This is a genomic window from Micromonospora sp. WMMD710 (genome assembly GCF_029626045.1).
Lineage (GTDB): Bacteria > Actinomycetota > Actinomycetes > Mycobacteriales > Micromonosporaceae > Micromonospora.
Window position 1 is genome coordinate 197501 of record NZ_JARUBD010000001.1, and the last position, 56365, is coordinate 253865.

55 protein-coding genes and 2 rRNA genes (2 of these 57 cut by a window edge) are annotated in these 56365 nt (G+C 72.4%); 40 read left to right on the forward strand and 17 right to left on the reverse strand.

The annotated features are described in order from the left end of the window. Positions 1 to 629, forward strand: a 23S ribosomal RNA gene (locus tag O7620_RS01010); it begins 2479 nt to the left of the window's first position. An 83-nt stretch (positions 630 to 712) separates the two neighbouring features. Next, a 5S ribosomal RNA gene (gene rrf / locus O7620_RS01015) occupies positions 713 to 829 on the forward strand. A gap of 174 nt (positions 830 to 1003) precedes the next feature. Here rrf and O7620_RS01020 read toward each other — a convergent pair. Then, complete coding sequence (locus O7620_RS01020) at positions 1004 to 1690, reverse strand: hypothetical protein (RefSeq protein WP_278121295.1); 687 nt, start codon at positions 1688 to 1690, stop codon at positions 1004 to 1006. Positions 1691 to 1760: 70 nt separating this feature from the next. Here O7620_RS01020 and O7620_RS01025 point away from each other — a divergent pair, with 70 nt between their 5' ends. Genes O7620_RS01025 through O7620_RS01035 form a run of 3 tightly spaced genes read left to right on the forward strand, consistent with a single transcriptional unit; the run spans position 1761 to position 6192 of the window. After that, on the forward strand, positions 1761 to 4379 hold the full coding sequence (locus O7620_RS01025; protein ID WP_151492428.1) for a valine--tRNA ligase: 2619 nt from the start codon (positions 1761 to 1763) through the stop codon (positions 4377 to 4379). Continuing rightward, positions 4376 to 5710 (forward strand): folylpolyglutamate synthase/dihydrofolate synthase family protein, encoded by a 1335-nt coding sequence (locus O7620_RS01030; protein WP_278121298.1) that lies wholly within the window; start codon positions 4376 to 4378, stop codon positions 5708 to 5710. The genes O7620_RS01025 and O7620_RS01030 overlap by 4 nt, the downstream gene beginning before the upstream one ends. Then, positions 5707 to 6192 (forward strand): DUF4233 domain-containing protein, encoded by a 486-nt coding sequence (locus O7620_RS01035; protein WP_278121300.1) that lies wholly within the window; start codon positions 5707 to 5709, stop codon positions 6190 to 6192. The genes O7620_RS01030 and O7620_RS01035 overlap by 4 nt, the downstream gene beginning before the upstream one ends. A gap of 6 nt (positions 6193 to 6198) precedes the next feature. Here O7620_RS01035 and O7620_RS01040 read toward each other — a convergent pair whose 3' ends face one another. Next, positions 6199 to 7566 (reverse strand): VOC family protein, encoded by a 1368-nt coding sequence (locus O7620_RS01040; protein WP_278121302.1) that lies wholly within the window; start codon positions 7564 to 7566, stop codon positions 6199 to 6201. A 142-nt stretch (positions 7567 to 7708) separates the two neighbouring features. Between O7620_RS01040 and ndk the strand changes: the two genes are divergently transcribed. After that, on the forward strand, positions 7709 to 8134 hold the full coding sequence (gene ndk, locus O7620_RS01045) for a nucleoside-diphosphate kinase (RefSeq protein WP_151492432.1): 426 nt from the start codon (positions 7709 to 7711) through the stop codon (positions 8132 to 8134). 9 nt (positions 8135 to 8143) lie between these two features. On the opposite strand, the gene sigJ is transcribed toward ndk, so the two are convergent. From sigJ to O7620_RS01060, 3 genes are all read right to left on the reverse strand, one after another. Further along, on the reverse strand, positions 8144 to 9019 hold the full coding sequence (gene sigJ / locus O7620_RS01050; protein WP_278121305.1) for an RNA polymerase sigma factor SigJ: 876 nt from the start codon (positions 9017 to 9019) through the stop codon (positions 8144 to 8146). Next, on the reverse strand, positions 9016 to 9456 hold the full coding sequence (locus O7620_RS01055) for a carboxymuconolactone decarboxylase family protein (RefSeq protein ID WP_278121307.1): 441 nt from the start codon (positions 9454 to 9456) through the stop codon (positions 9016 to 9018). Before O7620_RS01055 ends, sigJ begins: the two co-directional genes overlap by 4 nt. Positions 9457 to 9559: 103 nt before the next feature. Further along, positions 9560 to 10732, reverse strand: coding sequence for an acyltransferase (locus O7620_RS01060; protein ID WP_278121309.1), 1173 nt, complete (start codon positions 10730 to 10732; stop codon positions 9560 to 9562). A gap of 139 nt (positions 10733 to 10871) precedes the next feature. Between O7620_RS01060 and O7620_RS01065 the strand changes: the two genes are divergently transcribed. Next, positions 10872 to 12422, forward strand: a complete 1551-nt coding sequence (locus O7620_RS01065) for an alkaline phosphatase D family protein (RefSeq protein WP_278121310.1) — start codon at positions 10872 to 10874, stop codon at positions 12420 to 12422. Between the two features lie 12 nt (positions 12423 to 12434). On the opposite strand, the gene O7620_RS01070 is transcribed toward O7620_RS01065, so the two are convergent. Both O7620_RS01070 and O7620_RS01075 read right to left on the reverse strand, forming a co-directional pair. After that, positions 12435 to 12620: a hypothetical protein gene (locus O7620_RS01070; protein ID WP_278126804.1), complete on the reverse strand. Its 186-nt coding sequence runs from the start codon at positions 12618 to 12620 to the stop codon at positions 12435 to 12437. 168 nt (positions 12621 to 12788) lie between these two features. After that, complete coding sequence (locus O7620_RS01075; protein ID WP_278121311.1) at positions 12789 to 13808, reverse strand: ArsR family transcriptional regulator; 1020 nt, start codon at positions 13806 to 13808, stop codon at positions 12789 to 12791. A gap of 309 nt (positions 13809 to 14117) precedes the next feature. On the opposite strand from O7620_RS01075, the gene ileS reads away from it, so the two are divergent. Further along, positions 14118 to 17288, forward strand: a complete 3171-nt coding sequence (gene ileS, locus O7620_RS01080; RefSeq protein WP_278121312.1) for an isoleucine--tRNA ligase — start codon at positions 14118 to 14120, stop codon at positions 17286 to 17288. Between the two features lie 98 nt (positions 17289 to 17386). After that, a complete protein-coding gene (locus O7620_RS01085; RefSeq protein WP_278121314.1) occupies positions 17387 to 18076 on the forward strand; it encodes a lysophospholipid acyltransferase family protein in 690 nt (229 codons plus the stop codon). A 159-nt stretch (positions 18077 to 18235) separates the two neighbouring features. Here the strand turns inward: O7620_RS01085 and O7620_RS01090 are convergent, their stop codons facing one another. After that, a complete protein-coding gene (locus O7620_RS01090) occupies positions 18236 to 19537 on the reverse strand; it encodes a hypothetical protein (protein WP_278121316.1) in 1302 nt (433 codons plus the stop codon). 107 nt (positions 19538 to 19644) lie between these two features. On the opposite strand from O7620_RS01090, the gene O7620_RS01095 reads away from it, so the two are divergent. From O7620_RS01095 to O7620_RS01170, 16 genes are all read left to right on the forward strand, one after another. After that, on the forward strand, positions 19645 to 21693 hold the full coding sequence (locus tag O7620_RS01095) for a TIGR03960 family B12-binding radical SAM protein (protein WP_151492888.1): 2049 nt from the start codon (positions 19645 to 19647) through the stop codon (positions 21691 to 21693). Between the two features lie 133 nt (positions 21694 to 21826). Beyond that, positions 21827 to 22135, forward strand: a complete 309-nt coding sequence (locus tag O7620_RS01100; RefSeq protein WP_151492887.1) for a hypothetical protein — start codon at positions 21827 to 21829, stop codon at positions 22133 to 22135. 59 nt (positions 22136 to 22194) lie between these two features. After that, positions 22195 to 22929: a hypothetical protein gene (locus tag O7620_RS01105; RefSeq protein WP_278121319.1), complete on the forward strand. Its 735-nt coding sequence runs from the start codon at positions 22195 to 22197 to the stop codon at positions 22927 to 22929. Between the two features lie 21 nt (positions 22930 to 22950). Next, positions 22951 to 23361: a YbaB/EbfC family nucleoid-associated protein gene (locus tag O7620_RS01110; RefSeq protein ID WP_278121321.1), complete on the forward strand. Its 411-nt coding sequence runs from the start codon at positions 22951 to 22953 to the stop codon at positions 23359 to 23361. After that, the gene (locus O7620_RS01115) at positions 23358 to 23726 is read left to right on the forward strand and encodes a YbaB/EbfC family nucleoid-associated protein (protein WP_278121323.1); all 369 of its coding nucleotides are present in this window, start codon (positions 23358 to 23360) and stop codon (positions 23724 to 23726) included. Before O7620_RS01110 ends, O7620_RS01115 begins: the two co-directional genes overlap by 4 nt. Beyond that, positions 23716 to 23910: a hypothetical protein gene (locus O7620_RS01120; protein WP_278121325.1), complete on the forward strand. Its 195-nt coding sequence runs from the start codon at positions 23716 to 23718 to the stop codon at positions 23908 to 23910. The genes O7620_RS01115 and O7620_RS01120 overlap by 11 nt, the downstream gene beginning before the upstream one ends. Positions 23911 to 24025: 115 nt before the next feature. Beyond that, positions 24026 to 24466, forward strand: coding sequence for a hypothetical protein (locus O7620_RS01125; RefSeq protein WP_278121327.1), 441 nt, complete (start codon positions 24026 to 24028; stop codon positions 24464 to 24466). Positions 24467 to 24476: 10 nt separating this feature from the next. Further along, entirely contained in the window at positions 24477 to 25940 is a 1464-nt protein-coding gene (locus tag O7620_RS01130; protein WP_278121328.1) for a hypothetical protein, read from the forward strand. A 10-nt stretch (positions 25941 to 25950) separates the two neighbouring features. After that, entirely contained in the window at positions 25951 to 27300 is a 1350-nt protein-coding gene (gene mycP / locus O7620_RS01135; protein ID WP_278121330.1) for a type VII secretion-associated serine protease mycosin, read from the forward strand. Between the two features lie 160 nt (positions 27301 to 27460). Continuing rightward, positions 27461 to 28273, forward strand: a complete 813-nt coding sequence (locus tag O7620_RS01140; protein ID WP_278121331.1) for a TIGR03936 family radical SAM-associated protein — start codon at positions 27461 to 27463, stop codon at positions 28271 to 28273. 131 nt (positions 28274 to 28404) lie between these two features. Continuing rightward, complete coding sequence (locus O7620_RS01145) at positions 28405 to 31467, forward strand: Rne/Rng family ribonuclease (RefSeq protein ID WP_278121332.1); 3063 nt, start codon at positions 28405 to 28407, stop codon at positions 31465 to 31467. 97 nt (positions 31468 to 31564) lie between these two features. Continuing rightward, on the forward strand, positions 31565 to 32053 hold the full coding sequence (locus O7620_RS01150; RefSeq protein WP_278121334.1) for a hypothetical protein: 489 nt from the start codon (positions 31565 to 31567) through the stop codon (positions 32051 to 32053). 166 nt (positions 32054 to 32219) lie between these two features. Further along, complete coding sequence (gene rplU, locus O7620_RS01155) at positions 32220 to 32534, forward strand: 50S ribosomal protein L21 (protein ID WP_007464063.1); 315 nt, start codon at positions 32220 to 32222, stop codon at positions 32532 to 32534. 11 nt (positions 32535 to 32545) lie between these two features. Beyond that, a complete protein-coding gene (rpmA, locus tag O7620_RS01160; protein WP_074313740.1) occupies positions 32546 to 32800 on the forward strand; it encodes a 50S ribosomal protein L27 in 255 nt (84 codons plus the stop codon). Between the two features lie 97 nt (positions 32801 to 32897). Then, a complete protein-coding gene (gene obgE, locus O7620_RS01165) occupies positions 32898 to 34367 on the forward strand; it encodes a GTPase ObgE (RefSeq protein WP_151492475.1) in 1470 nt (489 codons plus the stop codon). Positions 34368 to 34437: 70 nt separating this feature from the next. Beyond that, positions 34438 to 34887 carry a GNAT family N-acetyltransferase gene (locus O7620_RS01170; RefSeq protein WP_278121344.1) on the forward strand — a complete coding sequence of 150 codons (450 nt, stop codon included), beginning with the start codon at positions 34438 to 34440 and terminating at the stop codon, positions 34885 to 34887. Between the two features lie 39 nt (positions 34888 to 34926). Here the strand turns inward: O7620_RS01170 and O7620_RS01175 are convergent, their stop codons facing one another. Continuing rightward, entirely contained in the window at positions 34927 to 35418 is a 492-nt protein-coding gene (locus O7620_RS01175) for a DUF4383 domain-containing protein (protein WP_278121346.1), read from the reverse strand. A gap of 229 nt (positions 35419 to 35647) precedes the next feature. Between O7620_RS01175 and O7620_RS01180 the strand changes: the two genes are divergently transcribed. The 3 genes from O7620_RS01180 to O7620_RS01190 are packed head-to-tail and all read left to right on the forward strand — an operon-like array spanning position 35648 to position 37606. Beyond that, entirely contained in the window at positions 35648 to 36472 is an 825-nt protein-coding gene (locus tag O7620_RS01180; RefSeq protein WP_278121348.1) for a hypothetical protein, read from the forward strand. Between the two features lie 31 nt (positions 36473 to 36503). After that, a complete protein-coding gene (locus O7620_RS01185; protein ID WP_151492480.1) occupies positions 36504 to 36971 on the forward strand; it encodes a phage holin family protein in 468 nt (155 codons plus the stop codon). Next, the gene (locus tag O7620_RS01190) at positions 36968 to 37606 is read left to right on the forward strand and encodes a DUF3618 domain-containing protein (RefSeq protein ID WP_278121349.1); all 639 of its coding nucleotides are present in this window, start codon (positions 36968 to 36970) and stop codon (positions 37604 to 37606) included. The genes O7620_RS01185 and O7620_RS01190 overlap by 4 nt, the downstream gene beginning before the upstream one ends. Positions 37607 to 37662: 56 nt before the next feature. Here the strand turns inward: O7620_RS01190 and O7620_RS01195 are convergent, their stop codons facing one another. Continuing rightward, positions 37663 to 38754 (reverse strand): glycosyltransferase, encoded by a 1092-nt coding sequence (locus O7620_RS01195; protein ID WP_278121351.1) that lies wholly within the window; start codon positions 38752 to 38754, stop codon positions 37663 to 37665. 5 nt (positions 38755 to 38759) lie between these two features. Then, the gene (locus O7620_RS01200) at positions 38760 to 40007 is read right to left on the reverse strand and encodes a cytochrome P450 (protein ID WP_151488719.1); all 1248 of its coding nucleotides are present in this window, start codon (positions 40005 to 40007) and stop codon (positions 38760 to 38762) included. A gap of 216 nt (positions 40008 to 40223) precedes the next feature. Between O7620_RS01200 and O7620_RS01205 the strand changes: the two genes are divergently transcribed. Further along, positions 40224 to 40613 carry a hypothetical protein gene (locus O7620_RS01205; protein ID WP_278121354.1) on the forward strand — a complete coding sequence of 130 codons (390 nt, stop codon included), beginning with the start codon at positions 40224 to 40226 and terminating at the stop codon, positions 40611 to 40613. 54 nt (positions 40614 to 40667) lie between these two features. Here the strand turns inward: O7620_RS01205 and O7620_RS01210 are convergent, their stop codons facing one another. After that, entirely contained in the window at positions 40668 to 40886 is a 219-nt protein-coding gene (locus tag O7620_RS01210; RefSeq protein ID WP_151488717.1) for a DUF397 domain-containing protein, read from the reverse strand. Between the two features lie 69 nt (positions 40887 to 40955). Here O7620_RS01210 and pepN point away from each other — a divergent pair, with 69 nt between their 5' ends. After that, positions 40956 to 43469 (forward strand): aminopeptidase N, encoded by a 2514-nt coding sequence (gene pepN, locus O7620_RS01215; RefSeq protein ID WP_278121356.1) that lies wholly within the window; start codon positions 40956 to 40958, stop codon positions 43467 to 43469. A gap of 73 nt (positions 43470 to 43542) precedes the next feature. Here pepN and O7620_RS01220 read toward each other — a convergent pair whose 3' ends face one another. Both O7620_RS01220 and O7620_RS01225 read right to left on the reverse strand, forming a co-directional pair. Then, positions 43543 to 44757 carry an FAD-dependent monooxygenase gene (locus O7620_RS01220; RefSeq protein ID WP_278121358.1) on the reverse strand — a complete coding sequence of 405 codons (1215 nt, stop codon included), beginning with the start codon at positions 44755 to 44757 and terminating at the stop codon, positions 43543 to 43545. 157 nt (positions 44758 to 44914) lie between these two features. Next, positions 44915 to 45577, reverse strand: a complete 663-nt coding sequence (locus tag O7620_RS01225) for a PadR family transcriptional regulator (RefSeq protein WP_278121360.1) — start codon at positions 45575 to 45577, stop codon at positions 44915 to 44917. 104 nt (positions 45578 to 45681) lie between these two features. On the opposite strand from O7620_RS01225, the gene nadD reads away from it, so the two are divergent. From nadD to O7620_RS01250, 5 genes are all read left to right on the forward strand, one after another. After that, positions 45682 to 46278, forward strand: coding sequence for a nicotinate-nucleotide adenylyltransferase (gene nadD, locus O7620_RS01230; protein ID WP_151488713.1), 597 nt, complete (start codon positions 45682 to 45684; stop codon positions 46276 to 46278). A 110-nt stretch (positions 46279 to 46388) separates the two neighbouring features. Beyond that, complete coding sequence (gene rsfS, locus O7620_RS01235) at positions 46389 to 46796, forward strand: ribosome silencing factor (protein WP_007464025.1); 408 nt, start codon at positions 46389 to 46391, stop codon at positions 46794 to 46796. Beyond that, a complete protein-coding gene (locus O7620_RS01240) occupies positions 46793 to 47422 on the forward strand; it encodes a histidine phosphatase family protein (protein ID WP_151488712.1) in 630 nt (209 codons plus the stop codon). Before rsfS ends, O7620_RS01240 begins: the two co-directional genes overlap by 4 nt. A gap of 46 nt (positions 47423 to 47468) precedes the next feature. Then, the gene (locus tag O7620_RS01245; RefSeq protein ID WP_278121363.1) at positions 47469 to 48323 is read left to right on the forward strand and encodes a DegV family protein; all 855 of its coding nucleotides are present in this window, start codon (positions 47469 to 47471) and stop codon (positions 48321 to 48323) included. A gap of 4 nt (positions 48324 to 48327) precedes the next feature. Then, the gene (locus O7620_RS01250; RefSeq protein WP_278121365.1) at positions 48328 to 49101 is read left to right on the forward strand and encodes an SDR family oxidoreductase; all 774 of its coding nucleotides are present in this window, start codon (positions 48328 to 48330) and stop codon (positions 49099 to 49101) included. A gap of 55 nt (positions 49102 to 49156) precedes the next feature. Here O7620_RS01250 and O7620_RS01255 read toward each other — a convergent pair whose 3' ends face one another. After that, positions 49157 to 49348 (reverse strand): GntR family transcriptional regulator, encoded by a 192-nt coding sequence (locus O7620_RS01255; protein ID WP_255473646.1) that lies wholly within the window; start codon positions 49346 to 49348, stop codon positions 49157 to 49159. Positions 49349 to 49623: 275 nt separating this feature from the next. On the opposite strand from O7620_RS01255, the gene O7620_RS01260 reads away from it, so the two are divergent. The 5 genes from O7620_RS01260 (at position 49624) to O7620_RS01280 (ending at position 54825) form a co-directional block, all read left to right on the forward strand. After that, positions 49624 to 49827, forward strand: a complete 204-nt coding sequence (locus O7620_RS01260; protein WP_151488708.1) for a hypothetical protein — start codon at positions 49624 to 49626, stop codon at positions 49825 to 49827. Between the two features lie 232 nt (positions 49828 to 50059). Further along, complete coding sequence (locus O7620_RS01265; RefSeq protein ID WP_278121368.1) at positions 50060 to 50866, forward strand: ComEA family DNA-binding protein; 807 nt, start codon at positions 50060 to 50062, stop codon at positions 50864 to 50866. 74 nt (positions 50867 to 50940) lie between these two features. After that, positions 50941 to 53259, forward strand: a complete 2319-nt coding sequence (locus tag O7620_RS01270; RefSeq protein WP_278126805.1) for a ComEC/Rec2 family competence protein — start codon at positions 50941 to 50943, stop codon at positions 53257 to 53259. A gap of 166 nt (positions 53260 to 53425) precedes the next feature. Then, complete coding sequence (gene holA / locus O7620_RS01275; protein WP_151488706.1) at positions 53426 to 54406, forward strand: DNA polymerase III subunit delta; 981 nt, start codon at positions 53426 to 53428, stop codon at positions 54404 to 54406. After that, a complete protein-coding gene (locus tag O7620_RS01280; RefSeq protein ID WP_151488705.1) occupies positions 54403 to 54825 on the forward strand; it encodes a hypothetical protein in 423 nt (140 codons plus the stop codon). Before holA ends, O7620_RS01280 begins: the two co-directional genes overlap by 4 nt. A gap of 158 nt (positions 54826 to 54983) precedes the next feature. Here the strand turns inward: O7620_RS01280 and rpsT are convergent, their stop codons facing one another. Continuing rightward, a complete protein-coding gene (gene rpsT, locus O7620_RS01285; RefSeq protein WP_109818418.1) occupies positions 54984 to 55250 on the reverse strand; it encodes a 30S ribosomal protein S20 in 267 nt (88 codons plus the stop codon). A gap of 147 nt (positions 55251 to 55397) precedes the next feature. Beyond that, positions 55398 to 56365, reverse strand: partial view of a phosphotransferase gene (locus O7620_RS01290; protein WP_278121372.1) — the 3' portion only. 19 nt of this gene lie beyond the right edge of the window; 968 of the gene's 987 nt are visible here — the last part of the coding sequence; its start codon lies off the right edge, out of view; the stop codon is at positions 55398 to 55400.

A 56365-nucleotide genomic window follows, 5' to 3' on the forward strand; every position in this document is an offset into this window, starting at 1 on the left:
AACGGAGGCGCCCAAAGGTTCCCTCAGCCTGGTTGGCAATCAGGTGTTGAGTGCAAGTACACAAGGGAGCTTGACTGTGAGACTGACAGGTCGAGCAGGGACGAAAGTCGGGACTAGTGATCCGGCACTTGCGAGTGGAAGCGGTGTCGCTCAACGGATAAAAGGTACCCCGGGGATAACAGGCTGATCTTCCCCAAGAGTCCATATCGACGGGATGGTTTGGCACCTCGATGTCGGCTCGTCGCATCCTGGGGCTGTAGCAGGTCCCAAGGGTTGGGCTGTTCGCCCATTAAAGCGGTACGCGAGCTGGGTTTAGAACGTCGTGAGACAGTTCGGTCCCTATCCGCCGTGCGCGTAGGATACTTGAGAAGGGCTGTCCCTAGTACGAGAGGACCGGGACGGACGAACCTCTGGTGTGCCAGTTGTCCCGCCAGGGGCACGGCTGGTTAGCTACGTTCGGAAGGGATAACCGCTGAAAGCATCTAAGCGGGAAGCCTGCTTCAAGATGAGGTATCCCACCCACTTTGTGGGGTAAGGCCCCCAGCTAGACGACTGGGTTGATAGGCCGGAAATGTAAGCCCGGTAACGGGTTCAGTTGACCGGTACTAATAGGCCGAGGACTTGACTACTAAGCTGCTACGCGTCCACTGTGCAACTCTCGATAAACGAACAACAGACCACAGTGTGGTGTTGTTTGACATGTCGATAGAGTTACGGCGGTCATGGCGGAGGGGAAACGCCCGGTAACATTCCGAACCCGGAAGCTAAGCCCTCCAGCGCCGATGGTACTGCACTCGTGAGGGTGTGGGAGAGTAGGACGCCGCCGGACAATCATTCCAGAAAAGGTCACCCCTCAGGGGGTGGCCTTTTCTGCGTTTCCGAGGCATGTGCGCAATCCTGGTTGTGGTGACCGACTCGGTTTCGGTGATCTCGGGGTGTCCCGGGGCGGGGATACCCCGAGATAACCGAAACCGAGTCGGTCAACGAGATTCGGGCGGGTGGGTCAGTCGCGGGTCTGCATTCCGGCGCGGAGGTTGCGCATCAGGCCGCCGGCGTCGCTGACCGAGCGCCCCGGAAACATCGCCATCACCACGCTGCCGTGATCGGCCCAGCCGCACACCGCGAAGTCGCCGCCCTCGCCGCTGGTGCTGCCACACTTCATGACGCCGCCCAGGTCGCCCGCGGGCAGCTCGCGCAGCCCGCTCACCGCGCCCGTCTCGTCGGACATCAGGCCGAACAGGCTGTCCAGGTCCCGTTTCGGCTGCCAGAGCAGGGTGGTGCCCCCGAAGATCAGGACGGACCGCTTGTCGTCGGCCGGGTCGCGGTAGACCGCGCCGAAGCTGCGGTCCAGCTCGATGTCGGCAGCCAGGCCGCTGCGCAGGTAGTCGGCGGTGCTCTTCGCCCGTTCGCTGTCGTCGCGGGTCAGGCCCGCCACCTGGTCCGGCGAGGTCAGGGCGGTGTCCTTCTGCTGCGCCACCCGCCACCCGCCGACGCCGAGGACCCCGGCTCCGGCCAGACCGACCACCAGCGCCACCGCCCAGCCGACCTTGCGTCGCCGCGACCAGCCGGCCTGCCGCTCGTCGGGGTCGCCCCCGGGGTCACGGGTGCTCAGCCGGATCGGCTCGTCGGTCAGCTCGACGGGCTCGCGACCGCCGTCGAGCGGGCGCTCGGTGAGATGTGCGTCGGACATAGCCGACACCGTACGCGAATGGCAGGTGGCGCACGTCGGGTCCGCCGAAGCCCTCCGTAGACTTTCACGAGTGACCGACAGACTCGATGCCCAACGCCCCGATGCCCCCGCCCTGGCCGGCCAGTACCAGCCCGGTGAGGTAGAGCAGCGACGGTACGAGCAGTGGGTAGCCGCCGGGCACTTCCGGGCCTCCGCCGACAGCGACAAGCCGCCCTTCACCATCGTCATCCCGCCGCCGAACGTCACCGGCTCCCTGCACATGGGTCACGCGTTCGAGCACACGCTGATGGACGCGTTGACCCGTCGCAAGCGGATGCAGGGCTTCGAGGCGCTGTGGCTGCCCGGCATGGACCACGCCGGCATCGCCACCCAGAACCTGGTCGAGCGTCAGCTCGCCGCCGAGGGCCTGTCCCGCCACGATCTCGGGCGGGAGAAGTTCGTCGAGCGGGTGTGGCAGTGGAAGGCCGAGTCCGGTGGGGCGATCCTCGGGCAGATGCGGCGCCTCGGCGACTCCGTCGACTGGGACCGTGAGCGCTTCACCATGGACGAGGGTCTGACCCGCGCCGTCCAGACGATCTTCAAGAAGCTCTTCGACGAGGGCCTCATCTACCGGGCCAACCGGATCATCAACTGGTGTCCGCGGTGCCTGACCGCGCTCTCCGACATCGAGGTCGAGCACACCGACGACGACGGTGAGCTGATCTCCATCCGGTACAGCGACGAGGTCGTGGTGGCCACCACCCGGGCCGAGACGATGCTGGGCGACACCGCCGTCGCGGTGCACCCCGACGACGAGCGGTACCAGCACCTGATCGGCACCGAGGTCGAGCTGCCGCTCACCGGCCGCCGCATCCCGATCGTCGCCGACGCGCACGTCGACCCGTCGTTCGGCACCGGCATGGTCAAGGTGACGCCGGCGCACGACCCGAACGACTTCGAGATCGGCCAGCGCCACGACCTGCCCGCGCTCACCGTGATGGACGAGCGTGGCGTGATCACCGTGCCCGGCCCCTTCGAAGGGCTGGACCGGTTCGAGGCGCGGCCGGCGATCGTCGCGGCGCTGCGCGAGCAGGGCCGGATCGTGGCCGAGAAGCGGCCGTACGTGCACGCGGTCGGGCACTGCTCGCGGTGCAAGACGACCGTCGAGCCGCGGCTGTCGTTGCAGTGGTTCGTCAACACGGCGCCGCTGGCCCAGGCCGCCGGCGACGCGGTGCGCGACGGCCGGGTGCGTATCGAGCCCGCCGAGCTGGCCAAGCGCTACTTCGCCTGGGTCGACAACATGCACGACTGGTGCATCTCCCGCCAGCTGTGGTGGGGGCACCGGATCCCCGTCTGGTACGGCCCGCAGGGTGAGATCGTCTGCGTCGGCCCGGACGAGCAGCCGCCGACCGGGGACGGCTGGCGGCAGGACGAGGACGTGCTGGACACCTGGTTCTCCAGCGCGCTGTGGCCGTTCTCCACCCTCGGCTGGCCCGAGCAGACGGTGGATCTCGCGAAGTTCTACCCGACGAGTGTCCTGGTCACCGGCTACGACATCCTCTTCTTCTGGGTCGCCCGGATGATGATGTTCGGCCTGTACGCGATGGACGGCAAGCAGCCGTTCGACGTGGTGGCCCTGCACGGCATGGTCCGGGACGAGCACGGCAAGAAGATGTCCAAGTCGTTCGGCAACGTGGTCGACCCGCTGGACTGGATCGACCGGTTCGGCGCCGACGCCACCCGGTTCACCCTGGCCCGCGGCGCGAACCCCGGGCAGGACGTGCCGGTCAGCGAGGACTGGTGCCAGGGCTCCCGCAACTTCTGCAACAAGCTCTGGAACGCCACCCGGTTCGCCCTGATGAACGGGGCGCACACGACCGGCGAGCTGCCGGCCGCCGAGCGGCTCTCCACCGTCGACCGGTGGATCCTGTCCCGACTCGCGCACGTCACCGCCGAGGTCGACGAGCAGTTCGAGGCGTACGAGTTCGCCAAGGTGTGTGACCTGCTCTACCACTTCGCCTGGGATGACGTCTGCGACTGGTACGTGGAGCTGAGCAAGCCGGTGCTCGCCGAGGGCGGTGAGCGGGCCGAGACCACCCGCCGGGTGCTCGGGCACGTGCTGGACCAGCTGCTGCGGCTGCTGCACCCGGTGATCCCGTTCGTCACCGAGGAGCTGTGGCTCGCGCTGACCGGTGGGGAGACGGTGCAGACGGCCGCCTGGCCGGTGGCCGACCGTACGCTGGTCGACGATGCCGCCGAGGCCGAGTTGGCCAGTGTGCAGCGGGTGGTCACCGAGATCCGTCGGTTCCGGTCCGACCAGGGGCTGCGCCCGACGCAGCGGGTGGCCGCCCGGTTGGACGGGCTGGCCGGGGCGGGTATCGCCGCTCACGAGCCGCTGATCCGCTCGCTGGTCCGGCTGGACCCGGCCGGCGACGACTTTCAGGCCAGCGCCACGCTGGCCATGCCCGGCGCGGTCGGTGTCGCGTTGGACACCCGGGGGTCGATTGACGTGGCCGCCGAGCGGGCCCGCCTCACCAAGGACCGCGCGGCGGCTGAGAAGGAGGTCGCGCAGGCCCGGGCGAAGCTCGGCAACCCGGCCTTCATCGGCAAGGCCCCCGAGCCGGTGGTCGCGAAGATCCGCGACCGGCTCGCCATCGCCGAGGCCGACCTGGTCCGGATCGACGCTGCTCTGGAGACGCTTCCCTCGTGACCGACCGTACCGATTTCGCCGCCGTCGAGGCCGAGCTGGCTGCCCGGGGCTTCACCCGCATGGTCTTCGAGCTGGACCGGATCGAGTCGCTGCTCGACCTGCTCGGCAGTCCACAGCGGGCGTACCCGTCGATCCACCTGACCGGCACCAACGGCAAGACGTCCACCGCTCGCATGATCGACTCGCTGTTGCGGGCGTTCGGGTTGCACACCGGCCGGTACACCAGCCCGCACCTGGAGACGGTGCGGGAGCGGATCAGCCTGGACGGGGAGCCGGTCAGCGAGGAGCGGTTCGCGGCGGTGTACCGGGAGGTCAAGCCGCTGGCGGAGCTGGTCGACGCGCGGTCCGACGAGCCGCTGACCTACTTCGACATGACCACCGCGCTGGCGTTCGCCACGTTCGCCGACGCGCCGGTCGACATCGCGGTGGTGGAGGTGGGTCTCGGCGGCGCCGAGGACGCCACGAACGTGATCCAGGCCGGGGTCTGCGTGATCACCCCGATCGGCCTGGACCACACCGAGTGGCTCGGTGACACGCTCCAGGACATCGCGCTGGCCAAGGCCGGCATCATCCACCAGGGCGCCACCGTCATCGCGGCGGCGCAGGAGGAGGAGGCCGCGCGGCCTCTCCTGGAGCGCTGCGCCGAGGTGGGCGCCACCATCGCCCGGGAGGGCGCCGAGTTCGGGGTGTTGAGTCGGGCCATCGCGGTCGGCGGTCAGGTGCTCAGCCTGCAGGGGCTGGGCGGTGTCTACGACGACGTGTTCATCCCGTTGCACGGCGCGCACCAGGCGCAGAACGCCGCCGTGGCGCTCGCCGCCGTGGAGGCGTTCCTGGGTGCGGGAACCACGCGGCAGCTAGATGTCGAGGCGGTCCGGGAGGGCTTCGCCTCGGCCAGTTCCCCGGGGCGGCTGGAACGGGTCCGCAGCGCGCCGACCATCCTGCTGGACGGCGCGCACAACCCGCACGGCATGGCTGCCACCGTGACGGCGCTGCAGGAGGAGTTCGCGTTCAGCAAGCTGGTGGCGGTGCTCGGCGTACTCGCCGACAAGGACGCGTCGAGCCTGCTGGAGCTGCTGGAACCGGTCATCGACGTGGTGGTGGTGACCCGCAACAGCTCGCCGCGGGCGATGCCGACGGAGGAACTCGCCGCGCTGGCCGTGGAGATCTTCGGCGAGGAGCGGGTCGAGACGGCCGACGAGATGCCGGACGCGATCGAGGTGGCGGTGGCGCTGGCCGAGGAGGACGTCCCCGGTGAGTTGAGCGGGGTCGGCGTGCTGGTCACGGGGTCGGTGGTGACGGTGGCAGACGCTCGTCGGCTGCTGGTGCGATGACCGGCCCGGAGCGGAACTCCCGCGCCACCGACGGGCCGAGCGGGGCGTCGCCCGACCAGGCCAGGCCCCGGGCCTCAGGGGAGGCGCACGCGGCCGATCAGCCTGGGGAGGCGCAGGCGGCCGATCAGCCGGGCGGACAGCCGCGCCGGTCGGGGCTGCGTGACCCGCAACGGGCGGTACGCGGACTGGGCGCCGGGACGCTCGGCCTGGAGGCGCTGGTGCTGCTGCTGGCCATCCAGCCGATCCGGGTGGTCGGGGGTGACCTGAGCGGCGCGGCGATCGGCGCGGTGGTGGCCCTGGCGGTGGCCGCCATCCTGGTCGCCGGCATGATGCGCCGCCCCTGGGCGTGGCACGCCGGTACCGTGCTCCAGGGCCTGCTGCTGTTGGCCGGCCTGCTGCACTGGTCGCTGTTCGCGCTGGGCGTCATCTTCGCGCTGGTGTGGGCGTACGCGGTGCACGTCCGCCGGGTCATCCTCGGCTGACCCGGCTCAGGCGTCGGCCCGTTCGCGCCACTGGGTGAGGGCGATGCCGTGGCCGTCCGGGTCGCGGAAGGCCGCCGCCCACACCTCCAGCTTGCTGCCCCGGTTGACCACCCGTGGGGCGTACGTGAAGCGGACGCCCGAGCCGCGCAACCGCTCGTACGCCGCCTCGATGTCGTCGACCTCGAGGTTGACGTGGACGAGCCGGCGGCTGATCGGGGCGGCCCCGGTGACCTCGCGCAGCACCAGTCGGGTCGTGCCGGAGGCGAGCACGGCGTTGCCCGCCCCCTGGTCGACCTCGGTGAAGCCGAGCATGTCGCGGTAGAAGCCGAGGGACCGGGCCAGGTCGGTGACCAGCAGGGTGAGGCCCACCCCGCTGATCGGGCCGGCCGGGTCCGCCGTGGTGCCCCCGTCGAACCCGAAGATCGCCTCGTCGAGTTCCTCGGCGGTGACGGGCCCGGTCGTCGTCGCCGTGCCCGAGGTGGGATCGTCCAGGGGCAGGTCGAGCGGGTCCAGAGGGTCCGTCGCGGCGGAGCCGGAACGTTGGGCGGGAGCCGGGTCGAAGCGTTCGGCCTCGGGCTGGTCGAAGCGCTCCTCGGCGGGCGGGCGCGGTGCCGGGGTGGCCCGTCGGGGCAGCCCGCCCGTGGTCGGCTGGCCGGCCGGCTGTTCGACGACGACACCCTCCAGCACCACCGGGCCGCCCGGGCTCTGGTGCATCACCACCGCCTCGCGCTCCTCCGGGTCGACACCCGGGTCGTCGCGCAGCGGATCGGCGCGCAGCGGGTCGGTACCGAGCGGGTCACGGAACGGGTCCGGGCCGAACTGGTCGCGGAAGTCGTCGTCCGGCGCGCGGTCGGCCCACGGTGGGGCGTCCTGCTGGATCAGCATCTCGTCCAGGGGTTCGGCGTCGGCGAACTCCGGCGGGAGGTCGGCGACGGCCGCCGACTCGGCGTGCGTCGCCACCTCGTCCCAGAGGACCTTGACGTGCCGCTGGTCGTCGAGCGCGACCCGGATCGGCAGGGTCTGGCCCAGCGACGGCCACTTCGACACCGGCACCCGTGGCTCGATGATCTTCTTGGATCGCGGCGGCAGGCCGGGGGCATCGATCACCAGTTGCAGCTCGCAGCGGCCGAACGCGTACTGGGTGGGTGGTTCGGACGCGCTGTGCACGTGCCCGACGCCGACCACCCAGGTGCGCCCACCGCCTTTTACGGTGGCCAGCGCGATCGCCAGCACCAGCAGGGCGACCCCGATCGCCACGATGGGCCAACTGGTCATGCCGAGGCCGAAGAGGACGACGAACGTGGCCACGGTGCCGAGCACCGTGCCGATCAGCTTGCGTACCGGCGCGATGGGCCGGTTCCCGCCATTCGCCACAGTGGACCTCCCGGGGGTCAGGGCCAGGCTAGGCCGGATCGGCCACCGGGGGAAAGACCGGCCGCCGCGCCGGCGCCGGGACCGGGTCGCTAGGCTGACCGTACCGATCCCGAGCGTCCAGCGCGTACAGGAGGAACCCAGCGTGTCCAGCAACAGCCCGGATGAGCGTAGCCTCGTTCTGATCAAGCCCGACGCGGTCCGCCGCGGCCTGGTCGGCGAGGTCCTCTCCCGCTTCGAGCGCAAGGGGCTGCGAATCGACGCGATGGTGCACCGGACGATGGACGCCGCGCTCGCCGACGCGCACTACGCCGAGCACGTCGACAAGGCGTTCTACCCGCCGCTGAAGGACTTCATGACCGGCGGCCCGCTGGTCGCCCTGGTGCTCTCCGGCGATGAGGTCATCGACGTCGTCCGCGGGCTGGTCGGCGCGACCGACGGCCGCAAGGCCGCCGCCGGCACGATCCGGGGCGACCTGTCGCTGTCCAACCGGGAGAACCTGGTGCACGCCTCCGACTCACCGGACAGCGCCAAGCGCGAGATCGCGCTCTGGTTTCCCGAGCTGGGCTGACGCTCCCGTTCAGCCGGCCGGGGGCAGTTTCGTCGGATTGCCGACCAGGTAGATCCCGGTGATCCGGCCCTCGGCCGCGGTGACGGTCAACGCGTACCGGTTGCCGTCGTCGCGGGTGAGCAGCGCGGCGGGTTCCCCGTTGAGTTCCAGCCTGCGGGTCGTCCAGCGCCGGTGGGGGCCGTAGATCCCGGCGAAGAACCGGGAGATCCGTTCCGAGCCGGTGATCGGGTTGCGGGCCGCCCGCACCCGTCCACCACCGTCGCTCCAGGCGATGGCATCTCCGGCGACCAGTCCGGTGAGCGTCGCCAGGTCACCGTCGCGGGCTGCGGCCAGGAACGCGTCGAGCAGCCGCTCCCGGTCCGACCGGCTGGCGGTGAACCGCCGCTGCTCCTGCCGTACCCGGGTCACCGCCCGGTGGTGCAGCTGCCGGCAGTCCGCGGGAGTCCGGTCCAGGATCTCCGCGATCTCGGTGTACGGCAGTTCGAAGGCGGTGTGCAGGACGTACACGGCACGCTCCGGCGGGGTGAGCCGTTCCAGCACGTGCAGCAGCGCGGTCGAGAGCGAGTCACGCAGCTCGACGCGGTCCAGTGGGCCGAACGGCGACGGCACGGTCGGCACCGGCTCCGGCAGCCACGTCCCCACGTACGTCTCGCGGGCCGCCTGTCGGGCCCGCAGCCGGTCCAGGGCCAGCCGGGTGACCACCCGGGACAGGTACCGACGGGGCTCGTCCACCGTCGAGCGGTCCACGCCCAGCCACCGCAGGTACGTCTCCTGGAGCACGTCTTCGGCGTCGTGGCGGCTGCCGAGCAGCCGGTAGGCGAGCCCGAGCAGCATCGGCCGGTGCGCCTGCAGCGCACCGGCCGCCTCTGCCGCCGCGTTGGTCACACGTGCGCCGGAGGCTCCAGGCGCATCGTCACCCCGATCCGGTTCCACACGTTGATTGTGGCGATCGCGAAGACCAGGTCGGCCAGTTCCTTCTCCGACCAGACCTTCGCGGCGGCGTCCCACACCTCGTCGGGCACCCCGTGCTCGCCGAGCTGGGTGACCGCGTCGGTGAGCGCCAGCGCGGCCCGTTCCCGCTCGTCGAAGAACGGCGCCTCCCGCCAGGTGGCGACCGCGAACAGCCGACGGCTCGACTCGCCGTTGGCGAGGGCGTCCCGGCTGTGCAGGTCCACGCAGTACGCACATCCGTTGATCATCGACGCGCGCAGCTTGATCAGTTCCAGCACGGTGTGGTCGACGTTCGTCTGGACGTACTTCTCCATCCCCATGACCGCCTGGTACGCCTGCGGCGCCACCTGGGTCGGGTTCATCCGTTGCACGACTACCTCCCTGATCGGTCCGATACCGTCACGACGGATCGGCCGGGGTGGGCCGTGACAACCGTGGCTGTGACCCCGCTCATGCCCGGGAGGCGGTGCTGGATCAGCCGCGGCCCGCCGGCACGGTGTCCGCCAGCACCTCCCGCGTCGGGGGGATCTGGACGTCCTCGGCGGCCGTGGCGGACGGGGTGGGCGTGGTGGGCGTGGTGCCGTCGCTGTCGCGCGGACCACGCCGGGTCACCCGGGCGGCCAACCGGCGCCCCACCTCGATCATGGGTAGCTCGACCCAGCGGTAGAGCACGTCCGCGACGATCAGCGCCACCACCACGGCGCCCAGGAAGACGGCGGTGCTGCGCCGGCCCATGGCCGGCAGCAGGCCCACCGCCACCCGCGCCGCGATGGACTGGATCAGATACATCGAGTACGACCGCTCGCCGATGAAGACCAGCGGACGTAGCCCCAGCCCGCGGGCGAGCACGCTGCGCGAGAGCAGGGGCGGCAGCAGCAGCGCGGCAGCGGCGGCGTACGTGCCGATCAGCGCCTCCTGGCCGAACCGGATCGGCCAGTACTGCACGGCCACCTGGAACACGATGAAGACCACGATCGCGGCGGTCGCCGTCACCGGGTGGGTCAACGGCCGAACCAGCGCGAAGCCTCGCGGGTGGTGCATCACCACGGCGGTGAGGCAGCCGAGCAGGATCGCCACGTAGTGGATCGGCCAGCTCAGCCAGGCGATGTCCGGCGGGATCATCGCGATGAAGAGCACGAGCAGACCGGCCGTGACCGCGAGCCGGCGGCGGAAGGCGGCGGTCACCAGGACGAACGCGATGGCCGGCCAGAACAGGTAGAACTTCTGCTCGATGCCGATCGTCCAGGAGTGCAGGTACGGCGCGGTCCCGGGCAGGAGTTCGTTGATGAAGAGCAGGTAGTACTTCATCAGGCGTTCGATCGTCTCGGCGCTGCCGCTGAGCCGGGCCAGGCCCCAGGTCAGGAAGAGCACGAGCAGGTAGACCGGCATGATCCGGAAGAACCGCCGCAGGTAGAACGCGCGCAGCGACACCCTGCCGTACCGGTGCTCCTCACGCAGCAGCAGCGTCGTGATCAGGAAGCCGGAGAGCACGAAGAACAGGTGGACGCCGATCCAGCCGGTCAGCCACTTCCAGGACGGGCCGCCGTAGTGGAAGGCGAAGACCATGATCGCCGCCACCGCCCGCAGCCCGTCCAGCGCGGGAAACCGGCGCATGGCCTGAAATTCGTCGTATCGAAGCGAACGCACCGGCGAAGTTTGCGTGAGCGCGCCACCGGGGGTCAAGCCGACCGGACGACTGGCGTTCACGTTCGCGTCACCCGGGCCGCCGCTCACGGTCGCCTCCGACCGATAGACCGACGTGGTCAACCCATGATCGGGAGGAAGAATGACCGAGCTTGATCGACGTACCCTGCTGCGGGCCGGCCTGGTGGCCGGGGCCGGAGTCGCCGGCGGCGCCCTGCTGGGTGGCACCGGGGCGAACGCCGCTCCGGCCTGGCGCCCGGCGGGACGCCCGGTCCTCACCCACGGGGTGCAGAGCGGCGACGTGACCGCGGACTCGGCGCTGGTGTGGACGCGGGCCGACCGGCCGGGTCGGATGCTGGTCGAGGTGAGCCGCCGGCCGGACTTCCGCGGCGCGCGGACGCTGCGCGGCCCGGTGCTCGCCCCGACCGGCGACTTCACCGGAAAGGTCCGGCTGCGGGGCCTGCCGGACGGCGAGCGGCTGCACTACCGGGTCCGGGTGGAGAGCCTGGACCGGCACGGCGTGGTCAGCGAGCCGCTGACCGGTTCGCTGACCACCGCCCCGGGGCGGCACCAGCGACGTGACGTCCGGTTCGTCTGGACCGGGGACATCGTCGGGCAGGGCTGGGGGATCGACCCGACCTACGGCGGAATGTCGATCTTCCGGGCGATGCGCGAGACCCGGCCGGACTTCTTCCTGTGCAGCGGCGACACCGTGTACGCCGACGGCCCGCTGGTCGAGTCGGTGACGCTGCCCGACGGACGGATCTGGCGCAACCTGGTCACCCCGGAGAAGAGCAAGGTCGCCGAGACGCTGGCCGAGTACCGGGGGCAGTTCGCGTACAACCTGCTCGATGAGCACCTGCGGGAGTTCGCGGCGGCGGTGCCGCAGATCAACCAGTGGGACGACCACGAGGTGCTCAACAACTGGTATCCGGGGGAGATCCTGGACGACCCGCGCTACACCGAGCAGCGGGTCGACGTGCTCGCCGCCCGGGCGAGTCAGGCGTTCCACGAGTGGCTGCCGGTGCCGGACAACGGGCCGCTGTACCGGCGGCTGTCGTACGGGCCGCTGCTGGACGTGTTCGTGCTCGACATGCGGACCCACAAGGACCCCAACGACGGCAACACGTACGCCGACCCGAAGCGTGGTCTGCTCGGCCGGGAGCAGCGGGAGTGGCTGATCCGGGAGCTGAAGAGGTCCACCGCGACCTGGAAGGTGATCGCCAACGACCTGCCGATCGGGGTCGTGGTGCCGGACGGTCCGACCGCCCAGGAGGGTGTCGCGCAGGGCGACCCGGGCGCGCCGGCCGGGCGTGAGCTGGAGTTCGCCGAGGTGCTGCGGGCCACCCACCGGGCCGGGGTGACCGGCATGGTCTTCCTGACCGCCGACGTGCACTACTCGGCCGCCCACCACTACGACCCGTCGCGCGCCGCGGTCGGCGACTTCACGCCGTTCTGGGAGTTCGTCTCCGGTCCGGCGCACGCCGGCGCGTTCGGCCCGAACGCGTTGGACGGCACGTTCGGCCCGCAGGCGGCCTTCGTGCACGCCCCGCCACGGGCGAACACCTCCCCGGCGGAGGGCTTCCAGCACTTCGGCGAGGTGTCCATCGACGGCGAGTCCGAGGCCCTGACGGTCCACCTGCGTGACCGGGACGGCGCCTCCCTCTGGAGCACGACCCTCCCCGCCCCCTGACCCCTTGGTCGATCATGAAGTTGTCGCCGCGGCACCCCGACGGGGGCGGCGGCAACGCCATGATCGACGGGGTCGGGCGGGTGGACGGCCTCCCCGGGCGGTCGGGATGAGCAGGGTGCTCAGCAGCTCGATGGTCGCGGTCGTGCCAGCGCCGTTCGGTCCGAGCAGGCCGAACAGCTCCCCGTTGCCAACCGTCAGGTCGACGCCGCGGACTGCCTGATCCTCCCGACGCTGGGGTCGTCACCATCCCCTGCGGCTGCGGTACGTGCGGCTCACCCCGACCGCCTCGATCGCGTGTTCGCTCGCGACACGCAGGCTAGAAGCGACCGGGACGGGTGCGAAACGAATTCGGATCGAGCCGAATGCTCAGGCCGAGGCGCTCACCGGCTCGTCACCGATGAGCTGCACCAGCGCCAGTCCGGCCGGTTCCAGGCCGTAGAGCACCCGTCGGCCCGCCCGGCGGCGGTGCACCACGCCGGCGGCCAGCAGAGCGGAGAGCTGCTCCGACACGGTGCTCGGGGCGAGCCCCAGTGTGGCCGCGAGACCGGCGGTGGTGGCCGGCCGCACCAGGGCCCGCAGCACCTGGGCGCGACCCCGGCCGACCAGCACCGCCAACCGATCCGTGGCCGGTGCGGTCCGGGGTGCCGAGGTGGGCCCACCCTCGGCGAGCACCACCGCCCCGCGCGCCTGGTAGGAGACGGCGATGATCTCCGGATGGTCGGTGGCGCAGACGAGTGCTCCCTGCGAGAAGATCAGGGGAACCAGCAGCAGCCGCTGGTCCACCGCCACGAACTGCTGCTCCGACGGCTTCACCAGCGTCAACACCGGCTTGTCCCAGCGCACCCGCTCGTGCAGGTCGGCCAGCAGGGCGTCCGGACCGTCGGCGGCGAGCGCCCGAGCCCGGTGCAGGACCTCCTCGTCCAGCGCCGCCCGCATCGCCGGCCACCACGGCGCGATGGCCGCCTCCCAGTACGCCTCGATGCCGTCGGCGAGCCGGTCCAGGGCGGCCCGCCGGTCCGTGACGAACGGGCCCAGCCACTCCGGCAGGTCGTCCGGGTCGTAGTAGCGGGGGATCTGCTCGGCGATCACCTCAGCCGGCGTCGCCCGCAGTTCGGCGAGTTGTTCGGCCAGGGTCGGCGCGGCCGACGTGGGGATCGGGCTGAGGAAGTCCGGTGCGGGTAGGCCGACGGTCAGCAGCCGGGCCGGCGCGGCCGCCGGCACCTCGTCGAGCACCCGCCGTGCGTGCCGCGCCCAGGCGGTGTACGGCCAGGGCACCTCTTTCGGAGGCCGGCGCAGCACGAACAGGCTGGTCAGCACCTCCCAGAGCGGGCTGGTGGCGATCCGGGTACGGCCCAGCGTCGGCTCGTCCAACTCGATCCGGATCACCCGGCCAGCCTAGGGTGCCGGCGCGCGCGTTTACTCGGCGGCGGTGCGGTGGGTGGGTCTTGTATTGTTGACGGTCGTAAGGCGATGACCCGGCCATCACCGGTGAGCCTCCGGAAGAACAGCCGGGCAACCGGCCCAGTAGAACCGGACGGGTGCGGCCCGTCACAGCCGGCAATGAGCGGGCGGTCGATCCTGACCGCCAAGCGGGGTGGTACCGCGGGCCACCGGGAGCGCCGTTCGAGGCGTACCCCGGACGGTTCGTCCTCGCAGACCCACGTTGCGTGAGCTGCATGAGGAGAGCGACCCCCGATGGCCTATCCGTTGCACGACCCGACCGCCGCCGGTGTCCCGGCGAGCCCGGACCTGCCCGCGGTCGAGCGCCGGGTGCTGGAGCACTGGACGGCCGACAAGACCTTCGAAGCCTCCGTCGAGGCCCGTCCCGCCGGTGACGACGGCAAGAACGAGTACGTCTTCTACGACGGCCCGCCGTTCGCCAACGGCCTGCCGCACTACGGCCACCTGTTCACCGGGTACGTCAAGGACGTGGTGCCGCGCTACCAGACCATGCGCGGGCGGCACGTCGAGCGGCGCTTCGGCTGGGACTGCCACGGCCTGCCCGCCGAGGTGGTGGCCGAGAAGCAGCTCGGCATCACCAGCAAGGCGGAGATCATCGACCTGGGCGTGGCCCGGTTCAACGAGGCCTGCCGCACCTCGGTGCTGGAGTTCACCCAGGACTGGGAGCGGTACATCAACCGGCAGGCCCGCTGGGTCGACTTCGCCAACGACTACAAGACCCTCGACCTGGACTACATGGAAAGCGTCATGTGGGCCTTCAAGACCCTGCACGACAAGGGTCTGATCTACGAGGGCTTCCGGGTGCTGGCGTACTGCTGGCGGTGTGAGACCCCCCTGTCGAACACCGAGACCCGGATGGACGACGTCTACCGGGACCGGCACGACCCGACGCTGTCGGTGTGGTTCGGGCTGACCGCCGACGAGTCCGCCCCGGAGCTGGTGCGCGGGCCGGTCAGGCTGGGCGTCTGGACGACCACGCCGTGGACCCTGCCGTCGAACCTGGCGCTCGCCGTCGGCCCGGACATCGAGTACGCGGTGCTGGAGCACCGGGGTTCCCCCGACCGCGAGGGCAGCGGGGAGCGCTACGTCGTCGGCGCGGCGCGGCTGTCCGCGTACGCCAAGGAACTGGACGGGTACGAGCAGGTCGGCACGGTGTACGGCCGCGACCTGGTCGGACGCCGCTACACGCCGCTGTTCGACTTCCTCGTCGAGCAGGCCGGGGACAACGCCTACCAGGTGCTCGGCGCGGAGTTCGTCACCACCGAGGACGGCACCGGGATCGTGCACCTCGCCCCGGCGTTCGGTGAGGACGACCAGAACGTCTGCAACGCCGCCGGCATCCCCACCATCGTCACCGTGGACGACCACACCCGGTTCACCGCGCTGGTCCCGCCGTACCAGGGTGAGCAGGTCTTCGACGTCAACAAGCCGGTGATCCGGGAGCTGAAGGAGCGGGGGGTGGTGCTCAAGCAGGACACCTACACCCACTCGTACCCGCACTGCTGGCGCTGCGACACCCCGCTGGTCTACAAGGCGGTGTCCTCGTGGTTCGTCGCGGTGACCCAGTTCCGGGACCGGATGGTCGAGCTGAACCAGGAGATCAACTGGACGCCCGGCCACATCAAGGACGGTTCGTTCGGCAAGTGGCTGGCCAACGCCCGCGACTGGTCGATCAGCCGGAACCGGTTCTGGGGCTCCCCGATCCCGGTGTGGAAGTCCGACGACCCGAACTACCCGCGCCTGGACGTCTACGGCTCGCTGGCCGACATCGAGCGGGACTTCGGCGTACGCCTGAGCGACCTGCACCGGCCGGCGGTGGACGACCTGGTCCGCCCCAACCCGGACGACCCGACCGGCCAGTCGATGATGCGTCGGGTGCCGGAGGTGCTGGACTGCTGGTTCGAGTCCGGGTCGATGCCGTTCGCCCAGGTGCACTACCCGTTCGAGAACGCGGACTGGTTCGAGCACCACTACCCGGGTGACTTCATCGTCGAGTACATCGGGCAGACCCGCGGCTGGTTCTACACGATGCACGTGCTGGCCACCGCGCTGTTCGACCGGCCGGCGTTCCGCAACTGCCTCAGCCACGGCATCCTGCTCGGCTCGGACGGCCGCAAGATGTCCAAGAGCCTGCGCAACTACCCGGACGTCTACCACGTCTTCGACGCGTACGGCTCGGACGCGATGCGCTGGATGCTGATGTCCTCGCCGGTGCTGCGCGGCGGCGACATGGCGGTCACCGAGGCGGGGATCCGCGACGCCGTCCGGCAGGTGCTGCTGCCGCTGTGGAACGTCTGGTACTTCTTCTCGCTGTACGCCAACGCCGACGGCTACACCGCCCGCCGCCGCACGGACTCCACGCACCTGCTCGACCGCTACGTGCTGGCGAAGACCAACGAGCTGGTGTCGACGGTCGGCGCGCAGATGGAGGCGTACGACATCTCCGGCGCCTGCGCCACCGTCCGCTCCTACCTGGACGCGCTGACCAACTGGTACGTGCGCCGCTCCCGGGACCGGTTCTGGTCCGGTGACGCCAACGCGTTCGACACCCTGTCGACCGTGCTGGAGACGCTGTGCCGGGTGGTGGCGCCGCTGGCGCCGCTGACCGCGGAGGAGATCTGGCGCGGGCTCACCGGGGAGCGTTCGGTGCACCTGACCGACTGGCCGCAGGCGAGCGAGTTCCCGGCCGACCACGACCTGGTCGCCGCGATGGACGCCACCCGGGCGGTCGCCTCGGCGGCGCTGTCGCTGCGCAAGGCCAAGGGTCTGCGGGTGCGGCTGCCGCTGTCGAAGCTGACCGTCGCCTCGCCGGCGGCGGAGCAGCTGCGTCCGTTCGCCGACCTGGTCGCCGACGAGGTCAACGTGAAGGCCGTGGAGTTCAGCGCGGAGCTGGCCGCGTACTGCGAGCAGGTGCTGACCGTGGTGCCCCGGGCTCTCGGCCCGCGGGTCGGCAAGCAGGTGCAGCAGGTGATCAAGGCGGTCAAGGCGGGCGACTGGGAGCTGGTCGACGGCGCCCCGGTGGCCGCCGGCGTCACCCTGGCCGAGGGCGAGTACGAGTTGCGCCTGGTCGCCGCCGACGCCGAGCACTCCGCGCCGCTGCCCGGCGGTGAGGGCGTGGTGGTGCTGGACACCGAGGTCACCCCGGAACTGGCCGCCGAGGGGCTGGCCCGGGACGTGGTGCGGGTCGTGCAGCAGGCCCGCCGGGACGCCGACCTGGACGTCTCGGACCGGATCGTGGTGTCGGTGTCGGCCTCCGAGGAGGTGCGCGCGGCGGTGGCCGCGTACATCGACTTCGTGTCCGGGGAGGTGCTGGCCGACTCGGTGGACTTCGCCGAGGGCCTCGACGGCTTCGCCGGCGAGGTGGGCGAGGGCGACCGCGTGACGGTCACCGTCCGCCGGGTGTGACGTACCGGGGCGGGCGCCCTCGCCACCTCCATCGGGGGGAGCGTGAGGGCGTCCGCTACCGTGACACCGCCTGAATCCGCACGACCGCCGGAGGACCAGTGCCCCTGCTCTACACCATCGGCAAGCTGACCGTGGCGCCCACGCTGCGGTTGGCGTTCCGCCCGACCGTGGAGGGTCTGGAACACGTGCCGGAGACCGGCGGAGCGATCTTCGCCGGCAACCACCTCTCGGTGGCCGACGAACTGTTCCTCGGCACGGTCGTGCCCCGGCACCTGGCGTTCTGGGCGAAGTCGGAGTACTTCAAGGGCACCGGCGTGAAGGGCGCGATCTCGAAGTTCGTCCTCACCGGCCTGGGCGCGATTCCGGTCGAGCGGGCCGGTGGGCGGGCCGCGCTGTCCGCGTTCGACGCGGCGATCCCGGCGCTCAAGGGCGGCGACCTGGTGGTGGTCTACCCGGAGGGCACCCGCTCCCCGGACGGCAAGCTCTACCGGGGTCGGACCGGGGCGGCCCGGCTGGCCATCGCCACCGGCGTGCCGATCATCCCGGTCGGCATGATCGGCACGGACAAGGCACAGCCGATCGGGGCCCGGGTGCCCCGCCCCGGCACCGCCAAGATCACGGTCCGGTTCGGCAAGCCGCTGGACTTCAGCGGCCGGCCGGACGACCGCACCTCGCTGCGGCAGATGACCGACGAGATGATGAGCGAGATCCAGAAGCTCACCGGCCAGGAGTACGTGCCCCGCTACGCCCCGCCGCGCGCCCACCCGGACCCCACCCGCGACGCCTGACCCCGCGGCGGCAACGCCCGCCTACCGGCCCGCCATGCACGTCGCCGACGGTCGGCTGCGCCCCGTGAGCCGGCACCGTGTCATCGGTCAGCAGGAGCAACCGCCGGCACCGTGTCATCCGTCGGCCGGAGCAACCGCCGGCACGCCGACGGCGCCACCTCAGCCCCGTTCGGGCTGGACGATCTGGGCGCGCAGGGTGGCCAGCAGGGCGGCGCTGTCGGCGACCGAGAGCCGGGTGAACACGCCGGTGGCGATGCTGCCGTGGTCGACCGAGGTGCAGACCACCACGTCGCTGCCGTCCGCCCGGCCGACCGCGCAGCGCTCGTGCCTGCCGCGCACACCGGTGTCCACGGTCTCGGGGGCGTCCAGCGCGTACCGGTCGGTGAGCCGACTGATCTCGGCCTCCGCGTCCGACTCCGGGCTCAGGCGGAAGCCGGTGCCGCCGAAGACCGTCACCCGCTTGCCGCTGGTCGTGGAGTAGACGCCGGCGAAGGTGTCCTCGGCCAGCCAGTGCTGCTGGCGTACCTCGCTCTCCAACTGCCGGGCGGTGTCGGTGCTGCGGTTGTCCTGCCGCAGGCTGAGGTCCTCCACCTGCTCGGGCAGAGCCGCGCGGACCGGGTACTGGGCCGAGATCGGGAACCCGTAGTAGGCGGGGCAGCCGCAGCAGCACGCCAGCGTGAGCAGCAGCAGCCACGGCCAGCGGCGTCGACGCCGAACCGGGACCGGCACGTACCCCTTGGGGGCCTGCCAGCCCGGCGGCGCCGGCGGTGGCGCCGCGGAGCGCCGGCCCCGACGCTGCTTCGGTACGGGGGCCGGCGCGGGCGGTGACATCGGCCGGGCCGGCGGCGGCGCGGGCGACATCGGCCGGGCCGGCGGGACCGGCCGCGCGGCCGGTGGCGACACCGGGTGCGAACCGATCGACGGAGCGGGCGGACCGGACCACTGCCGGGTCGCCGGCGGCGTGGGGTAGGGCAATGTCGGGGGCAGTGGGGGCAACTCGGCGGACGGCAGGTCCCAGCCGCCGGTGTCCACGCCGGCCCACGGGTCGACCGGGGTGCGGTGCTCCGGAGGCTCGTGGGGCACGGGTGGCGGCGGAGTCGGCTCGCTCGACGCGCCCCAGGTCCGCCGGCGCGGCAGCGGGGGAGGCACCGGCGCGGAACCACTCCACCTGGGCGCGGGAGCCTCCGCGGTCGCGGCGGTGTCCTGCTCGACGGCCGTGTCCTGTTCGACGGCCGTGTCCTGCTCGACGGCCGTGCGCTGCTCAGCGGCGGGCGAGCCCTCCGGTTCGGGCTGGTCCGAGGGGTCCGGCTGGTCCGAGGGTTGCGGCTGGTCCGAGGGTTGCGGCTGGTCCGGTGGTACGGGTGGGGAGGTCGGCTCGTCGGCGACCGCCCGGTCCCGCTCCGGCTCCGCGCCCGGGGTGCTCCCGTCGGCCGGCCGTGCTCCCGGCTGGGGCTCCGGCATCGCGGCAATCTCCTCTCGCGCCGGTCCGAGGTTAATACCGCGCCGCCACCACCGCAGACCGGGCGTGCGCGCGGTCACCGGCGGGTGGGCGCGTACCCTTGGGCATCATGAGTGCCCCGTCCACGACGCCGCGCGCGGCCGCGACCAATTCGAGCGACGACTCCAGCTCGGAGCGTCTGACGCCGCGCCGCGACCTGGAGCCGTCGGTCTGGCCCCGGCTGGAGCCGCTGCTCCCTCAGGTTTCCAAGCCCATTCAGTACGTCGGTGGCGAGTTGGGCGCGGTGGTCAAGGACTGGGACGCGGCGACCGTGCGCTGGGCGCTGATGTATCCCGACGCGTACGAGGTGGGCCTGCCCAACCAGGGTGTGCAGATCCTGTACGAGGTGCTCAACGAGCTGCCCGACACGCTCGCCGAGCGGACGTATGCGGTCTGGCCGGACCTGGAGAGCCTGATGCGCACGCACGGCGTGCCGCAGTTCACCGTCGACGCGCACCGGTCGGTCCGCGACTTCGACGTGTTCGGCATCTCGTTCTCCACCGAGCTGGGTTACACCAACATGCTCACCGCGATCGACCTGGCCGGCATCCCGATGCTGGCCGCCGACCGCACCGACGCCGACCCGGTGATCGTGGCTGGCGGGCATGCCGCGTTCAACCCGGAGCCGATCGCCGACTTCATCGACGCCGCGGTGCTCGGCGACGGTGAGGAGGCGGTCCTGGAGATCACCGCGATCGTCCGGGAGTGGAAGGCCGAAGGCTCCCCGGGTGGCCGCGACGAGCTGCTGCTGCGGCTGGCCCGCACCGAGAGCGTGTACGTGCCGCGCTTCTACGACGTCGACTACCTGCCCGACGGGCGCATCCAGCGGGTCGTGCCGAACCGGGCGGACGTGCCGTTCCGGGTGCACAAGCGCACGACGATGGACCTGGACGCCTGGCCGTACCCGAAGAAGCCCCTCGTGCCGCTGGCCGAGACGGTGCACGAGCGGTACGCGGTGGAGATCTTCCGGGGCTGCACCCGGGGATGCCGGTTCTGCCAGGCCGGCATGATCACCCGGCCGGTGCGGGAGCGGTCGATCACGACCGTCGGGCAGATGGTGCGCGAGGGCCTGGAGTTCTCCGGCTTCTCCGAGGTGGGCCTGCTGTCGCTCTCCTCGGCGGACCACTCCGAGATCGGTGACATGTGCTCGGGCCTGGCCCAGCAGTACGAGGGCACCAACGTCTCGCTGTCGCTGCCGTCGACCCGGGTGGACGCGTTCAACATCGACCTCGCCCAGGAGTTGTCCCGCAACGGACGGCGCACCGGTCTGACCTTCGCCCCGGAGGGCGGCTCGGAGCGGATCCGCAAGGTCATCAACAAGATGGTGTCGAAGGAAGACCTGATCCGCACCGTCGTCACCGCGTACAGCAACGGCTGGCGGCAGGTGAAGCTCTACTTCATGTGCGGCCTGCCCACCGAGACCGACGAGGACGTCCTCGAGATCGCGGACATGGCCCACGAGGTGATCAAGGCAGGTCGGGCCGCGACCGGGTCCAAGGACATCCGCTGCACCGTCTCCATCGGCGGGTTCGTGCCGAAGCCGCACACCCCGTTCCAGTGGGCCCCGATGGAGCGTCCGGAGGTCATCGACCACCGACTCAAGATCCTCAAGCAGGCGATCAACTCGGACCGCTCGCTGGGCCGGGCCATCGGCTACCGCTACCACGACGGCGAGCCCTCGCTGATCGAGGGACTGCTCTCCCGGGGCGACCGTCGGGTCGGCTCGGTGATCCGCAAGGTGTGGGAGAACGGCGGCCGGTTCGACGGCTGGAGCGAGCACTTCTCGTACCAGCGCTGGGTGGACGCGGCGGCCGAGACGCTGCCCGCGTACGGGGTGGACCTCGACTGGTACACCACCCGTCGGCGCGACGAGCTGGAGGTCCTTCCCTGGGACCACCTGGACTCGGGCCTGGACAAGGACTGGCTCTGGCAGGACTGGCAGGACTCGCTCAGCGAGTTCGAGCAGGACGACTGCCGGTGGACGCCGTGCTTCGACTGCGGCGTCTGCCCGTCGATGGACACCGAGATCCAGATCGGCCCGACCGGTCGCAAGCTGCTCCCGCTCACCCCGCTGGGCGGCAACGGCATGAAGGTCCCGTCGGCCGGCAACCCCGCCTGACCGCCTGACCGTCTGGTGGCCGCAGAGCCGCCGGGCAGCGCCGGGTGGCGGTGAACCGCTACCCTCCATAGCCGACACGTCACCCGCCGGGCCCACGCCCGGTGGGTGACCGGCGTTCACGGAGGGAGGCGTGGTGTCCGGAGTCTCCATGAACACCGGCAAGCTCGGCGAGCTCGTCTCCGAGATGTCGGAGACGGCGGAGTCGCTGCGGTCCGGTGTGCTCCCCACGATCGAGTACCTGCGGCTGCCCTCCGGTGCCGCGCCCGCGTTCGACGCCGGCTTCTCCGCCGCGTACGCCGACATGCACGAGACGACGACGCAGGCCGTGTCCGCGCTCGCCGCCGCGCTCGCCGAGGTCGCACAGGGGCTCGGCCGGGTCGTCGAGCACTACAAGACGATGGAGCAGCGGCACGGCCAGTCGTTCGACACGGCTCTGGACTGAGCGCGGTCCGGGCGACCGGACCCGCCCCTCTTCTTCGACAGCACACGGGGGCAGCTGTTATGGACGACAACGTGGTATCCGGCGTCGACACGGCGCGCACGATCGGCCTGGATGCGGTCATCATCGCGCTGGGCGGGACACTCGCGGTGGCCGCCGAGCCGTCCGGCGCGGGGGCCCTGGCGATGGCCTTCGTCAGCCCGATCGCCGTCATGAACATCCGCAGCTGGGCGCCGTTCCAGGAGGCCGACGACAAGTGGACCGGCCTCGCCGAGGAGTTCTCGTCGCTGGCCGGCCGGCTGTCCCGGCTCAACGGCGAGGTCGACGGCCTGTGGAAGGGCGGCGGCGCCGAGGTCTTCAAGAGTTTCCTCACCACCAAGGTGGTCGAGCCGCTGGACGCGCTCAAGGAACTGGCCATCACGGCCTCCGCCGGCTGCAACGGCGTCGCGGACGGCCTCGAGACGCTCTTCTGGGCCTGGTCGGTGGGCACCGGCCTCGCCATCGTCGGCTGCATCGGCGCCAACGCCGCCGGCCCGGCCGGCCCCGCCGTCAAATGGGCGATCATCGGCAGCTGGGCCGCGTTCGTGACCGGCATCATCATGGCGATCGTCGGGCTGATGCAGGCCATGCGCGGCGCGAACAGCGCGATCGGCACCGCGGTGGCCCAGCTCAAGCGGGGATTCAAGCTGACCGGGGACAAGGTCGACGCCGAGAGCGCCCGCATCGGGGACCGCTACCGGGAGATCGTCAGCGACCCGGAGAGCTGGAACAAGGAGATCGTCGTACCGGGCACCTGACATCCGACGAACGGAGCAGTGATGAGTGATGCCTACCGTAGGGCCGTCGACTCCGTCCGGGAGGTGACCCGCACCGAGGCGTACGAGCCCGCGTTGCGGCGGGCCGAGGAGGCCACCCGGGACCTCGTCGCGTTGGTGACCGACGCCCGGGAGCGGACGTACGAGGGGTTCGACGAGACCGGGACGGTCGCGGCCGTCGTCGACGGGGCGGGCGGGGTGACGGACGTACGGATCAGCGCACGGGCCGTCCGGGACCTGCCCGCCGACCTCCTGGGCACGCACTGCCGCCAGGCGGTGACCGCGGCCCGGCTCGCCATGGCGCAGAGCATCCGGGCCAGCCTCGACGACGTCGCGGCGGAACCGGTCGACTGGGACGCCGGCGCGCCGGACCCGCTGACGGTGTGGCACGACGCGACGCGAGGGCTCCGATGAGGAGGGTCGACCTCGCGCAGCTGGTCACGGAGATGACGGCACTGCTGGGGACGGCCACCAGCGAGACCGGTCGGCTGGCCCGGGAGGAGTTCGTCGGTACCGCCGCGGACGGCCTGGTGACCGCCACGGTGTCCGGCGCGAAGGAGCTGCTGGACATCTCCGTCGCCGCGCGGGCCCACCGGACGGTGGACAACATCACGCTCGGCGAGGCGGTGGTGGAGGCGGTCCGCGCCGCCGAGGCGCTGGCCGACCAGCGCCGCTCCGAGATCATGTCCGGGCTGCGGCTCGGGGGCGTCGACGTCGACACCTTCCTCGCCGATCCGATGTCGTTGGTGCCGCGTGGGAGGACGGGCGATGAGTCCTGACAAGGCCCGTGTGCTGGTGGTGATGCTCTCGGTGGTCGCCGTGATCCTCGTGGGTCTGGTGGTCCTGGAGGTCGTCCAGGCGGTACGGAACGAGTCGGCCTGGAGCGGCGTGGCCGTTCTCCTGGGTCCGTTGGCCCTGGTGGGGCTCGGTATCGCACTGCTGGTCCCGCAACTGCGTCGCTGACATCGACACCGGTGGCTACGATTGACGGTGGCGTGGGCTGCCTCGATGTGGTCACACTCGATACGCTGCGTTTGACATGGACCGACCCGGCGGGTCGGGAACGGGGAGGAATCGCATGGGGGACATTCCGCCGCCGAACACCGGCGATCTGCACGTCAGCGTCGAGGACCTGGACGCGGCGGCGACCTACGTCGAGCGCCTCAAGCAGTACGTCGACGACACCATCCGTTACGAGATGGAGCGCGTCAAGGAGCGGATGAAGGGCGACAGCAACAACGCCCAGACCGTCCCGAACGGCACCCCCTTCGGCGCCTTCGAGGATGCCCGGATGCAGTGGCAGGCGCTGACCAAGTCCACGGCCAACATGGAGGCGCACCTCACGACGCTCTCCCAGCGGCTCGCCGCGCTCAAGCAGGGCACCGAGGACATCGCCAAGGCGTTCCGGGACGCCGAGGCGCGCAACGCCGCCAACGGCAAGGAGATCGAGCGGCTTCTGGACGCCGCCGCGCCGCCGCCCACGGCCGGCGGCGCACCCACGTACCCGTACACGGCCTGAGGGGGACGGCATGGCTGGAGGAACCTGGGAGCGGTGCGTCCGCGAGGTGACGCTCTCCGCAGACCCGGAGACGGTCGGCTCGGTCGGTGCGGGGTGGAGCAACCTCTCCGCCGGCCTGGGCTATCTGCGCGACGCGCTGGTCGGCCGGTCGTTCGTCGGCCCGATCGCGACCGGTCAGGAGCGCCCGCACGTCGGCGGGCTGCCCGCGATGCTCGCCGGGTGGAAGGGCAGTGGCGGCGACGCGTACCGCGAGCACCTGGGCGAGATCGGCAAGCAGATCGAGGATCTGATCACCGACGCGAGCAACGTCAGCGGCGCGCTCACGCGGATCGAGGGTGACATCCGCAGGGCGGTCGCCACGATCCCGATCCCGCTGATGGACGACTTCGGCTGGAACGAGTGGAGCCTGCCCAACGGCACCGAGCTCGACGACTCCCGCGACGGCGAGAGCACGTCGGGGTTCCTCGCCGCGCTGCGACAGGATTACCAGAGCAACCCGGGGTCGTACGCCGACGGCGCGTTCCGCGACAAGGCCGACGACCTGGAAGCGACCATGAAGGTCGACGGGCAGGCCGGCGACCAGAAGCGCGGCGGCTGGTGGGACACCAAGTCCCACCTGGACAACTGGTACCGGGACAATCAGCAGGCGGCCAACACGGCGATGTCGCCGCTGCCCAAGGCGGTGTACACCGAACGTCCCAAGCTGGTCGTGCAGGACCCGGGGACCAACACGGACGTCTACCGGCCCGACGACCGGACGCCGCCGAAGGGCCGCACCGACACGGGTGACATCGGTGGGAACGGCAATGTCGACATCGGTGGCAACCCGGACATCGGCAGCAGGCCGCCCGGCGTCAGCGACACCGGCAACGGTCCCACCTCCAGCGTGGGCCCGTTCTCCCCGCCCACCACCGGTGGTCCCGGCGGCCCCTCGCCCACCGGTTCCGACCCGTTCAACCCGCCGTCCACCGGCTCGGGCTACCCGAGTGGCGACGAGGACTACAGCAGCGGCCTGGCCGGCGCCGGGCCGGGCGGCCTCGGCAGCGGGTACGGCGGCGGCCTGGGCGGCTCGGGGGTCGGAAGCGCCGGCCTGGGTGGCGCCGGCGGCGGGTTCGGTGCCGGCGGCGGCGTCGGTGCGGCCGGCGGAATCGGTGCCGGTGGCGGCGGCCTGGGCGCGGCCGGCGGGATCGGCGTGGGTGGCATCCCCGGCATGGTGGGTGGCGGTAACGGCAAGGTGCCGCCGATGACGAGCGCGGCGAACGCGTTGCGCACCGCGGCCGGTGGTGCCGGCGGCGCCGGAATGGCGGGCGGAGCGCGGGGCGGTGCCGGCATGATGGGCGGCGGCATGATGGGCGGCGCGGGTGGTGCCGGGCACGGTGGTGGCGGTACGGGCTCCGAGCACTCGTCGTGGTTGACTGAGGACGACGATCCGTGGGGCCCCGGTGACGGTGCGTCCCCGGGCATCCTGCGATGAGGACGGACGGATGAGGGTTGACGGCGCGGCACGCCGGCCGATCACGGCCTGTGTGCTGGCGGGGCTCCTGGTGCTGGGGGTCGCCCAACCGGCGGCCGCCGCGCCCCGGCGGACCGAACAGTGGTATCTGGACGAGCTCCGGATCGACCAGGCGCACAAACTGTCGACCGGCCGGGGTGTGGTCGTGGCCGTGGTCGACAGCGGCGTCGACGCCACCCACCCGGACCTGCGGGGTCGGGTGCTCGCCGGTGGCCGCAGCTACGGTGCCAGCGGTGACGGGCGGGCCGACGAGGACGGGCACGGCACGCACATGGCCGGCATCATCGCGGCGACGAACGCCAGCAGCGACGGTGTGGACGGCATCGCCCCCGACGCGCGGATCCTGCCCATCAAGCTCTACGCGGGTAAGAACCCGCCGTACGACGAGAGCGCGATCGCTCTCGGCATCCGGATGGCCGTGGACGGCGGCGCCAAGGTGATCAACGTGTCCCAGGGCAAGCCGTCGGCGGTCACTCCGGAGGAGGCGAGCGCCATCAGCTACGCCCTGGATCGCGACGTCGTGGTGGTGGTCGCCGCCGGCAACCTCTCCAAGGGTGACGTGGACGTGGCGGCTCCCGCAAACGTTCCCGGCGTTCTCGCCGTCACCGGCACGACGCGGGGTGGCGCCTTCTGGTCCGGGTCGGCCAAGGGGCCCGAGGCGGTGGTCGCCGCACCCGGGGACGGTGTCTACAACGCGGGCCCCAACCAGGGTTACGGCTGGGGTGACGGCACCTCCGACTCGGCCGCGATCGTTTCCGGCGTCGCCGCGCTGATCCGGGCGAAGTATCCGAACCTCGACGCCCCCAACGTGATCAACCGGATCATCCGGACCGCCCGGGACGCCGGTCCGGCCGGCCGGGATCCGCAGTACGGCTTCGGCCTGATCGATCCGGTGCGGGCGCTGAGCGCGAACGTGCCGCAGGCCGCGGGTAACCCCCTGCTGGCCCCGGGCGCCGCACCGCCCTCGGCACCGGGTGGCACGGCGGCGGCCGACGACGAGTTCGACGTCACCCAGCACGGTGACCGTGGTGGCCCGACGGATCAGCAGGTCATGGTGGTCGGCATCGGCATCGCCGTGGTGCTGGTGCTGCTGCTGGGGCTGGCGGTCTTCCTGATGTGGAACCGCCGCCGCTACCGCCGTGAGGCGGCGCTGTCGACCGACATCCCGGACGACCTGCTCGACAGGGCATCTCCCGCCGGGTACGACCCACCGTCCGGGTACGCCCCACCGCCCGGTTATGCCCCACCGCCCGGTTACGCCCCGCCGGCGGGGTACACCCCGCCCGGTGCGCCGCCGCCTGCCCCGCCGCGGGAGCGGTAGCCCGGCTCCGATCGTCCGTGGCCGGCCGGTGACCTGCGGGGTCGCCGGCCGGCCCTCGACGTTCTGGCGGGCCGACACGACCCCGCTGACCGGTTTGCGCCGGTTCATCGGCCCGGTCCCGCCGCCCCCGGTTGCGCACCGTCACGAGCCCTGCGCCAGGATGGGCGGACACGCAGGTACACCCGAGGAGCCCACGATCGCCAGAAAGCCTCAACCCGAGGGCGGCCAGGCACCGGTCGTCCAGCGCGTCCGCATCCGGTACGCCAAGCGCGGACCACTGCGGTTCACCTCGCACCGGGACTTCGCCCGGGCCTTCGAGCGTGCGCTGCGTCGGGCCGCCGTGCCGATCGCCTTCTCCCAGGGTTTCACGCCGCACCCGAAGATCTCCTACGCCAGTGCCGCGCCCACCGGCGTCGCCAGCGAGGCCGAGTACCTGGAGATCGGCCTCCAGGCGCCGGTCGACCCGCAGGAGTTGCGGGCCGCGTTGGACGCCGCGCTCTCGCCCGGCCTGGACGTGCTGGACGCTGTGATCGCCGACGGGGGGAGCCTGCCGGACCGGATCGAGGCCTCGCACTGGCACATCGAGTTGCCCGAGGTCGACCACGCCGTGCTGCGCGCCGCCGTGGACGCCTTCACCGCCGCCGACGAGGTGCTGGTGGAGCGGATGACCAAGCAGGGCCGACGTACCTTCGATGCCCGCGCGGCCGTGATATCGATCAATGTCCTTGCCCCAACGCTGACGCCTTCCGGGGCGCCGGCCGTCCCGTGTGCGATACTCGAACTGGTCGTACGACAGGTCACCCCGTCCGTACGGCCCGATGACGTCCTTTCCGGCCTCCGCGTGGTGGCCGACCTGGAGCCGCCGGTCTCGCCGAGGGTGACCCGGCTGGCTCAGGGCACGCTGACCGCGCAGGGTGCGATCGTGGATCCGTTGGATGCGGACCGCGGCGGGGCAGCCATCGTTGGGCTCTGACCGACGGTCAGTGCTCTGGCAGGCAGACTTCGGCGGTCGCGCACCACGCGCGCCCGGCGGAAACACTTTTGCGGCGACCCTGCGTGGCAGCGCTCACCCGCGCCCGGGCTAGCCAGAACTGGAGAACGTCCATGCTCGAGAACGAGCCCGAGGGCGGCGAACGGACCGGTTCACAGCCGGCCGGTGAGACCGCCGACCAGAGCGCCACCCCCGACGGCCCCGCCGTCGCGAACCCGACTGCGGCCGCCGGCGCCGAGCCGTCCGGGGCGGAGGCCGCCGAGCCCGCCGCACCGGCGCGGCGTACCCGGGCCACCCGGCGACGGGCCGCCCCGCTCAACCAGCCGGAGCAGGCCGAGGCGCCCGTGGAGGCGTCCACCGGCGGGGCTGGCGCCGTCGAGTCGCCGCAGGCGGAGGTCTTCGCACCGGTCTCCGGTGACCTGGACGTCGCCCCGAAGACCCCCCGGCGCCGCCGCAAGGCGACCCCCGTCGAGACGACCGCCGAGGAGCCGCTGGTCGCGGCCAGCGCGGAACCTGCCTCCGCCGAGGTCGTTCCTCCGGTCAAGGTGACCCGTACCCGGCGGAAGAAGACCACGCCGGCCGTCGTCGAGGAGCCGCCGGCCGTCGAGGAGCCGCCCGCCGTCGAGGACGAGGCCGCGGAGACGCCGGCGGAGTCCGACCTGCGGGAGGCGGAGGCCGAGCTGAACGAGGCCACCCTCGCGCCGAGCGGGACCGACGCCGAGACGACCCGGACCAGCGGTGCCCAGGAGCGGTCCGGCGAGGTGCCGCCGGGCGTGGCCGTGGCCGCGGTGTCGGATGAGCCGGTCGAGCCGACCGAGGTCATCGAGCCGGAGCAGCCACGTACCCGCCGCCGTCGCGCGGCGCTCACCGCGCCCACCGTGCTGTTCATGGCGCCGCAGCCGGACGCCGTCCCGGTGACCCGGCCGGCGGAGCCCGCCCCGGTCGCCGAGGAGCCGGCCGTGGAGGCCGAGCCGTCCCGCCGTCGCCGGCGCGGTCGCCGTGACGTCGAGCCGGTGGAGCCGGTCGAGGCGATCGAGGCCGAGGAGGAGCCGACCGACGAGGCCACCGAGGCCACCGAGGCGGATGAGGACGACGAGGACAGCGCGGCCGCGCGTCGTCGTCGCCGCCGTGGACGCCGTGGTCGCGGTCGGGGCAAGGGCGGTGCCGAGGACGCCGAGGACGAGGAGTCCGAGGAGGCGGCGCAGGCCGAGGACGAGGAGACCGCCGAGGCGGAGGCCGAGGGCGACGAGGACGAGGAGTCCGAGGGCGGAGACGGGATGACCCGTCGTCGTCGGCGTCGTCGTCGCCGGGGCGCGGGCGACACGGAGGGTGCCGCCGACGACGGCGTACCGACCGTCGTCAAGATCCGCGAGCCGCGCAAGACCGTCGACGAGGTGCAGGGCGTCTCCGGCTCGACCCGGTTGGAGGCCAAGCGCCAGCGCCGCCGGGACGGCCGGGAGCAGCGGCGTACGCGTCCGCCGATCCTCAGCGAGTCGGAGTTCCTGGCGCGCCGGGAGGCGGTCGACCGGGTGATGGCGGTCCGTCAGCGCGGTGACCGCACCCAGATCGCCGTCCTGGAGGACGGCGTGCTGGTCGAGCACTACGTCACCCGCAACTCCTCCGGCACGATGGCCGGCAACGTGTACCTGGGCAAGGTGCAGAACGTGCTGCCGAGCATGGAGGCGGCGTTCGTCGACGTCGGCCGGGGCCGCAACGCGGTCCTGTACGCCGGTGAGGTCAACTGGGACACCTCCGGCCTGGAGGGGCGCGCCCGCTCGATCGAGCAGGCGTTGCGCTCCGGCGACTCGGTGCTGGTCCAGGTCACCAAGGACCCGATCGGGCACAAGGGCGCCCGACTGACCAGCCACGTCGCGCTGTCCGGCCGGCACCTGGTCTACGTGCCCAACGGCAACGCCTCCGGGATCAGCCGGAAGCTGCCGGACACCGAGCGCAAGCGACTGCGCGACGTGCTCAAGAAGCTGGTCCCGGACGGCGCGGGCGTGATCGTCCGGACGGCCGCCGAGGGTGCCAGCGAGGATGAACTGGCCCGGGACGTCAAGCGGCTCCAGGCGCAGTGGGAGGACATCCAGGCCAAGGCCGCCGAGGGTGGCGCGCCGGTGCTGCTCTACGAGGAGCCCGACCTGGTCATCCGGGTCGTCCGGGACCTGTTCAACGAGGACTTCCGCGAGCTGGTGATCGAGGGCGAGCAGTCGTACGACATCGTCGAGTCGTACCTGTCGCACGTCTCCCCGGACCTGGTCGACCGGGTGCGTCGGCACGTCGGCACGAGCGACGTCTTCGCCGAGTACCGGATCGACGAGCAGATCATCAAGGGCCTGGACCGCAAGGTCTTCCTGCCCTCCGGTGGCTCGCTGGTGATCGATCGCACCGAGGCGATGACGGTGGTCGATGTCAACACCGGCAAGTACACCGGCTCCGGGGGCAACCTGGAGGAGACGGTCACCCGCAACAACCTGGAGGCGGCCGAGGAGATCGTCCGTCAGCTGCGGCTGCGGGACATCGGCGGCATCGTGGTGATCGACTTCATTGACATGGTGCTCGAGTCCAACCGTGAGCTGGTGCTGCGCCGGCTGACCGAGTGCCTGGGACGGGACCGCACCAAGCACCAGGTCACCGAGATCACCTCGCTCGGCCTGGTGCAGATGACCCGTAAGCGGATCGGCGCGGGCCTGCTGGAGGCGTTCAGCGAGACCTGCGAGTGCTGCAAGGGCCGGGGCGTCATCATCCACACCGAGCCGGTGCCGGAGAAGCCGCGTACCGGTGGGGCGGGGGAGAAGGTCAAGGCGGTCGCCTCGTCGGTCGCCGCCGCCACCCCGTCCGCCGAGCAGGGCACCGGGTCGTCCCGCCGCCGCGCCCGCAAGAGCGCGTCGGCCGAGAAGACGGTGGTCGAGATCACCGACACCGACACCGACACCACCGCCGAGCCGGACGCCGACTACGTCGACACCATGGGCTACGACCTGTCCCGCTACGAGTCGGACAGCGCCGCCGCGCCAGCCGTCTCCGACAGTCAGCAGGGCGAGTCCGCCCGGCTTGCCGCGGCGGACGACCCGGATGCGCTCGCCGACGGTGACTCCGACGAGGAGAGCACCGAGGGCGGCGCGGGCCGGCGCCGCTCCCGCCGGGGTGGCGCCCGGCGGCGGACCCGCCCCTGACGGCCTGACCGGCCCAGTGTTTGACGAGGTCCCTTCCCCGGCAATGTGACGGGGGAGGGACCTTACCGGTCCGGCCACTTTCGGTCAGGAGAAGAAGATGCGTCGTCTGCTCGCCGTCACCGTGCTGGTCGCCGCGCTCTCCGTCGGGTCCGGCTGCGCCACCGGCGAGAGCCCGTCCGGTCCGACCAGCGGGGCGACGCCCGGGGGTGCCCCGGTCGGGTCGACCAGCACGCCCGTGGGCGGCGGGGCGGCGGCCGGCAACGCCGCCCAGGTCTGCGTCGCCGCGCGGGAGGCCGGCACGGCGGCCGTCCAGACGTACGTGGCGGAGTTGGGCCGGATGATCGCGGCGGTGGGCGCGGGGGACAGCGGCACCGCCGAGGCGGCCCGTGAGCGGGCCGAGGCGGCGTTGGCCGGCTGGCGGACCGCGCTGCGGGAGCAGTCGGCGCTGACGGCCGATCCGCAGCTCAAGACGTTGCTCACCGACATCGGCACCGAGGTCGCCGCGCTCGGCGCCGACGTCGAGTCGATCGACGAGACCGAACTCGACCGGCTCCAGCAGCGCCTCGACCAGCTCTGCGCCCGCTGACCAGGGCGGGCCGGTTTGGGGTCCGGGCGGGCGATGGCGTACTCTTGCCTGCGGCGCACTTTTGGTGTGCCGAGTTCCCGTGTGCCCACGCCGCCGTGCACTACTACCCGGCGAGCCGCCACGGGGACGACCGCCAGCAGCCTCAACGACAGGGAGTCCGCCTCCGATGTACGCGATCGTCAAGACCGGCGGCAAGCAGTACAAGGTCGCCGAGGGCGACGTGATCGAGGTCGAGAAGCTCACCGGTGCCCCCGGTGACGCGGTGAAGCTCACCGCGGTGCTCCTCGTCGACGGTGACGACCTGGTGACCGACGCGGCGAAGCTTGCCGAGGTCGCGGTGTCCGGCGAGATCGCCGCGCACACCAAGGGCCCGAAGATCCGGATCCACAAGTTCAAGAACAAGACCGGCTACCACAAGCGCCAGGGTCACCGCCAGCCGTTGACCCAGGTCAAGGTGACCGGCATCTCCAGCGGGAAGTAGGTCGTCCTCCAATGGCTCACAAAAAGGGTGCGTCCAGCTCGCGTAACGGTCGTGACTCCGCGGCCCAGCGACTCGGCGTGAAGCGCTTCGGTGGTCAGGTTGTCAGCGCCGGTGAGATCCTCATCCGGCAGCGTGGCACCAAGTTCCACCCCGGTGACCTGGTCGGCCGTGGCGGCGACGACACGCTGTTCGCGCTGTCCGCCGGTGCGGTCCTGTTCGGCACCAAGCGCGGTCGCAAGACCGTCAGCATCGTTCCGCAGCAGTAGTTCTCTTCGCTCAAGCGGGCCGCGGACCTCCGGGTCCCGGCCCGCTTAGCCTTTTTCACGACGTGCGGGGTCCGACCTCGCTGGAAGGATTCACACCGTGGCGACGTTCGTTGACCGGGTCGTTCTGCACCTGCAGGCCGGCGATGGCGGGCACGGCTGTGTCTCGATCCACCGCGAGAAGTTCAAGCCCTTCGGGGGGCCGGACGGCGGTAACGGCGGGCACGGCGGCAGCGTGTCGCTGGTGGTCGACCCGCAGGTGACCACGCTGCTCGACTTCCACTTCCACCCGCACGTCAAGGCCGACAACGGCAAGGGCGGCGCCGGGTCGAACCGGGACGGGGGCAACGGGCACAACCTGGTGCTCAAGGTGCCCAACGGCACGGTGGTGCAGACCACCGACGGCACCGTACTGGCCGACATGGTCGGCGCCGGCACCACCTTCGAGGTGGCCCGCGGCGGGCGCGGCGGGCGGGGCAACGCCTCGCTGGCCAACGCCAAGCGCAAGGCTCCGGGCTTCGCCGAGCTGGGGGAGCCCGGCGACCAGTTGGACATCGTGCTGGAGCTCAAGAGCGTCGCCGACGTGGGCCTGGTGGGCTTCCCGTCGGCCGGCAAGTCGTCGCTGATCTCGGTGATCTCCGCGGCGAAGCCGAAGATCGCCGACTACCCGTTCACCACCCTGGTGCCCAACCTCGGTGTGGTTCGGATGGACAACCACACCTTCACCGTCGCCGACGTGCCGGGTCTGATCCCGGGCGCGGCCACCGGCAAGGGGCTGGGCCTGGAGTTCCTGCGGCACATCGAGCGCTGCGCGGTGCTGGTGCACGTCATCGACTCGGCGACCCTGGAGCCGGGCCGTGACCCGGTCGCCGACATCGACGCCATCGAGGCCGAGCTGAGCCAGTACGGCGGGCTGACCGACCGCCCGCGGCTGGTGGCCGTGAACAAGGTCGACGTGCCGGACGGCCGGGACCTGGCCGAGATCGTCCGCCCGGACCTGGAGGAGCGCGGCTACCGGGTGTTCGAGGTCTCCGCGGCCACCCGCGAGGGGCTCAAGGAGCTGACGTACGCGATGGCCGAGCTGGTCGACGCGGAGCGCAAGGCCGCGCCTCCGGCCGAGCCGACCCGGATCGTGATCCGGCCGCTGGCCGTGGACGACGACGGCTTCACCATCACGAGCGAGGCGGACGGCTCGTACACCGTCCGTGGCGTACGGCCGGAGCGGTGGGTCAAGCAGACCAACTTCGACAACGACGAGGCGGTCGGCTACCTGGCCGACCGGCTGGCGCGGCTCGGTGTCGAGGACAAGCTCGCCAAGGCCGGCGCGCAGCCCGGTGACCTGGTCCGTATCGGGGAGCGCGAGTTCGACTGGCAGCCGACGCTCTTCGCCGGTGTGGAGTTCGTGCCCGGTAACCGGGGTACCGACATCCGGCTGGAGGAGAAGTCCAACCGGGCGTCGGCGGCGGAGCGGCTCGCCGCGCGCAAGGCCCGCCGGGTGCGGTCGGCCGACGAGGTGGGTGCGGACGCGTCCGACGACGAGCCTATCGACGACGAGGACGACGCCGAGTAGCCGGTTGCGCTCCGTGATCGGGTTGATTGCCGGAAACCTTCGCGAAATCCACCCGGCCTAGCGTTGGGTGATGCTGATCGAGTCGCGGCCCGCCACCGATCCGGAGATCGCCGCTCTGCTCGTCGCCCAGCAGCGTGAGCTGCGTGAGGCCGACGGTGGGATGGACGGGCAGGTGTTCGTCCCCCATGACGACGTCCGCTACCTCGCGGTGGTGGTGAACGGCCGGGCGGTCGCCTGCGGCGGCCTCCAGGCGCTCGACGCCGCCACCGGCGAGGTCAAGCGGATGTACGTCCGGCCGGCGTACCGGGGGCGGGGCATCGCCCGCCAACTGCTCGCCGCGCTGGAGGAGTGCGCGTTCCGGCAGGGCCACTCGGTGGTCTGCCTGGAGACGGGCACGTACCTGCCGGCCGCCATCGGGCTGTACACCTCGTGTGGCTACGAGCCGATCCCGGTCTACGGCGAGTACGTGGGCAACCCGTACAGCGTCTGTTTCGCCAAGCGGCTCCCGGTCGCGGCCTGAGCGCAGGCCGGGCGCCCGCGAAACCGCCCCAACGGCAGGTCAGGGCCGGTCGGCCGGGGTGTCCAGCCGCCCGCCGGTGCCCGCCTGGTTGGAGAGCAGCAGCCCGAGCGCGAGCATCCCGAAGCCGAGCGCGAGGTGCAACCAGTTGTCGGCGTCGTTGACCGGCAGGATGTTCGCCCCGCCCTCCGGGTTGATGGCCTCGATCGCCAGGCCGTACAGCCAGAGGACGAGGTAGATCGCGCCGCCGCCGGCCAGGAACACGCGGGCGCCGCCGACGCTGCGGGCCAGCACCAGGCCGGCCAGCCCGAACAGCAGGTGCACCGCGTTGTGCAGGATCGACACCTGGAACAGCCCGAGCAGCCGTGCGTCCGAGTGATGCCCGGCGAAGGTCAACTCGCCGTAGTCGGTGGTGATGCCGGGGATGTAGCCGAGGATGCCGATCAGCAGGAAGACCCCGGCCGCGGCCAGCGCGGCCACCTGCACCCGGGGTCGCGGGCCGGACGGCCGGCCACCTCGCGCGTCTCGTGCCATCGCTGCCCCCTCCGTGGATTGCCGGCCCTGCGAACCTCACTGTCCGCGGCGGCGATGTGACGCAGCCCGACGATCCTCCATTTTGAAGTCGATCCGGCCGGCGGCGCAGAGAAATGCACGAAGAGGTATGGAAGAGGAAACGCAGGGTAGGTGAAGTGGTGGCGGCCGCGGAGACGCGGCCACATCCCCCCAGCACAACCGCGACGACTTTCCGAGCGGAAGGGAAATCATGACCTACGATCTGTCACCTACGACTTCCACCTACGGACAGCAGTCGACCAACGGCGGTGGCGTCCGCGAGCAGGCCCGCCAGGTCGGGTCGGAGGCCGCGCACGCCGGTGGCGCGGTCGCGCAGACAGCCAAGGAGCAGGGCACCGAGGTCGGCCGCGAGGCGGCCCGGCAGGCCCGCAACCTGTACGGCGAGGCGCGTACCCAGCTCACCAGCCAGGCCGGCGAGCAGCAGCGCCGCGCGGCGACCGGGTTGCGTTCGCTGGCCGACGAGATGCGCTCGATGGCCGAGCAGGGTGGCCAGGCCGGTCCGGTGAGCGAGCTGGCCCGCCAAGCCGCCGACCGGGTGCACGGTGTGGCCGGCTGGCTGGACGAGCGCCAGCCCGGCGACCTGATCACCGAGGTACGCGACTACGCCCGCCGTAACCCGGGCACCTTCCTGGTCGGCGCCGCCGTGCTCGGTGTGCTGGCCGGGCGGCTGACCCGCAGCATCTCCGCGGCCGGTGACGACTCGGGCAGCGTGTCCCCGAGCTACCGCGGCGCCGGGGCGTACGACCCGGAGCGGACCGCGGTGATCTCGACGCAGGCGGACACCGTCCCGCAGGGCGGTCACCTCGACCCGACCCCGGGCACGTACGCCGCGCCGACCTCCGGCGGCTACGCTGACCCGACGCCCGGTGGTTACACCGACCCGGCGCCCGGCGGCTACACCGACCCCGTCCGGGGTGAGCACCCGGAGCACACCGGCACCGGGCAGCCGCTGCCGCCGGTGAGCCAGACCGACCCGCTGCCGGGCGTGCCGTCCAGCGGCACCACCCGCCCGTGAGCCACCGAGTCATCCGAAGGGAGGCGACGGCATGACCATGCCGACGCAGGGGTCCGGGTTGGACTCCGGGTACCGGCCCGACGCGGGTGCCCCGCACACCGCGGCGGATGTGAAGAGCAGCTCGCTCGGTGAGCTGATGCGCCAGGTGACCAGCGACCTGTCGACGCTGATGCGTCAGGAGGTGGAGCTGGCCAAGGCCGAGATCCGTCAGGAGGGCAAGAAGGCCGGCAAGGCCGCCGGGCTCTTCGGCGGTGCCGGCTTCGGTGGCTACATGGTGGCGCTGTTCGTGTCCATCGCCGTGTGGCAGTTCCTGGACAACGTCATGGACTCCGGCCTGGCCGCGTTGATCGTGGCCGTGATCTGGGCCGTGGTCGCGGCCGTCCTCTACTCGATGGCCAAGAAGAACGCCCAGCACGTACGCGGCCTCAAGCAGACCAACGACAGCGTGCAGCGGATCCCCGACGCGCTCAAGCCGCACCCGGAGGGAGTCACCCGATGAGCACCGATCCCGACCAGATCCGCCGGGAGATCGAAGCCACCCGCAACAGCCTCAGCTCCGATGTGGACGCGTTGGCGTACAAGGTCAACCCCAGCCGCATCGTCGACGACCGCAAGCAGCGGGCCCGTTCCGCGTTGCAGAATGTGAGGGACAAGGTCATGGGAACCGCGTCTGACCTCGGCCACGGCACCGGCCACGCCGCCCACTCGGTGGGCGACCGCGCCTCGTCGGCGGCCTCCAGCGTCAGCGACGCCGCGCACTCGGCGGCCTCCACCGTCAGCGACGCCGCGCACAGCGCGCCGCGGGTGATCCGGCAGAAGTCCCAGGGCAACCCCCTCGCCGCCGGCCTGATCGCGTTCGGGGTGGGCTGGCTGGCCTCCTCGCTGATCCCGGCCTCGCGTCGGGAGCAGCAGGCCGCCGTCCAGGTCAAGGAGAAGGTCAGCGAGCACAGCGGGGCGGTGAAGGAGAAGCTGGGTGAGGTGGCCAGCGAGCTCAAGCAGGAGCTGCGCGAGCCGGCCCAGCACGCCGCCGAGTCGGTGAAGTCCACCGCTCAGGACGCCGTGCACGCCGTCCGGGGCGACTCGAAGTCCGCCGCGCACGACGTGAAGGACACCGTCCAGCAGTCCCGCCCCTGACCCACGCACCCGACCACTCGCGGCCACCGTCCCCGGTGCCCGCGAGCTGTCGCGTGTCACCCCCTCCGACGTCCGCGATCGTGCGGTTCCTGGTGCACTTTTGTCGAGCCGTGCGGCTTTTGTCCCAGCAGAAAGTGCAGGATCGCGCGGGGGCTGGGGCGGGCGTGGGGGTGGGCGGCTTGGCGGATGCGGGTGTTGCCGTAGCGGACGCCGCCGAACAGGAGCCGCTGGCTGACCGCCAACCAGCTGCAGGCGCCGCGCTCCACCAGCCAGAGCGGGGCGGCCAGCGGGGTGCTCGGCGGGAACACGGCGTTGCCGCCGGCGCGGCGGCGGCCCACCTCGGCCAGGGCGACGACAGCGGTCGCCGCGGCGAGCAGCGGTCCACGCCGGTGGGTCGCGACCGCCGCCGCCAGCGCCGGCAGGACCGCGAGCGCGGTCACCAGGCGGGCCGGCTGGGCCAGGTCGTCGTACGCCTGGCGGACCCGCTGGCCCCGGAAGTGCGCCGCGTCGGGCGGCAGTCGGCGTACGTACAGCCAAGCCGGTCGGACCTCGACCCCGCCGTACGCGCGCACGGTGCGGATCATCTCCAGGTTCTCGAAGAGGACGTCGGGGTCGTACCCGCCCATGTCGAGGAAGGTGCTGCGGCGCACCGCGAGGGTGCCCGGATAGTCGTCGCCGAGCGCCCGGTTGAGCAGTGTCCGGCCGGTGTCCCACCAGGCGTGCCAGGGCAGCGGGTGGAAGTAGTTCTGCGGGCGGACCAGGTCGGCCCGGTCCAACAGTCGGTGCACCCCGCGCAGCCCGGTCCCGTCGTACCGGACGTCGTCGTCGGCGATCACCACGTGCTCGTGGCGTGCCGCGCGGACCCCGGTGAGTACTCCGACGACCTTGCCGTTGAGCCCTCGCGCGGTGGGGTCGGGCGGAAGGTGGCGGACCAGGCCGCGCCACGCGTCGGCGTGCCGGGCGAAGACGTCCGGGGGTGAGCCGTCGACCACGAGCACCTCGACGTGCTCGGCCAACCCGCGCAGGTAGTCGGTCAGCTCGTCCAGCCCGGCGTCGGTGTGCCAGTGCAGCGGCAGCACGTACGTCATCGGCAGCGGGCCGGCCGGGACGTCCCGCCGTACCCCGACTCGACCTGGCGGACGGCGCATGGTCGTCAGGCGGTCCGGCGGATGTTGGCGAGGGTCAGGCCGACCGGTGGCAGGGCGGGCATCCGGTGCAGGTCCAGGGCCAGGTTCTGGACGGGGACGTCGTAGCTCATGGTGGTGGTCAGGTTGGTGACCGCCCGCTTCATCAGGTCGATGGTGATCCACTCGCCGGCGCAGCGGTGCCCCGCCCAGTGGTCGCCGCCGCCCTGCGGGATCAGGTCGAACGGGTCTGCTCGGCGGCCGGCGAACCGCTCCGGACGGAACAGCTCGGGTTGTGGCCAGAGGGTCGGGTGGTGGTTGGTGCCGTAGAGGTCGAGCAGCACCCGCCTGCCCCGGGGGAAGTGGTGGCCCTCCCAGTCGAAGGAGCGCCGGACCCGGGCCGCCGCGATCGGGAAGAACGGGTAGTAGCGGCGTACCTCCTGGACGAACTGCCCGGTCGCCTCGTCGTCGTCGCGGACCCGCTGCCGCCAGGCGGGGTGGTCGTGCAGGGCGAGCGCGGCGAAGGCGATGTACTGGTCGACGGCGACCACCGGCCGCAGCAGGTTGAGCAGTTCCACCGCGGCGATCCGGCGGGGGAGCAGCGTGCCCCGCGCGTCCCGGTGCTCGGCGATCACCGCCAGGGCGCTGCCGGCCGGTGCCGGGAGCAGGCCGAGGCGGGTCCGCTCGATGATGGTGGCGATCCAGCGTTCGGCGCGGCGGCGGGCGAGCAGCCCTCGCCAGTGCCGGGGGCCGACCACCGCGGGGGCCTCGATCATGGCGTGCAGGTCGATGGCGCGGCGGTTCACCTGTGACGTCGCCAGCGGCACCCCGGCCCAGGCGCACACCGCCCGGGTCAGCAGGCGGCCCACCTCGTCGTAGAGCGGGACCGGCCCGGCGGCCTCCCAGGCGGGGATCCGGGTCCGCCACTCCTCGTCGAAGAGTTCACCGAGCTGCCGGATCGCGGTCGGCGTCATGATCGACATGAGCATGGCCTTGCGGTCGGAGTGCTCCGGCCCGTCCAGCCCCTGCACGCCACCGCGGCCGGTGAGGGTCCGTTGCACCCGCAGCGGCATCGCGGTGCGCCGCTGGAAGCGCTCGTTGTCGTAGAACAGCGTCGCCGCGGGCCGGCCACGGAGGCAGATGGTCGGCGCGAGCAGGATCCGGGTCTGGAAGACGTCGCTGCCGTACCGGTCGCAGCGTTCGCCGATGAACCGGTAGCCGGCGCGGAGCAGCGCGAGAGTGCTGTCCGGGCTGCGGTCGGCCGGCATGGTCGCCATCGGGCCTCCTCGGGTGCCGGTGGCGGCCATCGCCACGGCCCGGCTGCGTCTACCCTCGTGGCCGCCGCTGAATCCCCCGCGTCGACGGCGCGCCGGCTGGCCCCTCCCAGGGGCGGCGGAACCTGGTTTGCTGCTGGTGGGGCCGCCGTCGGCGGCAGTGCCGGTCGGCCGGCGCGGCCTCCGGTGGGCCGACGGCCACGACCACGGGGAGGGCGAATGCGCGACAACAGGTCGCCGTACTGGCGGCAGCGGCGGGCAGCGGGGGCACTGGGCCCGGGCCGGGACGCACGGGCACTGATCGGGCCGCCCGGGCGGCCGACCCGGCCGCACCGGTTCTTCACCGTGCACCTGGGCTTCACCGCGCCGGGCGCGGCCGACGCCCGCGAGCTGGCCGTGGGGTACGCGGAGGCGCTGAGCCTGCTCCGCCCGGAGGTGGCGCTCGGCGCGGCGGCCCTGTCACCGGCCGACGCGTGGCACCGGGCCGAGCGGCTGTTCTGTGGGGCGGTCGGCCCCGACGGCGAGCGCTGCGTCGATGTGGCCGAGCACCCCGGCTTCCACCACGCCCCGGGCCCCGGGGGCCTCGGCTGGGGCGATGGCGATGCCTGACCCGGCGGTCACGGGTGGCGGGTGTCCCGCGCCACCCGTGACCCCCGGCGGCAGTCAGTCCAGGTCGAATTCGCCGTCCTGCGCGCCGGCGACGAACGCGTCCCACTCGGCCTGTGTGAAGACCAGCACCGGCCCCTCCGGCTCGGAGGAGTTGCGCATGCCGATGAGATCGTCGACGAAGGCGACCTCGACGGCGCTGTCGGAGGTGTCCCCCTCGGCCCGCTGCCAGACCGCCCGAGAGAGGTCGAAGTCGCCCTTGGGGTGTTGCGCCATGGTTCTTTCCTCCAGTGCCGAGGGTCGTGTGGTGACCGCGTGCCGATCCCCATCGGGCAGGATAAGCGGATGCCGAGCCTGACCCGTGTAGAGGCGACCGCGCGTGGCGCGGCGATTACTGTCGAGTCCTATCAGGTGGACCTCGACCTGACTGGCGACGGGGACGTGTTCCGCTCCCGCGTCGCGATCCGGTTCCGGGCGACGCCCGGCACCGCGACCTTCGCCGAGGTCAAGCCCGCCACACTGCTGGCGGTACGCCTCAACGACCGCGACGTCGACCTCGACACGTTGACCGACAACCGGTTGCCGCTGGGTGACCTCGACTCCACGAACACGCTGTTCGTCGAGGCCGACATGGCGTATTCCAACACCGGGGAGGGGATGCACCGCTTCGTCGACCCGGCCGACGGCGAGACCTACCTGTACGCGGTGAGCTTCCTCGACAACGTGCAGCGCATCTTCGCGGCGTTCGACCAGCCCGACCTGAAAGCGCCGTTCACCCTCACGGTCACCGCCCCGCCGGCGTGGACGGTCTCCGGCAACGGTGAGCTGGCCGCCAACCCGACCCCCGGGCGCTGGGAGTTCGCCCCGACCGTGCCGCTGGCCACGTATCTCTTCTCCCTGGTCGCCGGGCCGTACCACGTGCGGCGGGCCGAGCACGACGGCGTGCCGCTGGCCCTCTACTGCCGACAGTCGCTCGCCGAGCACCTCGACGCCGACGCCGAGGAGATCTTCACCATCACCCGGCAGAGCCTGGACCGGTTCCACGAGCTCTTCACCGAGCGCTACCCGTTCGGCAAGTACGAGCAGGCGTTCGTGCCCGAGTTCAACCTCGGCGCCATGGAGCACCCGGGCATCGTCGCGTTCCGTGACGACTACGTGTTCCGGTCGGCGGTCACCGACACCCAGCGGGAGCTGCGGGCCACCACGATCGCCCACGAGATGGCGCACATGTGGTTCGGCAACCTGGTCACCATGCGCTGGTGGGACGACCTGTGGCTCAACGAGTCCTTCGCGGAGTACCTGGGCATTCGGGTCGCCGCTGAGGCGACCCGCTTCGAGCGGACGTGGACGACGTTCGCCATGCGCCGCAAGGCCTGGGGGTACGCGGCCGACCAGCGTCCCTCCACCCACCCGGTGGCACCGGAGGAGGTGGCCGACGCCGCCGAGGGCCTGCTCAACGTCGACGGCATCTCGTACGCCAAGGGGGCCAGCGTGCTGCGGCAGCTGGTCGCGTGGCTCGGCGACGAGGCGTTCCTCGCCGGTCTGAACGCGCACTTCGCCGCGCACCGCTTCGGCAACGCCACCCTCGCCGACCTGCTGACCAGCCTCTCCGCCGGCGGTCGGGACCTGTCCGGTTGGGCCGAGCTGTGGTTGCGCCGGTCGCAGGTCAACACGCTGCGCGCCGAGGTGGCCCTCGACGCCGACGGCCGCTACACCGAGGTGGCCGTGGTGCAGACCGCGCCCGAGTCGTACCCGGTGCTGCGGCCACACCGGATCGGCGTGGGCCGCTACGCGGCGGACGGCACCGTGCGGCGCGACGAGGTGGATCTCGACCCGGCCGTCGACGGCGGCCGTACCGTGCTCGGCGGGCTGACCGGCGAGCCGGCGGCGCGGCTGCTGGTGCTCAACGACGGTGACCTCACCTTCGCCAAGGTGCGCCTGGACCCGGCGTCGGCGGACGCCGTTCCGCTGGTGCTGCCGGCGCTGGGCGACTCCCTCACCCGGGCGGTGCTCTGGGGTGAGGTGCTGGACGCGGTGACCGACGGGGAGCGGCCGGTCACCGGCCTGGTCGACCTGATCGTCGCGGCGCTGCCGGCCGAGACCGAGGTCATCATCGCGGAGGACGTGCTGTCCCTCAGCCGGTCGCTGGTCGACCGTTACCTCGATCCGCTGACCCGGTCGGCGGCGCTCGCCCGGATCGCCGGGGCGTGCCGGCGCCTGCTCGACGGGGCGCCGGCGGGGGAGTCGTTGCAGCTCGCCGCCGCCCGGGGCTGGATCGCCGCGACCACCGACGCGGATCTGCTCGTCGGTTGGCTCGCCGGCCGGGATGTGCCCGCCGGGCTGAAGGTCGACGCGGAGCTGCGGTGGGCGGTGCTGCGTCGGCTGGTCGTGCTGGGTGCCGCCGGCGAGGCGGAGATCGCCGCCGAGGCGGCTGCCGATGTCAGCTCCACCGGTGCGGAACGGGCCGCCCGCTGCCGGGCCGCCCTGCCCGACCCGGCCGCGAAGCAGGCCGCCTGGGACATCATCGTGCGTGACACCGAGCTGTCCAACCGGCTGCTGGAGGCGACCGCCGAGGGGTTCTGGCAGCCCGAGCAGGCCGAGCTGACCGCCGCGTACGTCGAGCGGTACTTCACCGACATGCCGGCCGCCGTGGATCGGCGTACCGCGTGGACGGCCGACCGGGTGGCGAAGCTGGCGTTCCCCCACTACGCCGTGGCGCAGCCGACCCGGGAGGCGGCCGCGGCGCTGCTGGCCCGCGACGACCTGACCCCGGGTCTGCGACGGGTCGTCACCGACGCCGACGACGACCTGCGGCGCGCGCTCGTCGCCCGTACGGCGGTGGCCGCCGCGGCAGCCTGAGGTCGGGTCCGCGCGACGGCCGGAGAAGGCGGGCGGGCGCGGGGTGGCTCACCGGTCACCCCGCGCCCCGCGTTCAGCGCAGCGCGGGCTCCGCCGTCACCGGTGCGTCGAAGTCGATGACATAGCGTTGCTCGTGGGCGACGGTCTTCTCCGGGTCCATCACCGTGCGCACGAACAGCGGCATCAGCAGCGGCATCAGCGTCCGGGCGACCGGCCCCGGGGCCTTGGTGTGGTTGATCCGTGCCGCGCGGGCGGCGACCTTCTCCACCCGCGCACGACGCAGCCGCACGTACGCGGCGAACGCCGCCTGGACGTCCGGCAGGTCACGCAGGCACCGGGCGAGCTGCACTCCGCTCTCGATGGCCAGCGACGCGCCCTGCCCGGAGCTGTTCGACGGCGCGTGCGCCGCGTCGCCGACCAGCACCATCCGACCCCGGTACCAGTGCGGCACGGGCGGCATGATGTGCAACGAGCCGACCACCTGAAGCTCGTCGGCGCTGCTGGTCGCCATCAGCTCCCGAGCCGGATCGTCGTCGCCGTAGCTGGTGCGCAGCGTGTCCATCCACTGTGCCGCCGGCACCGCGCGGGCCTCGACGAGGCTCATTGGCCGTTGCTGCGGCAGGTTGGCCCCCCACCGGGTGCCGCCGCCCGGCTCCGGCCAGTACAGGTAGTAGCCGCGTCGCCCGAACGCGAACGTCATCGTGCCGGGCTCGACGCCCACCTCGTGTCGGGCGACCGCCTCGAAGCCGAGCAGCCCGGTGAACCGGGGGCCGGGCGCGGCCGGGTCGATGAGCCCACGGACCGTGGATCTGATGCCGTCCGCGCCGACGAGCACGTCGGCGGTGGCGGTGCTGCCGTCCTCGAAACGGGCGGTCACGCCGCCGTCGCTCTGCTCGACGTCGACCAGCCGTCTGCCGTACGCGAACGAGACGCCCTCGGCGACGGCCCGGTCGTGCAGCTCCCGGTGCAGCTCGGCCCGGTGCACCACGCGCAGTGGCGGCACCCCGGCCAGCGTGGGCAGGTCGAGGCGTCGCCGCCCGACAGCCATGGCGCTGCGCACGATGGGGGTGGCGGTAGCCGTCACCGCCTCGTCCGCGCCGACGCTGCGCAGCGCGGCGACGCCGTTGGGCGCCAGCGCGAGGGTGCCGCCGATGCCGCCGGCCCCGCTGGCGGTGGCCGGGTACGCCTCGTGGACCGTGGCGGCGATGCCGGCGCGACGCAGCGCCAGCGCCGTCACCGGCCCGGCGATGCCGCCGCCGATGACGATCGCGGTTCGTACCGTGGTCATGCTCTCTCCCTGGGTGTCGTGGTCCGCGCGAGCGCACGGACCTGGGAGGGAGCCCGGTTATCCTCGTGGTTGCCGCTTCGGGCCGGGCGCCTTCCCAGGTGTCGGTTCGGGGTAAGGGCTCCGGCGGGGTGTTGGCGCACCCCGCCGGAGCCGTCCGTCAGTCGGTGGTGTCGGCGCTGTCGGGGCCGGTCCTCTCCGCCAGCTCGGTCAGTTCGGCCGGCATCTCGCCGGTCTCGTGGAAGGCCCGCCACGTGTCCAGCCCGGGATAGCCGCCCGAGGTCAGCTCGGCGAGCAGGGCCCGCAGCCAGGTCGTCTCCGCAGCCCGCATGGCCAGGTCGTACTCCGATTCCACGAGGAACAGTCGGGGGACCTCCCGCAGGTGGGTGTCGAGCGTCTCGCGGTCCCGGCGGAGCGCGTCGTCCAGCCGGTCGAGCCGCTGCCGGAGCAGGTCGACGGCCTCGTCGGGGTGCAGCGCGGCGAGCACGGACAGCCCGGCGCGGAAGCGGGGATGCTCCGGCATCGGGGTGGAGACCAACTCGCGCGCCCAGTCGACCAGCTCCGCCCGCCCCACGTCGGTGATCCGGTAGACGGTGCGTTCCGGGCGTCGCCCCTCGCGCAGGCTCTCGACCGCCTCGACCATGCCGTGTTTGTCCATGTTGCGGATGACCGTGTAGAAGGAGCCCCACTTGATCTCCATGTCCTGGTCCTTGCCCCAGGCGCGCAGTGTGGTGGCGATCTCGTACGGGTGCATCGGCCGCTGGACCAGGGCGGACAGCACGGCCAGCGCCAGCAGATTGCCGACCTTGCGCCGCTTCGGCACGACACCCTCCCCACCTCGTCGACGATTACTTGTCGACGAGTATATGCGGCGCGCCCTCGCCGGGCCGGAACAGTGGCCCCGGACGCCCGGCCTACGATCACTGGGTGGAGGAAGATATCCGGCGGATCGGGATCATGGGTGGCACCTTCGACCCGATCCACCACGGGCACCTCGTCGCGGCCAGCGAGGTGGCCGACCGGTTCGGTCTGGACGAGGTGGTCTTCGTCCCCACCGGGCAACCGTGGCAGAAGGCCGACGAACCGGTCAGCCCCGCCGAGGACCGCTACCTGATGACGGTCATCGCGACCGCCTCCAACCCCCGCTTCCAGGTCAGCAGGGTTGACATCGACCGCAGCGGCCCCACCTACACCGTCGACACCCTGCGCGACCTCCAGGCCGAGTACGGCCCCAAGGTGCAGCTGTTCTTCATCACCGGCGCGGACGCGCTGCAACGCATCCTGTCCTGGAAGGATCTGGACGAGATCTTCGAGCTGGCGCACTTCATCGGGGTGACCCGGCCCGGCTTCCCGCTGACCGACAAGCACCTGCCGGCGGACACGGTCAGCCTGATCCAGGTGCCGGCGATGTCCATCTCGTCGACCGATTGCCGCGCCCGGGTCGCCCGGGGCGAGCCGGTCTGGTATCTGGTGCCCGACGGTGTGGTGCAGTACATCGCCAAGCGGCGGCTCTATCAGCCCTGATCGTGCCCGATATGGGCCGTTGCGGGTGCCTAACCGACCAGAACTGACAGGTCGAGGCGTCGGCGGGTATGAGACGCTTGGAGGATCGCACGGTTGATCGAAGGAGAACGGTGACAGTTTCCGAACGCGCTCACGAGCTGGCGATCGCCGCCGCCCAGGCCGCCGCCGACAAGAAGGCGCAGGACATCGCGATCATCGACGTCGGCGACCAGCTCGCCATCACCGACGCGTTCCTGCTCGCCGCCGCCCCCAACGAGCGTCAGGTGCTGGCCATCGTCGACGCCATCGAGGAGCGCCTGCTGGAGCTTCCGGAGAAGGCGAAGCCGATCCGGCGCGAGGGCGAGCGGGGTGGCCGCTGGGTGCTGCTCGACTACGTCGACATCGTGGTGCACGTCCAGCACACCGAGGAGCGCGAGTTCTACGGGCTCGACCGGCTCTGGAAGGACTGCCCCACCATCCCGTTCGTCGACCGCGACCTGGTCGAGGCCGACGCCGGCGGGACCGCCGCAGCCGAATGACCCGGCTGATCGTCTGGCGGCACGGCAACACCGACTGGAACGCCGCCAACCGTGTCCAGGGGCAGACCGACGTACCCCTCAACGAGCTGGGCCGCGACCAGGCCCGCGCCGCCGCGCCGCTGCTCGCGGCGCTGCGGCCCGACGCCATCGTGGCCAGCGACCTGAGTCGCGCCGCGGAGACCGCCGCCGCGCTCGCCGCGCTGACCGGGCTACCGGTCCGCTCCGACGCCCGGCTGCGCGAGCGGCACTTCGGTCGGTGGCAGGGCCTGCACCTCACCGAGGTCGCCGAGATGTTCCCGGAGGAGTACGCCCGTTGGCGGGCCGGCGACCCCGATCCGGGCGCGGATCTGGAGCCGCTGCACGACCTCGGTGACCGGGTCGCCGCCGCCCTGCGGGACGCGGCCGACGCGGCACCCGGCGGCACCGTGGTGATCGCCACCCACGGCGGCGGTTCCCGGCAGGGCGTCGGGCACCTGCTCGGTTGGGACTCCGGCGTGCTGCGCAGCATCGGCTCCCTGGCCAACTGCCACTGGACCGAGTTGCGGCACGACGACGTCCGGGGCTGGCAGCTGCGTGCCCACAACGTCGGCCTGGTCACCGTCCCGGCCGTCGCCGACGCGGTCTGAAATCTCGCCTCGGCGTTCGACGCCTCGATCGGCTAGCGTGCCGGGCATGCCCGTCGCGGTCGTCATCGACTCCACCGCCTACCTCTCGCCCGAGCTGGTGCAGGCGCACCGGCTGACCGTCGTCCCGTTGACCGTCGTGCTCAACGGCGCGGAAGGGCTGGAGGGGGTGGAGATCCACCCGGCCGACGCCACCCTGGCGTTGAGCGGCCGGCGGGTCACCGCGTCGACGTCCCGGCCGGCGCCCGAGCAGTTCGCCCGGACGTACCGCCGACTCCTCGACGACGGCGCCGACGGCGTCGTCTCGGTGCACATCGCCGCCGGCCTGTCCGGCACCGTCGAGGCGGCCCGCCTCGCCGCCGCCGACTTCGACGGCCGCGTCGAGGTCGTCGACAGCCGCTCCGCCGGCATGGGCCTCGGCTTCCCGGCCATCACCGCCGCGACGGCCGCCGAGGCCGGCGCCGACCTGATCGGGGTACGCGACGCCGCGCTCGCCGCCGTGGACCGGACCACCGTCTGGTTCTACGTCGACACGTTGGAGTTCCTCCGCCGGGGTGGCCGGATCAACGCGGCCGAGGCGCTGCTCGGCACCGCCCTGTCCGTCAAGCCGATCATGCACATGCCGGACGGGGCGATCGTGCTGCGCGAAAAGGTCCGCACCGCCAGCCGGGGCGTGGCCCGGCTCGTCGACCTGGCCGTCGAGGCGGCCGGGGACGACGACGTGGACCTCGGCGTGCACCACCTGGCCGCGCCGCAACGAGCCGAGGCGCTGCTCGCCGCGTTGACCGAGCGGTTCGGTGCCCGGCTGCACGACACGTACGTCTCCGAGGCGGGCGCGGTGGTCGCCGCCCACGCCGGCCCGGGGTTGGCCTGCGTGGTCGTGCACCGCCGGCCAGGAGACTGAGCCGATGCCCACCTCGTGCGTGGTCACCGGAGGCGGCCGTGGCGTCGGCCGGGCCGTCGTGCAACGGCTGGTCGCGACGGGTGCCACCGTCGTCGTCGTGGAGCGCGACGCCGCCGCCGTCGACTGGCTGACCGCAGACCCGGCCGCCGACCGACTTGTCGCCGTGATCGGCGACGCCGGCGACGAGCGGGTGGCCGAGCGCGCCGCCGAACTGGCCGAACGCGCCGCCCCGCTGACCGGCTGGGTCAACAACGCGGCGGTGTTCCGCGACGCCGCGCTGCACGCCGTGTCGGCCGACACGATCCTCGACCTGATCGGGCTGAACCTGCGCCCCGCCACGGTGGGCGCCGCCGTCGCCGTCCGCCGGTTCCTCGCCGCCGGCACCGGCGGAGCGATCGTCAACGTCTCCTCGCACCAGGCCCGCCGGCCCGTGTCCGGCGCCCTGCCGTACGCCACGGCGAAGGCGGCCGTGGAGGGGCTGACCCGGGCGCTGGCCGTCGAGTACGGCCGGCACGGCATCCGCGCCAACGCCGTCGCGCTCGGCTCGATCGCCACCGAACGGCACGCCGAGTTCCTGGCCGCGCAGGAACCCTCCCAGGCCGAGTGGATCGACGCCGAGCTGAACCGGCTGCACCCGGTGGGCCGGATCGGGCGGGCCGACGAGGTGGCGGAGGCCGTCGCGTACCTGCTGTCACCGGCAGCGAGCTTCGTCAACGGCGTCATCCTGCCGGTGGACGGGGGACGGGCCGTCCTCGGCCTCGACCCGGAGGCCCGCTGACCGTCCGAGGCGTTGGAATCGGCGGACCAGGCGGGCCTGACCACCCTCGGCAGGTCTAGCTGTCGGCGACGAAGACGCCTTGCCCCTGCTGACCGTAAACCAGGTTCCGGTCGTGCAGCTCCTTGACGGCTCGGTAGGCCGTGGAGCGTGCGACGTTGTAAAGCTCGCCGATCTCGGACACCGACGGCAGTTGTTGGCCAGGCGAGTATTCGCCCGAGCGGATCTTCTGCTCGATGTCGTCCGCCACCCGGCGGTAGTGCGGTGGTCTCGTCGGCATGGTCGGCTCTCCTGGACTTCAGCGGAGATCATGTTTCCAGCCCGGCCGCGATCGAGACAAGGCGGCAACGCAGCAAAGTGGAGATAGCGAGAACTTGACTACAGTGAGACACTGGATACAGTGAGACAGTGATCGGATGCTCCTGGACTTCAGCACTCCTGAGCCATCCGGTCTGCCCGCCCGGAGAGCCGCAAGGAGGTGTCCCTCAGGGCGGGCTACGTCGATTCGCGCGGAAGGTGCCGACCATGCCAATCGATGAACCGGTCTCCACAGCGACCGAACTGTTCATGGCCCAGCGGGTACTGGATGCCCACTGGAAACGGGCAACCGACCGGCCGTGGCGAGCAGGCGGCTGCCTGGAGTGCCGAGAACACAACGACTGCCGGCAACTCGACTGGGCGTTGGCGCTGATGGCCGACGTCGCCTCGGTCATGTTGCAGAAGCCGTGACTGATCCAGCCCGCGCCGCCGGCGAACACGGTGGTCGTGGCTTCTACTTCTTCGATCCGGCGGGGCACGCCATCGAGATCATCACGCGGCCGTACCTGTAGCAGCTCTGATCGACGCACCGCCTCCCTAGCAGATCGGAGCATGATCAGGGCGTTGTCCACAGTGGCGTCGGTTGTCCACAGGGTGAGGTCACCGCGCCCCGCCGGGCCGTCCGCCGCCATAGCGTCGGGCCGTGTCGCACGACGAGGAGACAGAGGTACGCCAGCGCCTGCACCGGCTCACGGAGCCGCCGGGCGCTCTGCCGTCGTCCCGGCCGGGAGCGCCGCTCGCTGGCGTACCCCTTGTTGGTGTGTCGTCCGCGCAGCCGGAGGCGGGCGTGGCGTCGGACGGTCCCGTGGCCCAGCCCACGCCGCGGCTGTCCGGGCCGGGAGCGTTCGACCCGGGGCGGCGTGGGGTGCGCGCGTTGGCCGTCGTCGCCGTGGTGGTGGTGTTGGGCGCGGCCGGCTGGGCCTGGCGGTCCCGGCCGCACGCGGAGCCGGTCGCCCCGCTGGCCGCTGAGGCGGTGCCCGCGACCTCGGCGGGTGCCCCCGAAGCGTCCAGCGCGGGTGAGCTGGTGGTGGCGGTCGCGGGCAAGGTCCGCAAGCCCGGGTTGGTACGGCTGCCGGCCGGGTCGCGGCTGGCCGACGCGGTGCAGGCGGCCGGCGGTGCGCTGCCCGGCGTCGACGTGGCGCTGCTCAACCCGGCCCGCAAGGTCACCGACGGCGAGCTGATCGTCGTCGGGGTGACGCCCCCACCGGTGCCGGGCGGTGCGGCGGCCCCGGCCGCGGGTGGGGCGGCGCCCGCGGCCGGGCCGCTGAACCTCAACACCGCCACCCTCGCCCAACTCGACGCGCTGCCCGGGGTCGGGCCGGTGCTCGCCCAGCGCATCCTCACCCACCGCGAGCAGCACGGCGGGTTCAAGGCCGTCGGCGACCTGCGCCAGGTCGACGGGATCGGGGATGCCCGCTACGAGCAGCTCAAGGATCTGGTGACGGTGTGAGCAGGTCCGGCTCGTCCCCGCCCGTCGCCGAGGCGCAGCCCGCACCACCGGATCTGCGGCTGGCCGGGCTGGCCATGGCCGTGTGGCTCACCACGCTCGCCGGCCTGCATGTCGGCAGCCGCCCGCTCCTGCTGGCGGCCGGGACGGCGGCCGTCCTGACCTCGTGCGGCGCCCTGCACCTGGTTGGCCGCCTCGGCCAACCCCGCGCCGCCACCCGCCGGTACGGCTGGATCGCCGTCGCGGTCGGCCTCGGGCTGGTCTGCGGCGCGGCGGCCACCACCGCCCGGCTCGCCGTCCGGGACGCGCCGCCGATTCGTGCCCTGGCCGAGCAGCGCGCCCCGGTCACGGCCGATCTGGTCGTCCGGGACGATCCGCGTCCGATCCGTTCCGCCGGACGTCCCGGCATGCTGCTGGTGTCGACCGAGCTGACTCGGCTCACCGGCCCGGACGGCCGGCGGGTCCGCGCGCCGGTGCGGCTTCTGGTCCTGGCCACCGACCCGGCCTGGCGAGGGTTGCTCCCCGGGCAGCGCCTCACCGCCGACGGCCGCCTCGGCCTTCCGCGCGGCGGTGACCTGACCGGTGCGGTGCTCAGCACCAACGGCCCGCCCGTGCGACAGGGTGCGTCGTCGTGGGCGCAGCGCGCCGCCGGGACGCTGCGTGCCGGCCTGCAACGGGCCTGCGCGCCGCTCCCCGACGATCCGGGCGGGCTGCTGCCCGGGCTGGTTGTGGGAGACACCAGCCGGTTGCCGCCCGCCGTCGAGGAGGACTTCCAAGCCACCGGCATGACGCACCTGAACGCCGTCTCCGGCTCGAACGTGGCCATCGTGGTGGGTGCCGTCCTGCTGTTGGCCCGGTGGGCGCGGGCCGGCCCGTGGCTCGCCGCCGGGCTCTGCGGGGTCGCGCTGGTCGGTTTCGTCATCCTGGTCCGCCCGTCACCGAGCGTCGTACGGGCCGCCACGATGGGGGCGATCGGGCTCGCCGCGCTCGCCGCCGGCCGTCCCCGGGCGGCTCTGCCGGCGCTGGCCGCCGCGATCACCGTGCTGGTACTGGTCGACCCGGAGTTGGCCGGCGATCCCGGGTTCGCGCTGTCCGTACTGGCGACGGGTGGTCTGCTGCTGCTCGCACCGCGCTGGCGGGACGGGCTGCGGCGGCGGGGCGTTCCGCCCGGGGTGGCCGAGGCGTTGGCCGTTCCCGCGGCCGCGCAACTGGCCTGCGGGCCGGTCGTCGCCGGGATCTCCGGCACCGTCAGCCTGGTGGCCGTGCCGGCCAACCTGCTGGCGGTGCCGGCCATCGCGCCGGCCACCATCCTGGGCGTGGTGGCGGCCACCGTGTCGCCGATCTGGCCGGCCGGCGCCGAGTTCGCGGCGTGGCTGGCCAGTTGGCCAGCGTGGTGGCTGGTCGTCATCGCCCGCCACGGCGCCCGGCTGCCGGGCGGCACCCTGCCGTGGCCGGGCGGGGTGCCGGGTGCTCTCCTGCTGGCCGGGCTGACCGTCGCGCTGCTGGTCGCGGTGCGACGGCCACTCGTACGGCGACTGGTCGCGGTGGTCGGTGTCGCCGCCGTGCTGGGCGCCCTTCCGGTCCGGCTGGTGGCTGCCGGCTGGCCGCCGCCGGGATGGGTCGTGGTGGCCTGCGCGGTGGGCCAGGGCGACGCCCTGGTGCTGCCGGTCGAACCCGGTCGGGCCGTGGTGGTGGACGCCGGGCCGGAGCCGGGCGCGGTGGACGGCTGCCTGCGTCGACTCGGCGTACGGGAGGTGCCGCTGCTGGTGATCAGCCACTTCCACGCCGACCACGTGGGGGGAGTGGCCGGGGTGTTCCGGGGGCGACGGGTGGGTGCCGTGCTGATGCCGCCGTCGGCGGAGCCGGTGGAGGGGCGGGATCTGGTGCGCGCGGCGGCGACCGGTGGGCGGGCCGCGCTACTGACCACCGTGGCCGGTGCTCGTCATCCGGTCGGTGGCGTCGACCTGCTGGTGCTCGGCCCGCCGTACCCACTGGCGGGCACCAGGTCCGACCCCAACAACAACTCGCTGGTGCTGCGTGCCACGGTTGCCGGAGTGCGGATCCTGCTGCCCGGCGACGCGGAGACCGAGGAGCAGCACGCGATGGTGGCGCGGGCGGCGCCCGGTCAGTTGCGGGCGGACGTGTTGAAGGTCGCCCACCACGGTTCGGCGTACCAGGATCTCCGGTTCCTCGACGAGGTACGGCCCTCCGTCGCGCTGGTGCCGGTCGGTGCCGGTAACACCTACGGGCACCCGAACCCGGGGCTGCTCACTCGGCTCACCAGGGGCGGTGCCCGGGTGTTGCGGACCGACACCGACGGCGACGTGGCGGCGATCCGCTCGGGCGACGGCCTGGCCGTGGCCCGTCGAGGGGTGCTACCTGGGCGCCGACCATGAGCCGGCCGGGGAAGGGCGGTGGAAATTGCACACCACCGAAGCAAATGGCGGGTGGATTGCCAATTAGATGGTTAATTGAGGTGAATGTCGGGATTTGCACTGTGTGCGGGCTACGCCGACTGAGCGCCGAATGACCAGGCACGATCGCACCCCGGGCCGTGCGAATATGGGCGGCGTGACCCCCGCCAGCCTCGCCCCCATTCTGCTCGTCCTCGGCGACGAGGAGCTGCTCGCCACGCGCGCGGTCACCGAAGCTGTCGCGAAGGTTCGCGGCGTCGACCCCGAGGTGGACGTCCGCGAATACCAGGCCAGCGCGCTCACCGTCGGCGAGATCGCCGAGATGCTCAGCCCGTCACTGTTCGGCGGTCGGCGGCTGCTGATCCTGCGCTCCGGCCAGGACGCCCGCAAGGACCTGGTCACCGCCCTGCTGGCGTACGCGAAGAACCCCGACCCGGACGTGCAACTGCTGGTCCTGCACCTGGGCGGCGCCAAGGGCAAGGCGTTCGCCGACGGGCTGCGGGCGGCCGGCGCGACGGTCGTCCCGGCGGCCAAGCTCAAGGGGCACCGCGACCGGGTGGCCTTCGTCCGGGACGAGATCCGCCGGGCCGGTGGCAAGTGCACCGACGACGCCGCCGAGGCCCTCATCGCGGCCGTCGGCAACGATCTGCGCGAGTTGGCCGCCGCCTGCTCCCAACTGGTCGCCGACACCGACGGGCGGATCGGCGCCGACACGGTCTCCCGCTACTACCGGGGCCGGGTCGAGGTGACCGGCTTCACGGTGGCGGACGCCACCATGGTCGGCGACGTGCCGGCCGCGTTGGAGGCGCTGCGCTGGGCCCTGCACGTCGGCGTCGATCCGGTGCCCATCGCCGACGCCCTGGCCGACGGGGTGCGCACGGTGGCCCGAGTGGCGTCGGCCGGGCGGGGCAACCCGTACCAGCTGGCCAGCAGCCTCGGGATGCCCGCCTGGAAGATCGAGCGGGCGCAGCGGCAGGGCCGAGGCTGGACGCCGGAGGGCCTGGTCCGGGCCATGCAGGTCGCCGCCGAGTGCAACGCGGCGGTGAAGGGCGGCTCCGACGACCGGGCGTACGCCCTGGAGCGCGCCGTCTTCTCGGTCGCGGCGGCCCGGCAGGGCAGCACCCGGTGACGGGGCCGAACCGCACGGCGTGGGCCACCATCCCCGCCGAGGAGGAGCGTTACCGGCCGCTGTACGCCCGACTCCTCGGCCTGCGGTTCGTCAACCCCGGGGGAGTGCTGTGCTTCCTCTTCTTCGAGGGTGCCATCGCCTTGGCGGTGCTGCTCGCCCTCGCCGAGCTGGTCACCTGGTGGTCGGTGCTGGTGCTGCCCGCGGTGGTGGCGGCGATGGTCAAGCTCAACGACATGGTGGCCGCGGTCGTGGTCCGGTCCGCCGCGCTCGTGCCCGAGCAGGAACGGGACCGCTTCCGCCGGCAGATGGAACCGGTCGTCGGCCGCGCCCGAGTCGAGTGGATGCCGCACAGCGTGACGGGCGTGGTGATCAGCGCCGACCCCGTGCCGCCGCCCCGCCACCCCGACCCGTCGGACTGACTCCGACCGGCCCACCGGCACTCGCGCCGGCTGGCACTCCCGCCCCGGCGGCGACCACGCCTACCGGCACTCCCGCCCCGGCGGCGGGCACCCCTACAGACACACGGAAGCCCCGGACCGGGGTCCGGGGCTTTCCGAATCAGTCTGACGGTAGATCGTCAGGCGGACAGCGCCACCACGCGCTTCGCGATCGCGGACTTGCGGTTCGCGGCCTGGTTGGAGTGGATCACGCCCTTGCTGACGGCCTTGTCCAGCTTGCGCGAGGCGTCCTGCATGAGCGCGGTGGCCTTCTCGACGTCACCGGCCTCGGCAGCCTCGTTGAACTTCCGGACGGCGGTCTTCAGCGACGACTTGACCGACTTGTTGCGCAGCCGGGCCTTCTCGTTCTGCCGGTTGCGCTTGATCTGGGACTTGATGTTCGCCACGCGACAGCCTCGTCTTGATAGCTCGGGTTGGTCAGCTTGTGCGCTGGATGACGAACATGCGTCATCGCTGCGCGAAGAGCCAGGTTACCAGGTCGCCCCGGACGAGCCAAAACGGCTCGGCCCGAACCGCGTCCGCCCGGGCCGCTGTCACCGCCAGCCCTGGCGGTGGGCGAGCCAGTCGAGCGCCTGCTCGCCGCTCCACCGCTGATGCGCCGACCGGTGCGGCGAGGCCGTCACCGGTGCCGCCTCGGCCCCGGTCAGGTAGTAGCCGGCCAGCGCGGCCAGCGTGGCGTCGAGCGCGTCCGGGGGTGCGTCCGCGCACGCCGGGTGCGCGGCGAAGAGCCGGTCCGCGTCCAGCCCGCCGGCGTACGCGGTGAGCAGCAAGCCGGCCAGATCCCACCAGGGCGGCCCGTGGCAGACCCAGGTCCAGTCACAGAACCAGGCCCGGCCGTCCGCGCCGATCAGCACGTTGTCCACCCGCAGGTCGCCGTGGATCAGCCCGGTCGCCGCGGCGGCGTACCCGGGCAGGCGGGACTCCAGCGCGACCAGCTCGGGCAGCCGGCCCCGCGCCGGTGCGGGCATCGGGGGTGACGGCTCGCGTCCGGCGGCGACCTCCTCCCACCAGAGAATGTCCGAGCGGGCCAGGTCGGCCAGGTGCGGCAGGCCGAGCGCGGTCAGCGGGGCCGGCGGGTCGGCCAGCGCGGCGGCGACCTGCGCGTACCCGGCGAGCGTGGCGTCCAGCTCGGCCACCGTCCAGGGCAGGCGTGGGGTGTGGCCGTCGACGGTGTCGGTGCAGAGCACGATCCAGCCGGCCTCGGACAGGCTCCACCGGAGGCGGGGCGCCGGCAGGCCGGCCGGCAGCCGGTCCAGGATCGCGGCCTCCCGGGCGTACCCCTCGACCAGGTGCGGTTGCTCGGCGGCGGGTGCCGCCTTGACGAAGGCCCGACCACCGTCGGCTGTGCTGAGCACGGCGGCGAAGCCCCGGGTGAAGCCGGCGCCGGCGACCCGGACGGCGACCACCGGCGCGCCGAGCCGGTCGGCGACCGCGGCCCGCAGCGCCGCCGGCAGCGCGGGCCACGACGGGCGCAGCGCGCTCGCGTGGTACGGCACCGGAG

Bases quoted from the DNA above. Each gene is read 5' to 3' on its own strand.
- O7620_RS01150 (WP_278121334.1), top strand. From the start codon at position 31,565: ATGCGTCGTCTGCTCGCCGTCACCGTGCTGGTCGCCGCGCTCTCCGTC.
- rplU (WP_007464063.1), top strand. From the start codon at position 32,220: ATGTACGCGATCGTCAAGACCGGCGGCAAGCAGTACAAGGTCGCCGAG.
- ileS (WP_278121312.1), top strand. From the start codon at position 14,118: ATGGCCTATCCGTTGCACGACCCGACCGCCGCCGGTGTCCCGGCGAGC.
- O7620_RS01250 (WP_278121365.1), top strand. From the start codon at position 48,328: ATGCCCACCTCGTGCGTGGTCACCGGAGGCGGCCGTGGCGTCGGCCGG.
- O7620_RS01130 (WP_278121328.1), top strand. From the start codon at position 24,477: ATGGCTGGAGGAACCTGGGAGCGGTGCGTCCGCGAGGTGACGCTCTCC.
- O7620_RS01205 (WP_278121354.1), top strand. From the start codon at position 40,224: ATGCGCGACAACAGGTCGCCGTACTGGCGGCAGCGGCGGGCAGCGGGG.
- O7620_RS01145 (WP_278121332.1), top strand. From the start codon at position 28,405: ATGCTCGAGAACGAGCCCGAGGGCGGCGAACGGACCGGTTCACAGCCG.
- O7620_RS01190 (WP_278121349.1), top strand. From the start codon at position 36,968: ATGAGCACCGATCCCGACCAGATCCGCCGGGAGATCGAAGCCACCCGC.
- O7620_RS01020 (WP_278121295.1), bottom strand. From the start codon at position 1,690: ATGTCCGACGCACATCTCACCGAGCGCCCGCTCGACGGCGGTCGCGAG.
- O7620_RS01175 (WP_278121346.1), bottom strand. From the start codon at position 35,418: ATGGCACGAGACGCGCGAGGTGGCCGGCCGTCCGGCCCGCGACCCCGG.
- O7620_RS01220 (WP_278121358.1), bottom strand. From the start codon at position 44,757: ATGACCACGGTACGAACCGCGATCGTCATCGGCGGCGGCATCGCCGGG.
- O7620_RS01140 (WP_278121331.1), top strand. From the start codon at position 27,461: ATGGGCGGACACGCAGGTACACCCGAGGAGCCCACGATCGCCAGAAAG.
- pepN (WP_278121356.1), top strand. From the start codon at position 40,956: ATGCCGAGCCTGACCCGTGTAGAGGCGACCGCGCGTGGCGCGGCGATT.
- O7620_RS01200 (WP_151488719.1), bottom strand. From the start codon at position 40,007: ATGGCGACCATGCCGGCCGACCGCAGCCCGGACAGCACTCTCGCGCTG.
- O7620_RS01110 (WP_278121321.1), top strand. From the start codon at position 22,951: ATGAGTGATGCCTACCGTAGGGCCGTCGACTCCGTCCGGGAGGTGACC.
- O7620_RS01105 (WP_278121319.1), top strand. From the start codon at position 22,195: ATGGACGACAACGTGGTATCCGGCGTCGACACGGCGCGCACGATCGGC.
- O7620_RS01270 (WP_278126805.1), top strand. From the start codon at position 50,941: ATGGCCGTGTGGCTCACCACGCTCGCCGGCCTGCATGTCGGCAGCCGC.
- O7620_RS01245 (WP_278121363.1), top strand. From the start codon at position 47,469: ATGCCCGTCGCGGTCGTCATCGACTCCACCGCCTACCTCTCGCCCGAG.
- O7620_RS01090 (WP_278121316.1), bottom strand. From the start codon at position 19,537: ATGCCGGAGCCCCAGCCGGGAGCACGGCCGGCCGACGGGAGCACCCCG.
- O7620_RS01115 (WP_278121323.1), top strand. From the start codon at position 23,358: ATGAGGAGGGTCGACCTCGCGCAGCTGGTCACGGAGATGACGGCACTG.
- rpmA (WP_074313740.1), top strand. From the start codon at position 32,546: ATGGCTCACAAAAAGGGTGCGTCCAGCTCGCGTAACGGTCGTGACTCC.
- holA (WP_151488706.1), top strand. From the start codon at position 53,426: ATGGGCGGCGTGACCCCCGCCAGCCTCGCCCCCATTCTGCTCGTCCTC.
- O7620_RS01120 (WP_278121325.1), top strand. From the start codon at position 23,716: ATGAGTCCTGACAAGGCCCGTGTGCTGGTGGTGATGCTCTCGGTGGTC.
- O7620_RS01185 (WP_151492480.1), top strand. From the start codon at position 36,504: ATGACCATGCCGACGCAGGGGTCCGGGTTGGACTCCGGGTACCGGCCC.
- O7620_RS01210 (WP_151488717.1), bottom strand. From the start codon at position 40,886: ATGGCGCAACACCCCAAGGGCGACTTCGACCTCTCTCGGGCGGTCTGG.
- O7620_RS01195 (WP_278121351.1), bottom strand. From the start codon at position 38,754: ATGCGCCGTCCGCCAGGTCGAGTCGGGGTACGGCGGGACGTCCCGGCC.
- O7620_RS01260 (WP_151488708.1), top strand. From the start codon at position 49,624: ATGCCAATCGATGAACCGGTCTCCACAGCGACCGAACTGTTCATGGCC.
- O7620_RS01125 (WP_278121327.1), top strand. From the start codon at position 24,026: ATGGGGGACATTCCGCCGCCGAACACCGGCGATCTGCACGTCAGCGTC.
- mycP (WP_278121330.1), top strand. From the start codon at position 25,951: ATGAGGGTTGACGGCGCGGCACGCCGGCCGATCACGGCCTGTGTGCTG.
- O7620_RS01095 (WP_151492888.1), top strand. From the start codon at position 19,645: ATGAGTGCCCCGTCCACGACGCCGCGCGCGGCCGCGACCAATTCGAGC.
- O7620_RS01065 (WP_278121310.1), top strand. From the start codon at position 10,872: ATGACCGAGCTTGATCGACGTACCCTGCTGCGGGCCGGCCTGGTGGCC.
- O7620_RS01240 (WP_151488712.1), top strand. From the start codon at position 46,793: ATGACCCGGCTGATCGTCTGGCGGCACGGCAACACCGACTGGAACGCC.
- O7620_RS01035 (WP_278121300.1), top strand. From the start codon at position 5,707: ATGACCGGCCCGGAGCGGAACTCCCGCGCCACCGACGGGCCGAGCGGG.
- O7620_RS01170 (WP_278121344.1), top strand. From the start codon at position 34,438: ATGCTGATCGAGTCGCGGCCCGCCACCGATCCGGAGATCGCCGCTCTG.
- O7620_RS01180 (WP_278121348.1), top strand. From the start codon at position 35,648: ATGACCTACGATCTGTCACCTACGACTTCCACCTACGGACAGCAGTCG.